The organism is Clostridium sp. CTA-19 (genome assembly GCF_054767855.1).
Genome location: NZ_BAAABH010000005.1, coordinates 1 through 57,671 on the forward strand (window position 1 = coordinate 1; position 57,671 = coordinate 57,671).

Consider the following 57,671-nt stretch of genomic DNA (forward strand, 5'->3'; position numbering starts at 1 on the left):
GGTGCACCAGACAAGGACGTCGCTTCTCCGGGTAGTCATAAAAATCAGATAAAAATCTATTTAGAGTTTCTTTGAAATTTTCACAGACTAGCATTTTAAATTTTTCATTATTACTTTTTAACACTATAAATTTAGAATTTTTAGGCTTAGCCTTACGCCTACGGGGTTCCAAGTTGACTTTTAAAATTATCCATTCCAAAACTTGGATACCTAAAATAGTGAGACATGCTCCAAATCACTTAGAATTCAACACTACATTTTATATAAAAATATTTTAAAGTTAGTGAATAAATTTAAATTTGAGCTTGTTTCCCTATAACATACTTTAATTTAAATTTTTAATATATAATCTTCAATGTAATTTTTAAAGTATATGTGTACTATAATATTTATAATTAATATTATAACATTATTTTAATCATTGGTAAAAAATGTATTTAATTAAAATTATGTGAATTATTTAAAAATTTATAAATATGTATTTTGTGAGGTGAAAATATATTATGAAATTAGCATTAGCTCAAACAAATATTAAATGGGAAGATAAAATATATAATATTAACATTGCTAAAAAATTCATATTAGAAGCAAAAAATAAAAATGTTGATTTAATTCTTTTTCCTGAAATGTCCTTTACTGGTTTCTCATTTAATGTAGAAAATTTAGGTGAAGATGACGACTTTACTATAGATAAAATCAAATTAATATCAAATGAATATGATATAGCCATTGGTTTTGGCTATATAAAAAAATGCTTTCATGAAAATACTTTATTAGGTAAAAATAAATATATAGTAGTTTATAAAAATAATATTATTTCTAATTACACTAAGATACATCCATTTTCATTTTCTAATGAAGATAAATATTTTATTTCTGGTTCATCTATAGTTTTCAGCTCTATTAAAGATATTACTTTTTCAACCTTTATATGTTATGATTTAAGATTTCCAGAAATATTTCAAATTGCCTCTAGAAAAGCTGATTTAATAACGGTAGCTTCTAATTGGCCCATAGACAGAATTGATGATTTCAAATTACTTCTTAGAGCTCGTGCAATAGAAAATCAGTGTTATATAGCTGGTATAAATAGAACTGGAGCTGACCCTTTCTTAAATTATAATGGTTCTTCTTGTATAATTGATCCTTTTGGAAAAGAAATTATTTCTATTGAGAACTCCGAACTTTTATTAGTAGCAGACATAGATAAGAATTTAGTTTTAAATCACCAAAAAAATTTCCCTTTAAAAACTGATAAAAAATACAATTTGTATAATAAATATAATAATTTATTATATTAAAGTTAAGTTCTCTAATTCAAAATTAGAGAACTTAACTTTATCTAAAACTTATTTAATTTTATGTCAAACTTACATTTACTATAATATATAAGTAAATACGTCTTCATTTCTTTCTGGTGCTACTGGTTGTTCACAATCCTTATAACCTAGTGCTACCGCATAATATGGTTTATAACCTTCTTTTAAATTTAAAATTTTAGCTTCTTCTTTATTTTCAAAGAAGTATGAAACTAATCCATTCCATAATGAACCTATATTTAAGCTTTCTGCTGCTATAAGCATATTTTGTATAGCTGCACTACAGTCTGTAAGTGGTGAATATGCACCCTCTTTACCAGAAACTATTACTACTGTAGGTGCATTATAAAAAAGAGGTCTATTTTTAGATCCTAATTTTGAAATCCATCCTATTTCTGAATTTTTCATAGACTCATTAGCTACTTCACTAATTTTATTTAAAACCTCTTTATTTTGTATTACTGTAAAATGCCATGGTTGGTCATTATGACCTGTAGGTGCATATATCGCTGATTGTATTATTGCATTTAATTCTTCTTTAGTTATTTGATTTTCTTTAAATTTTCTTATGCTCCTTCTATTTTTTATAGCCTTTAAAGTTTCATTATTAGTCATATTTTCCCTCCAAAATTTATAAATATTAAAATTATGTTTATAAAAAATTTAATCTATAATTAAATTAAATATGCTTAATAAACTTAATTATATTTATTATATTAACATTATAACTACTATATTTGTAGTATAATATAAAGATAATAGTTTTTTATTTAATTAAAGTATAAATTTAAATTCTAGGTTAGAATCCCATATAAATGTAAAAAAATTTTATTTAATATTAAATTTTAATTTCTCAGTAATATATATGTAAATTATTTAATATATTTTTTATAAAATAATATATTATGAAAATTAAATTAGCCAACTTAATATATTTTTCGTAATTATCAATAAGTCTCTATAATTTAACCTTAAATTAATTACATATAGAACCTAGTCATAGGATTACAAAAAATATTTTTTATTTTGTGTTCCTAAAATACTAATTTTTTATATGTGTGTTGCATATTATTAGTTATATTCTTAAATTAAACATATTTATTCACTTTTTTATTCATAGGGGGTATAGTTATGAATTTTAAAGATAATTTCGAAAAAAAAACAAAAGAAAGAATAATTTCTACAGTATTAGAACTTTTAGATAAAAATCCAGAATCTAATGTTGAAAGAATATTTTCACTACTTAGAAAATCAATTAAAGATGAGTATAGCCTCAAAATAGTAGAAGATGTTTATGTTCAATATTCGAATTCTCCAAATATCCAAGAATACGTCAAAAATATATTAAAAAATACAGATAAAAATTGTTTGAAAAAATTCTTTAAAAATATGCTTGGAAATGCTCTATGGTATGGGGTTAGCAAAAGAGAAAAAATAGGAACAGATAATGATATAAAAATTCCATTTACCTTACTTATAAGTCCATCCATGAGATGTAATCTTCATTGTACTGGTTGTTATGCCGCAAATTACTGTAAAAAAGATGATATTCCGTATGAGGAAGTAGACAGACTAGTTAAGGAAGCACGCGATTTAGGAATTTATTATATTATAGTTTTAGGTGGAGAACCTTTTTTCAATGAATACATGTTAGATATCTATAAAAAATATAATGACATATACTTTATGCCTTTTACTAATGGTACGTTATTCGATGAGCCTTTAGTAGATAAACTTCAATCTTTAGGTAATGTCATGCCTATGCTTTCTGTGGAAGGATTTAAAAAAGAAACGGATACAAGACGCGGTGATGGCATTTTTAACTCTGTTATGAAAGGAATGGACTTATTAAATGAAAAAGGTGTTCCTTTTGGAGCTTCAGTAGCTACTGGAAATAATAACATTAATACAGTTATTTCAAACCAATTTATTGATATGTTATATGAAAAAGGTGCTAGAATGCTTTGGTATTTTATGTTTATGCCTGTAGGTGATAATCCTGTTCAAGATATTAACTATATGCTTTCTCCAACTGAGAGACTGACACTAGGAAAAAGAACTCGTGAAATAAGAAAAGAAATGAAACTTTTCCCTATAGACTTTTTTAATGATGCACCTTATGTTGGTGGTTGCATAGCTGGAAAATATTATTGTCATATTAATTCTAAAGAGGATCTTGAACCATGTATATTCTCTCACTTTGCAACAGAAAATGTAAAAAACAAACCTTTGCTTGAAGCATTAAAATGTGATTACTTTAAGGAACTTAGAAAAAGACATCCTTACAATAAAAACTTACTACTTCCTTGTCCTATGGTAGACAATCCAGCTCAGATAAGAGAAATAGTAAAATTTACTGGAGCAAAGCCTACGCATCCTAGTGCCGAAATTATGATTAAGGATAAAGAGTTTATTGATAAAATTGATAAATTAGCTGCTAACTTTAAACCTTACGCAGATGAAGCTTTTGAAAAAGAGTTTAATAGTAAAGGTAACTATGATATGTCTAAAGGCTAAAAAGCAAAAGGGGTATCCCCCTTTTGCTTTTTTATTTAACAATAGCTTATAGCTAAGAAACCACACGCTTTTACGCATCTACCACAGCTTACGCACTTCTCTTCATCATAAATCATTCTCTTTCCTTCTCTTGTGATTGCATTTACATTACATACAGCTGCACATTTTCCACATAAAACACATTTTTTATCTTCTATCTGTATCTTTCCTTCCATAACTATCCCCCTTAAAACTAGAATCTAATACTTTTATAGACAAACAAGCTTCTATTTAAAGTTATACATCAATTTTTTGTTATCAATTAAGAAAAAATCAATATAACTATAGTTAGTTAAAAGTTTAGTAAAGTCTCACAACTCTTAACTAAAATAAGCTGTCAACTATTAGTATGATGTTAATCTTAAATTTTATCATTTGATAAATTTATAAGTTTAAAATTTAATCTGGAACTCTATACACTTATATTACATCCTATTTCTTAAATTTGTCTATATTGGCTATTGTATTATTATTTATTTATGTTATAATTCGTATTATATAATAATCATTATTGTTTGGAGGTATTAGAATGGATATTTTAGATAAAATTTTAGAAACATTAAAGGAAAACGGCGCTATGAAGGCTGGAGAAATTGCAGAAAAACTAAATGTAGATAAAAAAGATATAGATAAAGCAATAAAAAAATTGAAAACAGATGAGAAAATAGAATCTCCTAAGAGATGTTATTATTCTGCTAAATAATAGTTAAATTTATAATATAGTATTAAATTAAACTAAAAAAACACTCTCTATTAAGAGAGTGTTGTTTGCATAAAACCAAATATAACTATACTTCTATAAATATTATTTTTTTAATTATATAATATATACATACAAAGATAACATATTTTTAAGTTATATAAATATTATATATTTGTATTCTATAATTGTAAATATATTACCTAAATTATATATATTAAAAGAACTTAAATTATCAATTTGTTTACAACTTCTCACTATTCTATTTTAATTAATATCCGCAACTAAAAGTTGAGCATTCAGTTTCTACATCATTATATGCAGATTGTCCTGCTATATGTATACTCTCAGCATAACATTTTTTATCACTATTGTGGATACAATTTTCAGCTTTACATGCTATATTGACACTTGGATTAGGCTCTGTAGTACAGTTAGTAAATGCATCATTTTTTTCTCTAAAACTACTACAACAAGTTTCCTCTGAATTTACTGCACTATTTCCTGTAACATCTATTGAACTTATACAGCAATATTTTTTATTATTGTTTGCACAATTTGAAGCTGAACAACTTAATTTAGTCATAAAAATCCCTCCTATAATATTTTCTAAGTCTTTTGTTAATGATTAATGGTAATTCATATATTCTCAACTAACCACTAATTCTTATAAATATTATAAGTTAACGAGTTAATTTTTATACACTTACTTAAAATGATTTTTAATTTATTAATATATCTTTTAATTCATTATAAATATTAATATTTACATTTATAAATTCTTTTTTAACTTTTGTTGGTTTATCTGAAAGTACATATATTTTGTCAGATAATTCAATAGCTTCTTCTATATCATGAGTTACAAATATAACTGTATTTTTATTTTTATTTCTTAAAGTTTTAAAATCCTCTATTAAGACTCTTTTATTTTTTATATCTAAAGATTTAAATGGTTCATCCATAATTAACAGCCCACCTCCATAAAAGAAAGCTCGTATTATACTAATTCTTTGTCTCATTCCTCCACTTAACTCTTTAGGATAAAATTCTTTATATTTTTCCATTCCTACACTATTCAATGATTCCAAAATTTTATTTTTTAATTCTATGCCTTTATATTTTGATTTAAATACTAGTTTTAAATTATCATATATATTTAACCATTCTAATAGCCTATCTTCTTGAAAAACAAAGGAAACATCATCTTTTTTATATCCACTTACATTGCCTTCATAATCCTTTATATTTTTAGTTATTATATTTAACAAAGTACTTTTTCCACATCCTGATGGGCCTAATATACAAGTAACTTTTTCTTTTTCACACTTCATTGATATATCTTTTAAAATTTTCAACTCTCCAAAACTTTTATTAATCTTTTCAACTAAAATTTCATCCATGATTTCTTACCTCTAAATTTTCCAAATGAGCTTATTATATAGTCCACTATTATTGTTAAAATTACAATAATTACTATCCATGCAAAGACACCGGTTGTATTTAAATACACCTTTTGCAACTGTATTTCACTACCTATTGAGTTATTTGGGGCTGCTAAAATTTCTCCACCTACAACGATTTTAAAAGTTAATCCTAAAGTCGATGAAAATATCTTACCTAACCCTTCAAAAATTTTAGGTATGTATACATACCTAACAACATCTATCTTTTGTACATTATACACATCTAACATATGTATTATCTTTTTATCAGTACTAATAATATTTTTTAACAGTCCTTCATATAGTATTGGAAAAACTGCTAAAGCACCCATAAGAATTGGAGCCTTATCATTGTTTAACCATACCAATGCTAAAATCACTATTGTCATTGTAGGTATAGCTTTAAAAAGCTCTATCAAAGGTATTAAAAAATTATATATAACTTGGTTTAAAATTGAAAAAACAGATAAAACAATAGCAAAACTTAATGCTATAAAAAATGACCAAAATGACCTTTTTAGAGTTCCTAAAATTACATGTATAAAAGTTTTCTCTGTAATTATATACTTTACTTCTATAAATACTTGAAATGGTGAAGGCAACAATAATTTATTATCTATAACTTTATATAATAAAAACCATAGCATTAGGAAAAACATTGCTCCTAATGCTACTAATTTTTTATTCTTCATAATATATTTTTTCATCTGGAATTTTACCGCCAATAACTTTACCGTTAGATTCCATTAGTATTTCATAATATTTTTCATAATCTTTTTTAGAATCTTTAGCTTCTACAAATTTTAAATTTGATCTTTGTATAGCATCTTTTAGAATAGTTTTATCTACTGATATTCCAAGTTCCTCACAGTAGTTTCCTAATGTATCAGTGTTATTATTTGCAAATTCTATACTTTCTTTATATCCCTTTATAAATTTATTAACAAAGTCACCTTTATCATTTATGAGATTTTCTTTAACTATTAAGCTGCTTTGCGGATAACCATTATCTGTTTTAAAAGTTGTTTTCCACTCTTCATTTAAATCTATAATTATATTAGAAGTTGTCTTTTGAGATAAAACTTTTGTTAACATTGGTTCTGGTATTTGAGCTACTTCACATTTTCCACTTAAGAATGTAGGTGCTAATTCTGTTGCTCCACCTAAATAATTTAAAGTTATATCATTTTCTGCATCTATACCTTTTTCCTTTAATATAGCTTTTAAAACTATATCTGGTGTCATCCCTTTTCCTATAGTAGTTACAGTTTTACCTTTTAAATCTTCAACAGTTTTTATATCTTCATTTCCAATTAAAGAAAAAGATCCAAATCCACCTGTTGCAGCAAGTTTATATCCCAATCCCTTATTATATGCCTGTGCTGCTAAGTTTGATGGTACAATAGCAACATCCGCCTCTCCTGATAAAACTTTAGATGTCAATCCATCTGTTCCTTTTTCTATTGAATACTCTACATCAACAGTTTCATCAAAGTTAGGATTTTCTTTCATTATTTTTGCCATAGTAATTGAAGGTAATCCATCTGGTACAACTACCTTAACTACCTTTTTTTCCTTTGTATCTACAGTGGATATTTTATTTGATGAATTTCCGCATCCAATTAATAAAATGCTTCCTACTATAGCCATAGCTATAACTATTTTTTTTAATCTCATTTCTTATGTTCCTTTCTTAATAAGTTTTTATATATTAAAATAAATTTAAAATTTATTCCGCAATTAAAAGTTAAGGTGGAAAAACAAATTATTTAATAATAATTTTGCATTTCATACCTTAACCATATTTTTTAATTATAATCTAACTTTAAATTAATTTTAGTTGTGGATTGTTATAGTTTTTATTATAACTTTTGTTAAAAGTTCAATATCATTAACACTTATTATTTCATTAAGTGTATTTTTATAATTTACAGGTAATGATATTGCACCTGTTTTAATTCCACATAATTCCTTGTGTATCATACCACCATCTGTCCCTACTTTACTAAAAACATACTGACTTTTAATTTCATCATCTTTGCAAACATTTTCTAATAGTTCTTTCATTTCATGATGAACTATTAAATTCTTATCAACTACATGTATACCAATGCCTTGTCCAATTTTAAAGTTATCTGATGTGTTTTCACTATCAATTGCTAAACAATAATTTGGTTCTAGTTTAAATGCTGCTGCTCTTGCACCTCTTCCCCCTAATTGCTTTTGAGTAGAAAATACAAAATGCACTTTTTTCTCCAAACTATTTAACTCTAAGTTATGTTTACATATATATTGTAACGCTTTTATCATAGAATAGCATCCTATTTTATTATTTAAATTATATCCTATTATATTATCTTCTATTTCAGTTATGTTACCATATAACACAGCAACATCACCTTCTTTTACTTTTTTCAAAGCTTCTTCTTTCTCATCTACAAATAAATCTATATAAATATCTTCTATTTTAATCTCATCTTTTTCACAGCAAACTCTACCAACTGTTCCATTTTCAAAAACTACTAAATTATTCACAAAATCCTTTACTTCAAAGTTACCTATTTGATCTACTGATAAATGTCCTTTTTCATCTATAAAATTTACTATAAGACCTACTGAATCCATATGAGAAACTATCATCATATCCTTATCACTATTTTTTTTACCAATGGTAACTATTACATTATCCATTTTATCTACTTCATATTTTACTGGTAATTTTTCTAATTCTTCTATTATTGCTAACCTAATATTTTTTTCATGTCCACTAGTTCCAAAAGCTTTTACCAATTTATTTAATAATATATCCATACCAATACACTCCATTTCATATATTTTTATTATATCGAATTAAACCTTTAATATTTAAATGTAAATCAGTATATATTAAAACTTCTTTAAATAGTAATTTAACAATTTTACTGTATTTAAATAGTCCTTCTGTGATGCAACTGATATTGAAGAATGAATATATCTACAAGGTACGGAAATTGCAGCTATTTTTGAAGTTCCATTTCCCACTGTGTGAATTACACCTGCATCATTTCCACCTGCTATTGAAGATCTTCTTTGATATGGAATTTTATTTTCATCACAGCACTTAATTATTTCATCTACCATATCATTGCTAAAAATACTTTTTTTGTCCATTATTGAAATTGCAGGTCCCTTATTAACTTCAGTTGCTTTTTTATTATCTGGTATGTTGGGCATATCTGCACATATAGTTCCTTCTAGAACAATAGCCAAATCTGGTTGCACATTAAATGCAGATATATTTGCGCCTCTAGATCCTACTTCCTCTTGTACATTAAAAACCCCATATAAATCACAATTATATTTTTCTTTTAATATTTCCATAATTACTAGACATCCTATCCTATCGTCAAAAGCTTTACCTTTTATAAGATTTTCTCCAAAGCTATCATATTCTGTATCAAAGACTGCATATTCTCCATATTCAACTTTCTGCATTGCTTCATCTTTTGATTTTGCCCCTATATCTATACAACAATTTGAATAGTTAAATGGCTTTTTTCTCTCTTCAGCATTTTGTAGATGTATAGCTTTCGCCCCTATAACACCTTTTAATTTTTTTTCACCTATTAAAACTGGTTTGGATGGGATAGCTAACTGATTTACCCCACCTAAGCCTCTAAACTTTAAAGTACCATCCTTATTATATCCTGTAATTATAAATCCAACTTCGTCCATATGTGCTGCAATCATAATTTTAGGACCATTACCTTTTTTATGAGCAACTATATTTCCCATTTTATCGACTTTTACATCATCTACATAATTTTCTATTTCTTTCTTTATTATATTTCTTACTTCACCTTCATAACCTGTAGGCCCATGAGCAGAAGTTAGCTTATCTAATAAACCTCCTTTTTCAAGCTCCTTTGCTAGAAACATAAAATCCCCTCCAAATCTTCATATTTTGTTTTTTCTATAACTTTAGCTAATAACCTTCCTGCATTCTTAATATCATTTATATTTACCACCTCAACTGAAGTATGCATGTATCTCTGTGCCAATGAAAACAGTAACGTTGGTACTCCATCTGCTGAAATTTGTATATCCCAAGCATCTGTACCTGTAGCTCCAGGACATACTTCTACCCCATAAGGTATGTTATATTCTTTAGCTATATCAATAGTATATCTCCTAAGTTTCGGGTGAATATTAGGTCCTACAGATATCATTGGCCCATCTCCTAAAGCTGTATTAGAATCTTCATCTCCTAAAAAACTATTATCAAACCCAACATCAATAGCTATTCCTATATCTGGTTTTATTCCATAAGTAGCTGTTTTGGCACCTCTATGCCCTACTTCTTCTTGTGATGAACATACAAAATACACATCTAGGTCATGATTTATATTTTCAAGTTCCTTTGCACAAGAATAAAGTATTCCAATACATGCTCTATCATCTAATGCTTTCCCAGAAACATTATCATTTAAAAGTTCTATAAAATTTCTTTTTATAGTTACAAAATCTCCTACACTTATTTTTTCTCTTAATAATTCTTCACTATATCCTGTATCTATTCTTAAATCTTCTACTTTAATTGCTTTTTTTCTATCTTCATCATTAAATAGATGTGGTGGTTTCACTCCTATGATTCCTAAGATTTTTTCTTTACCATGTATGATAACTTCTTGAGAGACTAAAACCTTAGGATCAAATCCATTTTCTTCAAATTGCAAAAATCCATTTTTATCTATTTTAGTTACAACCATAAATATTTCATCAGCGTGGGCCATTAACATTATCTTTCCTTTGCCCTTACCTTTTTTCTTTATAATTACATTATTAAGATTATCTTTTGTAACTTCTCCATAATTTTCAAAAGCACATTTTATAGTATCAAATAACCAATGCTCTCTTCCACTAGGACCATGACTTTCACATAACTTTTTTAAAAGTTCTTTTTCATTCATCTTTGCTCCCCCTTTTTTCTAAATATTCCAATAAATTAATTTTACCATAAATATCTATTTTTAAATGTAACTATAACGGTTTAAATTAAATTTTTTTAATATACATTAAAAACTTTAAGTTATTTGTAACTTACAACTTTGGAATAACTATAGGGAAACAAGCTCCAATTTAAATTTATTCAATAACTTTAAAATATTTTCATACAAGATTCAGCATTGAATTCTAAATGATTCGGAGCATGTCTCACTATTTTAGGTATCCAGGTTTTGGAATGGATAATTTTAAAAGTCAACTTGGAACCCTATAAATGTATTTACTTTTTAACCAATACACATAATACCATTAACAATAATTTTTTAACAAATTTTTTTCAAACTGTATAAATCATCTATATTTAATATATGTTCAAAATTTTTTAAATTTTTATCTTGTTTTTTTCGACAAAACCCGTATAATATAATCTTGTAGCCACTAAATTATTAACAAATTGTAAACTTTGTAAAGGAGGAAATAAAATGTCATCAAATAATAATAATAAAAAATTATCTTTAACTGCACTAATATTAATGATATTTACTTCAGTTTATGGCTTTAATAATATGCCAAGATCATTTTACTTAATGGGATATGGTGCTATACCATTCTACATAATTTCATCTTTAATATTTTTTATTCCATTTGCATTTATGATAGCAGAATATGGAGCAGCATTTAAAAATGAAAAAGGTGGTATTTTTTCTTGGATGGAAAAATCAGTAGGACCTAGATATGCTTTTGTTGGAACTTTTATGTGGTACACATCAGCAATAATTTGGATGGTTAATATATCGTCTACTATTTGGATTCCACTTTCTACAGCTATTTCTGGAGTTGATAAGACTTCAACTTGGACTATATTTGGATTGAGCTCTCCTAAAACACTTGGAATTTTAGGAATTTTATTAATAATACTTATAACTTTTATATCTACAAAGGGGTTAGATAAAATAAAAAAAGTTACTTCTATAGGTGGTACTGCTGTTGCATTACTTAATATTTTACTTATAGGTGGAGCTATAATTGTATTAATAGGCAATGGTGGAAAACTTGCTCAACCAATAGATTCACTTTCATCATTTATTTCTTCACCAAATCCAGCTTATACTAGCCCTATATCTATTCTGTCATTCTTAGTTTTTGCAATTTTTGCATTTGGTGGAATAGAAGTTGTTGGTGGTCTTGTTGATGAGACAGAAAATGCTGAAAAAAACTTTCCAAAAGGTTTAACTTTTTCAGCTATAGTTATAGCTGTTGGTTATGCTGTTGGCCTATTTTGTATAGGAATATTCACTAATTGGGATAAAACATTATCTTCTGATGTAGTTAATAAAGCCAATGTTGGTTACATAGTAATGAATAACCTAGGATATACTCTTGGAACAACATTTGGTGCTAGTGAAGCAGTATCAATATCAATTGGTAACTGGATTGCTAGGTTTGTTGGACTTTCCATGTTACTTGCATTATTTGGAGCATTTTTTACTATGACATATGCACCAGTAAAACAATTAATAGAAGGTTCTCCAAAAGGATTATTCAACGATAAAATATCTAAAGTTGAAAATGGAATACCTGTAACTGCAATGAAGGTTCAAGCCGTTGTTGTAATTGTAATAATTGCATTAGTATCTTTCGGAGGAGATGCCGCTACTAAATTCTTTGATATATTAATAGCTATGACAAATGTTGCAATGACTATACCTTATATGTTCTTAGCAGGTGCTTTTATATCATTTAAAAGAAAAGATGAAATTAAAAAGCCATTTGTAATGTTTAAAAGTAAATCAGTATCTTTAATATTAACTATAATTGTTACAGCTACTGTTGGCTTTGCAAATATATTTTCTATAATAGAACCTGCTATTAATAATGACTATGTCACTTCAATATTCAGTTTAGCAGGACCATTAATATTTACAGTAGTTGCATTAATCTTATATTCAAATTACGATAAAAAAAAGAAAGCCAATAAACTGTAAAACAAAAACATTGACAACTAATGTCAATGTTTTTTTGTTTGATTTATTGGTAATATTAATGTGAATTTACTCCCCTTACCTAATTCACTTTCAACTTTTATTTCTCCATTATGAAGTTCTATTATTTGTTTAGTTACAGTCAATCCAAGACCACTTCCACCATGTTCTTCCGTGCTTTTGCTGTAGGTCTGAGAAAATCTATTAAATATACTTTCATGATATTTTTTATCTATTCCTATACCAGTATCTTTAATATCTATATATACTTTATAACTATCAGTCCAAACAATAACTTCTATCTTTCCACCTTTTTCAGTAAATTTCACTGCATTTCCAATTAAATTAATTAAACACCTCTCTATTGTATCTACATCACATTCAATTTCAAATTCTTCTATCTCTGGATCTATAATTAATTCTATACCATTATTTTCTACAAAATTTTTCATTGAAAGTGCTAGTTCCTCAACTATATAAATAATATCTACTTTTGCTATATGTAACTTATATTCTCCAGCTTCTATTCTTGAAGTATCTATTATATTATTTATAAGCCTTAATAACCTTTTAGAATTTCTTTGTAAAACTGACATATATTCCTCTAATTTATTTCTACTTATTCCCTCACTAGACTGATTAAAATTAGTTATTAATTGTACTGATGATAAAATTAAATTTAAGGGTGTTCTTAGTTCATGAGATAAATTAACGAAATAGTTGTTTTTATATTTTTCAACTTCAATAACTTGTTTATATAATTCTTCATTCTCTGCAAATTTAATATTAAGTTGATGAGTTCTCTCAAATATTATGGATTCTAAAATTTTCACATAATTCCATGCTATATATATAATTAGTAAAATTACCAACAAATATATTAGATAGGCCCATCCAGACTTCCAAGGTGGATTCAATATTTTTATATTAAGTTCTGTAGGATTACTCCAATTACCATTTGAACTTCTTGCTGTAACTAAAAACTTATAGTTTCCTGGTGGAATATTTGTATACTTTGCATAGTTTCTATTTTCTGAATCTATCCAATCATCGTCTAGACCTTGCAATTTGTAATAATATGTTGTTTGTGCAGTGTTTTTAAAGTCAGGTAAAAAAAACTCAAAATTTAAATAGTTCTCATCGTATTTTAATTCAATATTTTTTGTTATATTTATATCTTTTGTATTAAATTTTAAACTTTCAATTTTAACCTTTGCAGTATAATCAGGCTTATTTATATTCTTTGGATAAAAGCTATTAAATCCACTTGTCCCTCCAAAAAACATCTCACCATTTTTACTTTTAAAATAAGAATATGTATTAAATTCTTTATTCTGTAATCCATCTGTTATATCAAAAACTGTAAAGCTATCTCTTTCAATATTATATTTACAAATTCCATTGTTTGTACTTATCCAAGGATTCTTATCATCATCAATTAAAATTCCATATGTAAAATTATTTGAAAGACCATTTTTATCATTATACGTTATAAATTTTTCATTTTTTATGTTAAATTTATTTATTCCGTAACTAGTTGCAATCCATAAATTACCCATGCCATCTCCAGTTATGCATTTTATAGCATTAAAACTTATTGTATTCGATTCACCTTTTATATGAATATAGTTTTTAACTTCCTCCGTATCCCTATTATATTTTACTATTCCTCCATCTATAGACGTCCCAAACCATATATCCCCATATTCATCTTCATATATTGACGTTATAGACTTGTCCATTATATTATTATCATTAAATATGTATGAGTAGTCTTTAAAATTCCCATTTGAATCTAATGTGCATACTCCATTTGTTGTCCCAATCCAAAGGATTCCTTTATTATCAATAAAAAGTGATCTAACATCATTATTTATTAGACTATTTTCATTCTCCTCATGATAGTAACTAGTAAATTCTCCAGTATTTTTATTAAATTTATTTAATCCATTAGATGTAGCTATCCATATCTCGTTACCTTTACCTGTAATTTGCCATATTTGATTGTCACTTATGGATTTTATATCATCTTTTTTAAACACTTTAATAGAATTATTGTACCTATCTAAAACATTCAATCCATCATTTTTGGTACCTAACCAAATTAATCCCTCATCATCCTCGTATATCCCAGAAACTTGATCTGAACTTAAAGTCTCCTCTATCATAGGAATCCTTTTATAATGTGTAAATAACTTATTAGGATTAAAAATGCTAATTCCTCCATAGGTTCCTACCCATATTAATCCGGATTTGTCTTGGGTAATTGATAACACATTATCACTCACTAAACTTTGACTATCATAATAACTATTTTTATAAGTTATAAAATTATTATCTTTAATGTTTATTAATCCATTATCACTGCCAATCCACATATTTCCTGAATCATCTTTAAATATACTACTTATGTTCCCATTTAAATCCTCATAATTGTATTTGCTCATTTTATTAGTTTTTATATTTAATTCAAATAATCCATTTTCTTTTGTTCCTATAAAAATTTTTTCATTATCGTTGTACACTTTAGTTATATATGTACCATTTACTAAATCATTATCATATCTTATAAGTTTGTTATTTTTAACTTCAAACTTGTTTAATCCATTATTAGTTCCTATCCATACATCACCATTTATATCCTCACATATACTAGTTATAAAATCACTACTTAACGAGTTACTATTATTTATTTCATTAAAAAATTTATCTACTTTTTTAGATTTTTTATCTATTATATTCAGCCCATTCTCTGTAGCCACCCATATTCTCTCATTACTATCTTCCATTATATCAATAATCTTATAATGTGATAAATCACTGTATGCATTATATGTTTCTAAAACTTTACCATCTTTACTTATTTTATTTATCCCTCGCGAAGTACCTATCCATAGATATCCTTCTGCATCTTCAAATATATCAGATATACAATTGGAATTTATACTTATATTTTCTTCATCATATCTATATACATAAAACTGATGTCCATCATATCTATTTAGTCCGTCATCTGTTCCTATCCAAATATATCCCTCACTATCTTGAAATATTACATTCACTGATGATTGAGATAAACCATCATCTACTGTTATATTTTCAAAATTTAATTTATGGATTTCTGTTACTCCATAAACAGAATAACTTTTTATACAAAATATAATTAAAAATATAAAAATCATTATAATTTTTTCTTTCATATCAAACTCCTTTTAATAAAATTACTCTATCTAAGTATTTGAATATTCAAATCAACATTCTATTACAAACTTTATAATTATATTATAGTATTTTTATTACATATACTTGTACTTTTACTAATAAAATTTAATAATTTTTTAAATTATATTAAATAAAAAGATAATGCCGTTTTAAATTTTAATATATTATTAAAACAACATCATCTCCTAATTAATTTTTTATCCTAAAATTTTTTCAAGAATAAATCTAGTTTATTATGAGTAATTTAAACTTTCTACATGGGTATTTCTATAGACAGGAAGTGTTATAACGAACTCACTCCCCTCTCCAACTTTGCTAATTAATTCTATATCACCCTCATGTAACAAAATTAATTGTCTTGTAACCGTAAGACCCAGTCCACTTCCACCATATTCTTCTGTAGACTTTTTATAAGCTTGTGAAAATCTATTAAATATTACATCATGATATTTACAATCAATACCTATTCCCGTATCTTTTACCGATATTTTCACTTGCTGTCCTAAATCAAACAATTTAACCTCTATTTTTCCACCTTTATCTGTAAACTTAACTGCATTTCCTATTAAATTTATAATACACCTTTCTATTTCTACTGGTGCACATTCTATCATTTTCTCCTCCATTTCAGGATCTATTATAAGTTCTATTCCTTTATTCTCTATTAAATCCTTCATTGAAAGAGCAACTTCTTCAACTAAATAAACAATATCCACATTTTCAAATTTTACTTCGTACGTTCCTGATTCAATTTTGGACGTATCTATTATATTATTTATAAGCTTTAATAATCTATTGGAATTTTTATTCATAACCTTTACATAATATACTATTTTTTCCTTTGGAATACAACTTTTTTCTTCATTCAATTTATCTATAAGTTGAAGACTACTTAGAATAACATTTAGTGGAGTTCTAAGTTCATGTGATAAATTAACGAAATAATTATTTTTATTTTTTTCTTGCTTAATAATTTTTTTATATAAATTTTCATTTTCATGTAACTCTTTATTTAATTCACTAGTCTTTTGTTTTACTAAGGACTCTAAAACTTTAAACTCATTCCACAAAAATAATATAATCATAGATACTATAATAATATAAATTAAATAGGCAAAAGGTGTTCTCCATGGTGGCGTTTGAATATTAATATTTACTTTCTTAGGACTACTCCACTGACCAATACAATTTTGTGAACATATTTCAAAAGTATAATCACCTGGTGGAATCTGGGTATAACTTATATTATTCAAGTTTAATCCAAAATTCCATTCCTTATCTAATCCTTTTAGTCTATATAAAAATGCTCTATTTCCTAAATTTCTATAATCAGGAAGAAAGAAATTTATACTAAAGCTATTTTCATAATGTTTTAAACTTAAGTCCTCATAATCAACTATTTCTTTATCATTAATAGATATATCTTTTATAACTACGTCTGTACTAATATCTTCCTCTTTAAATTTACTAGGACTGAATACATTAAATCCATTATTACCACCAAAAAACATTTCTCCATTTTTATTTTTAAAATAAGATAATAAATTAAACTCTTTTCCTTGTAATCCATCAAAAATATCAAATATAATTATTGATTGATTATCAATCTCTAACTTACATATTCCTTGATTAGTACTTATCCAAGGATTATCTTTTTCATCTACTAATATTCCATATACATAATTGCTTGGTAATCCAGAACTTTCATCACCTTGAGTAAATTTTTCTGTTTTAGGATCTAACATATTAATTCCATAATCACTGCCAATTAATATAGTACCTTTACTATCACTATTAATACAGCTTATTCTATTACTTATTAACCCATCACAAGTATTTTCTTCATAATAATAATTTTTTATTTTATTAGTTTCTTTATTATATCTTACAAGACCAATATTTCCACCAAACCACATTTCTCCATTTTTATCTTGATGTATTGTTAAAATAACTTTATCTAATTTTCCAATAGTACTTTCTAGAATGAATTTATAATCTATGACCTCACCATCTGGAGATATAGCTATTAATTCATTTCTACCACCAATCCAAAGATAACCTTCTTTATCAAAATATAATATTCTTGGAGAAAATATAGGTAAATCCAAAGTAGTACTCGTTCCATTACTTTTATCAAATTTTTTTATATAATGAGATGTATTCCAGTATATTTCATCATTCTCATTACCAACTACAGACCATACATACTCATTTTTATCTTCTTTATATATAACTTGATTTCTATTTTTTCTATCAATACAATTAATTCCATTATTCATAGTTCCTACCCAAAGCAATTCATCATTATCTTCATAAATTCCACTTATTATATTGCTGCTTATAGAATTTTCATCTTCAGTCTTTTTATATTGTTTAAAAAAACTTTTTGAATTATATAAATTCATTCCATCTGCAGTTCCAATCCATATAAGTCCTGTTCTGTCTTGATATATATCTATAACTACATTACTTGATAAACTTTTTAAATCACATGTGCTATTTTTACATTCTATAATTTTTTCAGTTTTTAAATCATATATATTTAATCCATTATGAGTGCCAATAAACATTTTATTTTCTTCATTACAATTTACTATTTTTAATTTTGTAATAGTATTACTTAATATTTCTTTTTTTTCATTGTTATAAATAATATTTTCTTTTGTTTTTAAATTTAATTTATTAATTCCACCTTTTAACGTTCCCACCCATAGATTGTCATTTTCTACGCACAAACTTGTAATGCTATTATCTGTTAAATTGTATGAATTTCCTCCCTGAAAACAAGTATCTATATTACTCAAATCTTTGTTAATACAATTTAATCCATCCTTTGTTCCCACCCATATATTCCCTTTATTATCTTCTTCTATAGCAGTAATTCTATTATCTGTTAACTTTATATCAGAATCGCTTTTACAAAGCCTTAGAAAATTATCGTCATCATAATTATATATATTTAATCCGTATTCAGTTCCTACCCATAATCTATTTTTAGAATCTACCATTAATGCTCTTATACTATTATTAGATATACTATTTTCATCACAATCATTAGATTTATATATTTGAACCTTATTGGTTTTAGTATCGAATCTATTAAGTCCATTTTTTGTTCCTATCCAAATATTTTCTTTATTATCTTGTGTGATACATAAAATATTAGAAGATGATAAACCTTTATCCTTAAATTTATTATATTTAACAATTTCAAATTTATTGCCATCATATATGTTTAACCCTTCATTAGTGCCTATCCACATATATCCTTTTTTATCCTGTATAACTGATCTTATAGTATTTTGTGAAAGTCCATCTTCATTAGTAATTCTTTCAAAATTCAGCTGATTTCCTATAGCTAATGCGTCAGACGTTAAATAAGTATAAAATAAAATAGAAATAATTAAAAATTTAATATAACATTCATTTTTTTTCAAATTATAACATTTCATATAATATCCCCTCATATAATAACTTTAAACTTTATCTTTTTATACAATAATATACCAATTTTTATACCATTTCTATATTTTTTCATTTAATACATTATATTGTAAGTTGAAATATTTGGAATTTTATGATATTATTACTTAAATTCAAATTCCGTAAATTTTTCACTTCAAAATAAGGAGGATATTATGCATAATTCTACATTAAATTCAATCTTTAACAGAACTTCTTTGCGAAAATATAAAAATGTCGAAATTGAAGAAAATCATTTAAATTTAATTTTGGAAAGCGCTATGAGAGCTCCTACTGCTGGGAATATGATGATGTATTCTATAATAGTAGTTAAGGATGCTAGAACAAAAGAATTGTTAAGCAAAACTTGTGATAACCAACCCTTTATAGCTACTGCCCCAGTAATATTAATATTCTTAGCAGATATGCATAGACTTTATAATTACTTTGAAAGCTGTAATATCAAAGATTATTGCAATAAAACCAATGTAAAATTTAAAACTCCAAATTTATCAAGTCTATTTTTAGCTGCTGGTGATGCTTTTATAGCTGCTCAAAATACAGTTATTGCTGCAGAGTCTTTAAATATAGGCTCTTGTTATATAGGTGATATCATTGAAAATTATGAAATCCATAAAAAACATTTTAATTTGCCTGATTGGACATTTCCTATCTCAATGCTTTGTCTTGGCTACTATCCAGATGATTATCCTAAAAAAGTTACACCTCGATTTGATAAAAAATACATTATTCACTCTGAACATTATCAAGATTTAAATAAAGATGATTTTAAGACTATGTATGAACTTTATGAAAATAAAATTTCTAAACCTAATAAATACAATGCTGAAAATTTTGGTCAATTTTTATATGGTAGAAAGTTTGGTCAAGAATTTTCTAGTGAAATGGAGAGAAGTATAAATGTAATATTAAAGCACTGGCTAAAAAAATAATTTCATATAAAAAAACTGTATGAAAGTAGAATTTAAATTCTACTTTCATACAGTTTCTCCTAACTTTTTATCAAGTCCTCTGTTTTTGCATTTACAGTTTCTATTAAATTTTTAGGTGATATTTCTATCTGAACACCAATTTTACCACCACTAACTATAACATTTTCCAATGTTTCTACAGTAATATTTATAAATGTCTTATATAATTTTTTCATACCGATTGGAGAGCATCCCCCTCTTATGTATCCAGTATATTTATTAATATCTGTAACTTTTATCATCTCAATCTTTTTTTCACCACAAATTTTTGATGCTTTTTTCAAATCCAATTCTTCTTTTACTGGTATAACAAAAACATATAATTCCCTACTAACCCCTTGAGCTACTAATGTTTTATATACCATGTCTTCTGACTTTCCTATTTTAGCAGCAACTGATAATCCATCTATTTTTCCATCTTTATTTTCATAGGTTATAATATTATAATTTATATTTTTTTTATCTAAAATTCTCATCGCATTTGTCTTTACCTGTGCCATTTTTTCTCCTTTACTAATCTAATTATAAATTTATTTAATCTTTTATTTATTGTATCAAATTTTGATTTAAAGACCAAATTATAGTACATATGGGGTTTCAAATTTTAATTTATACTTTTATAAAGTGACAATTTTTTAGCTTGATAAAGATATGAATTTAAACTCTATGTTGACGCCTTATCTTAGGCAACAATTTGACCTTATAAAATACCTTCTGAATTTTTTTTATTATATTGGATATACTAATTAACGATGTTTTCATACATCTAAACTAAAATTCATTTATTATATTTATAAATTAAGGTATAAATTATACCTTATATTTCAAGAAAGTATTCCCTATAATACTCCCCAAATATTATAAATACTTTCTTCATTTTCCTCCATTTATAAAGGTTGTGGTTATACTTTTATAAATATAACTCATAAAAAGAAGGTGTATTAAATTGGCTTGTCACCAATGTAATACACCTTTTTACTATTAGGATAATCAAAATTAATAATAAGTCAGTATTCTCGCATATTTGACCTCTTATTTCTTATCATATGCCTTACTCAACTTCTTCACTTTTATCTATGGAAAACAAATATAGATATTTTTTTATAACTTTTTTCCCCGTTCCTTGTTCTAAAGCCCTACTATAATAGTCTAATTGCATTTTATATTTTTCTTTTATAGACTGAACTACATTTTCATTATCCCTTGATATATAATCTGTTTTATAATCAAATAAAATAATTTGATTATTTTTTTCAATGTACCCGTCTATTATTCCTTGTATTTTTATAAATTCATTATCATATACATCTTCTTGTAATTCTTTATAAACTTCTTTAGCTCTTACTTCTATACTAAAAGGCACTTCCCTATTTAAAGTTCCGTCTTTATAAGCTTTTATTATCTCTTTTCCTAAATCATCATTAAAAAAGTTAATTATTTTACTTATTTTAATAACTTTTTCTTGTTCTTCAGTTATTAATTCTTTTTCAACCATATTTGCTATCTGCATTTTTATGCCCTTCTCACTACAATCATGTGAAAAATCTAATCTTTGCATAACAGCATGAATAGCAGTCCCCTTTTCTGCTGGTGTTAAAACTTTTTTTTCTTCTAAAAATTTAGGTCTTTTAACTATTGATGGAACATACTTTCCTGTATACTCCCTTTCCTGTTCTTCATTATTTTGCCTCTTTAATTCAGATACAGTAAAATTAGTTTCCATATTGGTAGCTTTCTCATATTTGTATCTATAATCTAATCTATTAAAAACTTCATTGTGTATTGTATCATCATGAATTTCATAAATTCTATTTAATATTTCTTCTATATCCTTATTACTAACTATTTTATCTTCATATTTTATAAGATCTTTATAACTCATAAGTTTAACATTCCACTTAGAATTATCGTTAATTATAGGAATTTTATTATCTTTTAATAACCCAACTCCATCCTCATGTCTAATTATACAAGGCATAATCCAATCTAAATAATTATTAGCTCTTATTAAATAACTTTGCAGAATTTTTCCCTCACTATTTTTAGCTATACTACGCCATTTGTCTATAGATTTTTCAAAAGATTTAATACTTCCTGAAATTATTAATTTTTCTTTAGCTCTTGTAAACGCAACATAAAGTATTCTCATTTCTTCTGATAAATTTTCTTTCTTTATTTTATTTTTAATTATATCCTTGATTATAGGACTATATGAAATTCTTCTTTTAAAATCTATAACCTCAGGACCAAAACCTAACTCATGATGAAATAATACTTTTTTCTTTATATCCATAGTATTAAATTGTTTTCCCATAGCACTTAAAAACACAACTGGGAATTCAAGCCCTTTGCTCTTATGAATACTCATTATTCTTACTACATTTTCATTTTCACCTATAGTTTTAGCTGATTCTAAATCACCACTATTACTTTTAATTTTATCTATAAATTTTATAAAGTTAAATAAACCTTTATAACTTGTTTTATCATATTGTTTTGCCCTTTGAAATAGCATTCTTAAATTTGCCTGTCTTTTTTCCCCAGTAGGCATTGCCCCTACATAACCATAATAACCCGTTTCCATATATAAATTCCAAATTAATTCGTCAATAGGAACTATAAGTGATTTTTTTCTCCATATATCCAATTTCATTAAAAATCCGGATATTTTTTTTGTTAATTTTGTATGTTCTAATTCAATATAATTTTTTAGTGCATCATAAATATCTGTTTCTGGACTATTTAATCTAACATTTACTATATCTTCTGACGAAAAACCACCTATTGGCGAACGTAAAACAGCTAATAGGGGAATATCCTGTTTAGGATTATCTATAATTTCAAGCAAACTTATCATTGTTTTTATTTCTAAAGTATTAAAGTAACCATCATTTGCATCAGTATAAACAGGTATACCTATTTTTTTAAGTTCTTCTGAAAATATAGGTGCATAACTTGAGGTAGCTCTTAGTAAAACAACTATATCCTTATACTGTGGAATTCTATATTCTTTTAAATTTTTATCAAAAATTTTAAAGTCATTTTTACCTTCTATAAATTCCTTTATTCTCTGTCCTACAGCTCTTGCTTCCAATTCTATAGTAGATATTGCTTCTTCTTCAACATCTTCATTATCTTCTATGATGCATTCATTTTCAAAAAGCATAACTTCTACCGGTCCACCACAAACACCATCTTCTAATTCTTTATAATCTGCACCTAAATTTAAGGACTCCTCTTCTGTGTAATCTAATTCACCTAAATGCTCACTCATTATATTTTTAAATATATAATTTACAGCATTTATTACTTCTTCTCTACTCCTAAAATTTTTATACAGTTTTACTAATCGTTCTTTTGATCCTTCTGACTCACTATAAGTGTTTTTCTTCTTAAGAAATAGTTCTGGTTTTGCCATTCTAAACCTATAAATACTTTGTTTTACATCACCAACCATGAATATATTATTTTCACCAATGTCTCCTTTAGAAATCATAGTAAGTATATACTCTTGCACATAATTTGAATCTTGATATTCATCAATTAAAATTTCGTCATACTTCTCTCTTAATTCCATAGCTATCTTAGATGGTTTTATATTATTTTCTTCATCTAGCTGTGTTAAAATTTCTAATGCAAAATGTTCAAAATCATTAAAGTCTATTATTCCCTTTTCTTTCTTTTTTTCTTGATATATTTGAGATAAATTAATTACCAACTCACAAAGTTTTTTCATAAGTGGATATAAATATTTAATATCTTCCTTGCAATAATTAGAAGTTGCTTTATTTATAATAGATGTTAATTCTAAAATTTTCTTCTTGTTTGTTTCCCTTATGTTTTTTACTTCTTCTTGAGAGACTTTATTCTCACAGTTTTTAATGGAAGGCATCCTTACAAATTTTATATTATTTATTATGTTTTTTAAGCTTTCTAAGGAATCCCTATTTTTATATAATTCTCTAAAGTATGAATACTCATCACTTATAACTTTATAATACTTTTCTAAAGAGTTATCTTCTTCTATTATCTTTTTTGCTATTTTCATAGATTTAGTTAAACTCTCTAATTCAATTGCTATATCATTAATTAACGCTTTACCTATAGATGAATCTTCTATTTTAAAAGCTTCTTCTATATTAAACATTTCACTTTTTTCCTTTAGCCACTGCTTTGGATATGGTGTACTCATAGAAAATCTATATAAATCCAAAACCATATTAAATAGACTTAAGTCATTTTTATTATTGCAATAACATTCTATAAGCTCTAAAAATTTTTCATCATTGTCTTCATACATTTTTTCAAAAACTTCTTCTAATGATTCTTGCTTTAAAAGTTCTGTTTCTGTCTCATCTGCAACTCTAAAACTTGGGTCTAAATCTATCATATGAAAATTTCTTTTAATTATTTCAAGACAAAAGGAGTGTATAGTCATAATACTAGCTTTATTTAAAAGTGTTAATTGTCTTTGAAGATGCTTTGATGTAGGTTTACTGGCAATTTCTTTTGAAATGGCGTCACCTATTCTTTCTCTCATCTCTGATGCTGCTGCATTAGTAAATGTAACTACTAATAGTTTATCTATATCAATTGAATTTTCCCTATCTGTTATCATATTTATTATTCGTTGAACTAAAACTGCTGTTTTTCCTGAGCCTGCAGCTGCTGCAACAAGTAAGTTAGCATTTCTTGTATCTATTGCCCATTGTTGCTCCTTTGTAAATTTAACTTTATTATCACTCATTTACTTCTTCACCACATTCCAATATTTTTAATATTTCCTTATCCTTTTTCCCCTTAATATTTCTATATTTATTTTCCTCAAAGGATAAATCAAATTGACATATAGCTGATAACTCACAATATTCACAAGGATCATCATCTTCAACTTTACATGGATTAATACTAATATCACCACTTAACATATCTTCACAAAAGTTTTTTAACTCTTTACGAACATGCTTTCTAAGTACGTTAAACCCATCATAAGATATTACACTAGAATCAGATGTAAATTCACCATCTTTTTTTAATCCAACAGGTATTATACTAGACTTATTTCCGTTTTCTAATCTTTCATCCATTTCTCTTAAAACTTCTACATCTCTAATTAAAAGTCCCTTCATCTTCAGCTCTTTTAATATACTACTTTCTATTTCCTCATCAGACATATTTTCATCTACACTTATTATTGGATCATCTATCTTAAAATATAAAACTCCTGCTGGGTTAGACTTTTCTCCTATGTTTAATTTCCTATTTAAAATTGCATCCAAATAAGTTAATAACTGAACCTGTAATCCATAATATACATCACTTAGTCTAAATTTTTTTGATCCTGATTTATAATCTATAATTCTATAATATACTTGATTACCAGATATTAATTTATCTATTCTATCTATTCTTCCTATTAGTTTTACAATTTCTCCATTTGAAAGCTCTATTTCTATTGGTGGATATTCACTATTCGCTGTGCCAAAACCAATTTCATATCCTTCTGGTTCAAATTCTCCTAAATTAATTTGATTCATGATAGTTATAACTGCTCTTACTAAGACTCTTTTTAGTCTTTCACTTATATATTTATATCTAAAAGAACTATTTAATATAAAACTTCTATCTTCACTCATTATAATATTTACTATTGACTCCACTTTACGTTCACAATATTCAATGTCAATATCTTGCCACTTTAGTCCTTCTTTTCTCATATCTTTAGAAAAACTATCTAAAACATTATGCATAAAACTTCCCAAATCCGGTGCTGAAAACCCATAAACTTTTCTTTCTTTTGCTTTTAAACCATATTGTATAAAATAAGCAAAAGGACATCTCGCATATTTTTCTATTTTAGATACAGTAAAATAATTTCCACCATCATAAAGTTCTTTTGCTTTTTCATTACTTATGGCATCTATAACATTTTTATATGAGAACCCCTTAAAAATATTTTTAGCCTTTTCGCTATAATCCTCATTTTCTATAAAATATTTATATACCTCGCCCCATATTAGTGATATTTCTTCTGTTTCTATATAATGTCTTATTTGCATAATAAGATTATTAAAAGTTGGAATATGTGAATTAACATCATCTAATTCATCCATATTCATATCTTTTACTATGTCGCTTTCTTCTTTCACTTCTTTAAGAATACCCTTTATTCTAGATATTATTATAGATTGTCTAAGAGCCTTTCCTTCAAAATCTGCAACGGGATAACTTAAAGTAAGTTTTTCACTTGGAAGTGTTAGCGCAGTATATATCAAAAATTGTTCCTCAAACATTAAGGTTTGCGTATCACTTGATAATTTAATACCATTAGTTTGAAAAACTTTTTTATCTAAATCATTAAATATTCCATCTTCTATTTTAGCTTTTGGGAAAACTCCATCATTAACACCAACAATGTAAAGTGCTTTAATATCTTGAGCTCTTATACGTTGTATATCTCCTATTGTAACTTGATCTAGTGCTGGCGGAATTATCCCTATCTCGTGATATGAAATAGCCATGTTAAATAAAGATACAAATTGCTTTACTGTTATTTTTTCTTCTCCTAAAACCTTAACTAATTCATCTAAAATTTCCATAAGTAAATTCCATATAGAACTATACTCCCTTGCATCATTTAACTGTTCTTTTTCTTTTAACTCTTCGATTTTTGTGCTTATCTTATGTCCTAAATTCAATTCTTCTAAAAATACAAACAATGCTTTACACATACTTGCAATTTTATTTTCTTTTTTTAAACTTTTTTTCAAATTAAGAATTGGTCCTAAAAATTTATCTTTTATATTTTTAGGTTTTTCTTCTTTCCAATAACATTCATCTAAATATTTTTTTTCACCTTTTACACCATAAGCTATAACATAATTTTCCAAAACATCTACATCTTCCATATCAATATCAACAAACCCACTTTTTAAATATCTGAAAACACTTTCATACGAAAAGTTCTTTAATATAATTTCTAGTGCGGATTTAACCATAATTACTATAGGATTACTCTCTACATCTTTTTTCATATCTAAGAAATATGGAATTTTATACTCTGAGAAAATAGCTTTTATTATATCCTCATAACTATCTAAATTACGAGCAATAACTGCTATATCTTTAAATCTATAATTTTTCTCTCTACATAGTCTTAATATTTCTTTTGCTACATATTGTATTTCTGAATAAGTATTTAATCCTTTAAATATTTTTATATCATTTATTTCTTTTGCATATGGTTTAGTAGTAATATTAAAATAATTTTTTTCTATATAGCTTAATTCATCACTATTCATAAATCTATAATTATTTTCATTTTTAGGATTCCCTTTTAATATAATTGGTTTTTCATAAGATATGTTATTTTCTGCTGCTATTTTTAATATTTTATTTTCAGTATAAAAAACAGGATAAAATGCATCTGTTATATCAAATTCCTCTTCCTTTTTTAAAACATTGCTTCCCGTATATGGCAATGTTATATTTACTCTCTTACATATTTTAAAAAGTTTTTCTATAATATTATATTGTTGAGGCGTAAAACCATAAAACTCATCAATCCAAATCTCTGCACCACTTAAAAATTTACTCTTTAAAATTTTCTCATTTAAAAAATCTAAAGTATCTGCTGGATCAAAAGTATCTTTTCCTAAAGCTGAATTATACTTTTCATATATTAATGATGTATCAAATATTTTGTCTGATAAAAGTGAGCTTTCATCTATAACATTTTTCATTTCATTAATATTTTCAACAGTTACATTGTAAGTCTTAAATTCATTAATCATTGATATAATATTATCTACAAAACCACTCTGCTTTGCTGATAATGAAAATACTTTAAGCTCATCCTTTGACTCTTGAAGTATCTTATCAACTATTATTGCTTTTCCCGTATTACTTAAATTTTTATGTGTAATTCCTCCTACTTCATTAAAAATGGTATGCGCTAGCCTTTTAAAACTAAAACTATATATATTATTAACACCTAAACAACCTAATCTTTCTAATAACATTTTCTCTGATTTAAAAGATAATTGCTCGGGAACTAACAGTATTAAAGGATTCATTTCACCTTTTTTCTTTTTATTTGTAATTTCTTCTATACATCTATAACTTTTTCCACTACCTGAACCACCAAATATAAATCTTAATGTCATATCTATATATTATTGCATTTATATAATTTTAGATTTTAATAAAATAAATTATATATACAATAAAAAACTCACCACCTTTAAATTAAATAACTCTTAATTCTTTCTACTTATCAGGTATATAAACTTATTAAAACAAATAAAAAACATTAAATATTTTAATAAAAATTATATTTATTAGTCAGTATTTAAAATTAAATACCTACTCTAATTGGATTTAACCCGAAATCCTCTATCCCATGGTCTATGACATTTGGGAATACTTTTTTCATTATTTGTAAACTACCATTTATATCACTATTAATCTTTCTTCCTGTATTTGATACAAATAGTCCTCTTTTTACTCTCCTTGATTTATTATAATTTTCTTTTATTGGCTCTTCATTATCAAGAAAACTTGTACCACTTGTATAACTTTCCTCAGTTATTATTACTTTTAATCCTAAATTTTCAGCTTTATATTGTATCTTTTCGATAAATAATTGATGTGGAATACCTACAAATGATTGATTAACTTTCTTTGACATTAAACTTTCCCTTTTCCAATCCTTGTTATTTCCTATGATTATAGTATTAGTTCCACAGCTTAAAGCATAATCTATTACACTTTTACTTGCTTTGTGAATTAAATCTGTAATCATGTTATTTTTTTTAATTGTTAATCTATTCATTTTATTTGTCCACTCTAAATTATTCATTCTTTTAGCTATTTCTCTATAATGTGATAGTTGCTTATTATAATATTTATTTATAGATTTTAACTTCCTACCACTAATTATTATAGGTGTAACACCACAATTATTAGTTATAGCTGCTAAATTATCTAACCCAATATCTATTGATATATATTTATTGTTATCTTCTTTTAATTGAGGTTTAGGCATAGTATAGACTACTTCTAATATAAAGTATTTATTTCTAGGCAATATCCTAACTTGTTGTAATTTTCCTTGTATATTAGTATTTAATTCATATTGATTAAAACAAGTAGGCATTTTAATACAATTATTAGATTGTTTACAGTTTTGATTAGTAAATATAACTATAGTTTTACCATCTTTCTTTAAATATTTAGGTAATTTAGGTCTACCACTAAAACCTATATTATTTTTAGACCATTTTTTTATAGCTTCAAAAAAGCTTATCCAGTTCTTATCTAGTAATTTTAATGTTTGCTGAGATACTTGAGCCATTAAAGACTTGTAATCAATGCCATCTTTTACTAAAAATTCTATAAAATCATAACAAGGATATTTGTTATCTTTATCAAAATATTTAATAGTTTTTAATTTCTTTTTAAACTCCTTATTCTCTTTATGAGCTTTAGCTCTAGCCTTTTCAAAATTAGTTTTTCTTAATTCATTAAATTTATCTACTTTAACATTAATATCTTTTAAGTAATCTAATTGTTCTTGATTAACCTTTTCATCTTTAGCTAATTTAGAAGTAATAATAAATATTTGTCTAATTTGATAGTTTGCATAGTTGTATAGATTTTTAGACATGAAACAATATTCATCTAAATAGTTATATAATTCATGACTAGGTTTTATAATATGTTTTTCTACTCTTGATATGGTATCATCTTTCTTTTTAACTATCTTTATTTACCTCGCTTTCTGTTAATATTTCCTTTATTTTTTGTCCTTTTCTTTTTGAATATAATTTCATACTATAGCAATGAAGCAAACTAACTATATCCTCGAATACATATTTTATTAAAAATTTTAATATTATTTATGTTTTTTACTGTTTTAATTATCCATATTTAAATTATATACTATTTGCTCTAAAGTAGTCAGATGTTAGCGATTAAAGTTAATAATTAAACTTTTATTATATGTTTTTATTTTAGATTTAATATTATTAAAAAACATATAAAATTTCATCTCGTTAAAAATTAAAGTTTATACATAAGTAAAATATTATTTAAATTTTATCCGCTATTTTCAATATAATTTTTATTTTTTAATAATTTTATGATTTTTTTTAAAATAAAAGAAGGATTTTCTATTTTTGTGTAGAATATTCTTTATAGTAAGGCAATTAAAAATATTTGGAGGTATATGTTATGAACAAAATTGTTACTATTGAAGAAGCTATCTCTCATATTAAAGATGGCATGACTGTTATGATCGGTGGTTTCTTAGCAGCTGGAACTCCAGAAAAATTAGTAGATAAATTAGTTGAAAAAGGGGTTAAAGATTTAACTATAATTGCTAATGATACTGGATACCCAGATAAAGGTATTGGAAAGTTAATAGTTAATAAACAGGCGAAAAAAACTATTGCCTCTCATATAGGTACTAATCCGGAAACTGGAAGACAAATGAATGAAAATGAAATGGACGTTCAACTTGTTCCTCAAGGAACACTTGCTGAAAGAATTAGATGTGGCGGCGCTGGTCTTGGAGGATTCCTAACTGAAACTGGAATTGGAACTATCATAGAAGAAGGCAAAGAAAAAATTACTGTTAATGGTAAAGAGTATTTACTTGAACTTCCTTTAAAAGCTGATGTAGCATTATTATTTGGATCAAAAGTAGATAAAAAAGGTAACATCTATTATCATGAAGCTACTAGAAACTTTAATCCATTAATAGCAATGGCAGCTGATATTGTAATCGTTGAAGCTGAAGAACTTGTAGAAGCTGGTGAATTAGATCCTAACATAGTTGTTACACCATCAGTTTTTGTTGATTACATTGTAAAGGGGGACAAGTAATTATGGATAGAAGTATGATGAGAGAAGTTATAGCAAAAAGAGTTGCACAAGAACTTAAAGACGGAGATGTTGTAAATCTTGGTATAGGACTACCAACACTTGTTGCTAATTACATTCCTGAAGGAATAGATATAACACTACAATCTGAAAACGGTTTTGTAGGAATAGGTTCTTCACCTAAAGAAGGAGAAGAAGATAAAGATTTAATAAATGCAGGTGGACAATACGTTACTGTGGTACCTGGTGCTGCATTTTTTGATAGCTCAATGTCATTCTCTATAATAAGAGGTGGACATGTTGATGCAACTATACTTGGTGCACTTGAAGTTGACCAAGAAGGAAATCTTGCTAACTGGATGATTCCTGGTAAAAAAGTACCTGGAATGGGCGGAGCTATGGATCTTGTAGTTGGAGCTAAGAAAGTTATAGTTTCAATGGAACATACTGCAAAAGGAAACCCTAAAATATTGAAAAAATGTACATTACCATTAACAGCTGCTCACCAAGTTAACTTAATAATAACTGAAATGGCTGTTATGGAAGTTACTAAAGAAGGTCTTGTTTTAAGAGAATTAGGACCAGAAGCTACAGTAGCTGATGTTAAAGCTTCAACTCTAGCTGATTTAATAATTCCTGACAATATAAAAAGAATGAATATATAACATAATTATTTACAATAAAAAATGAACTGAATTTTATCAGTTCATTTTTTTATTACTTCAACAACTGCTTATATAGCAATTCTATATATAGTAGTTGTTATAAAACATACTATAAATGCTACTACTGTAGGCATAACTAAAGAAAATAAAGCCCATTTCCTACTTCCTGTCTCTTTCTTTATTGTAAGTATTGTCGTTGCACATGGAAAATGCAACAAGGAAAATATCATCGTATTTAATAATGTTAAATAGGTCCAACCATTATTTATCAAAATATTTTTAAGCATGTCTAAACTAGTATAATCTACCATCGTACCATTTGCTAAATATCCCATTAAAAGTATTGGAAGAACTATTTCATTAGCTGGTAGCCCTAATAAAAATGCCATTAATATAAATCCATCTAATCCTATTAAACTTGCTATAGGATCTAAAAAATTAGCAATATGCCCAATTATACTCATATCTCCTATAATAATATTACTAAATATATATATAAGAACCCCTGCTGGAGCTGCTACCTTAATAGCTCTAACTAATACAAATATAGTCCTATCAATTATAGAAGTATATATAACCCTCATTATTTGTGGTCTTCTATATGGTGGTAATTCTAATGTGAAAGAAGAAGGTATACCTTTTAATATAGTTTTTGACATTATTAATGAGCTCAATAACGTTATTATAACACCTAAAATCACTAAGCCCACAACTATCAATGCAGCTAATATTGAATTTGCTGTATTAGATGCAAAAGTACCGCCTACAAAAATCATTGATAATGCTATTAATGTTGGAAACCTTCCATTGCAAGGTACAAAACAATTCGTAAGTATTGCAATTAATTTTTCTCTTGGCGAGTCAATTATTCTACAAGCTATAACTCCAGCTGCATTACATCCAAATCCCATACACATTGTTAAAACTTGTTTACCATGACAACATGCCTTTTTAAATGCTTTATCTAAATTAAAACAAATTCTTGGTAAATACCCACAATCCTCAAGTATAGTAAATATAGGAAAAAATATAGCCATAGGTGGTAACATTACTGCAACTACCCATGCAACAGTCTTATACATTCCTAAAACTAAAATATTAGTAAGCCAAATAGGACTATTTATACTTTTAAAAAAGTTTAATAAATGTGGTTCTAAATTGTTAAACATGTCAGCTAATAACTGTGATGGATAATTAGCACCCTGTATTGTTATCCATAAGATCACAGTCAGAAGTATAAGCATTACTGGTATTCCAAATTTTTTTGATGTTAGAATATCATCTACTTTTTGTTGTTTTAAAATTTGATTTTCATCTTTTTTTACTGTCTCTTCTGCAATATAGGAGCAGTTTTCATATATTTTTAAAGCAATTACATCTCTAATAGAAGTTGCTTCCTCTATAATTTCTTTAATTTTTTTAGTATCTTCATCATCATATAATAAAAAATTTTCATCCACATATTTGCGTATAGACTTTATAATAGTTTCATCTCCATCTAACAATCTTAATGAAACCCATCTATAGTTCATATCATTATATCTTTTATATAATAACTTAGATATAAAATTAACCTTTCTTTCTATATCTTCACCGTAATCTATCTTAAATGGCTTTTCTCTTTTATATTCTTTAGTGTATACTTCTAAATTTTCCTTTAAATCCTTGATTCCTTCACCATTCCTCGCAGAAGTTACAACAACAGGAACTCCTAATAATTTTTTTAATTTTTCAATATTTATTTCTATATTTTTCTTTTTAGCCTCATCAATCAAATTCAAACAAACTAAAACCTTAGGATTAAGTTCTAAAATTTGAATTAATAAATTTAAATTTCTTTCTAAGCAAGTTGCATCTACAACTACAACATTTAAATCTGCCTGTCCAAAGCATATATAATCTCTAGCAACTTCTTCTTCTGATGATGTTGCTAACAATGAATACGTTCCTGGTAAATCTACCAAAATGTACTCATTATTTTTATAATTAAAATTTCCTTGAGAATTTACTACTGTTTTTCCTGGCCAATTTCCTGTGTGTTGGTGTAATCCAGTTAGTTCATTAAAAACAGTACTTTTACCTGTATTAGGATTTCCCGCTAACGCTATTATATATTGATTGCTTTTATTTTTTTCAACAATCTTAATGTCTTTTAAATTTTCTTTTTTTGTTGAATTAAAAGTTAAACCCATCTTTCACCTCTAAAAAAATTGTTTAATAAAATAAATCTATTTTTATTACCTTTATATAAATAAACTAGAATTTCAAATTATATATTAGTATAAAATTTTTATAAAATACTTTTCTTCACCAAAATATTTTCACTTTCTTCTTGTCTAAGCGCTATGCATGTTTCTCTTATAAGATAAGCTACTGGCTCCCCAAAAGGTGATTCTCTTAATATATAAATTTTAGTACTAGGCACAAATCCTAGGTCTAATAATCTTTGTTTGCTTAATCCTGTAGATAAAACTGATTTAATTTCTACAGTCTCACCTACTTCACATTCACTAAGTTTAAATATTTTATCCTCCATAAACCATTCCCTACCTTTTGTTAATTGATTTTAACATTTGTAATCTCATTACATATTATGTAATTTAATATACATTGGTTCTTAATATATATATTTATATAAAATATGCTATTTAAATGAAATCCGGTATTATTTTTATTATTTTTTTTGGATTTTTACCCACATTTTGATACACATAATATTGCTTATATTGCTCACAATATTACTATAATGATTAAAGATTATAAAATTTCTTTAATCAATAAATTTAGAGGAGGTAATTAATAATGAAACAAAATGAATCAATTGGATGCACTGTAGAACAATGCGAACACCATGCTAAAGACAATAACTATTGTACATTAAACAAAATAGAAGTAGGTACTCATGAAACTAATCCTACTATGCCTGAATGTACTGATTGTAATAGCTTTAAAAAATGTAATCACTAATTAAACTATTTTATAAAATTTTGAAATATAAAATAGCATTTTTAGTATACATTTTTTAATAATTAGTATTTATTACTAATATATTAGTAATATTGATATTAATTATTAAAATTGCATAATGGAAATAAAATCTAAAGATTACCCTTAAAGATATTCATATGAGCTCATATTATACAAATTATAAATTGTTAAAATTTAAAATAATTTTTCATTAAATATTTTTTTTACTATCTAAATAAGATATTTAATAAATCTAATTTATAGCTGTATAATTCAGTTGTTAACAACTTTTTTTAGAAAAGTGGAAGATTTTCTTCTGCTTTTCTATAAATAAAATTATCATTTAAAGTAAATATTTGTCTCTAAAATATTTTTGTAACATTTTTGTAAAAACAAAAGTAAAATATAGGTTTATAATTTAATTTGTAGTGTTATGAAAAAATATTTAGTTAAAAGGAGACATAAAAATGAATGTTTCATATAAAAATACATCTAAATTAAAGAAAAAACGAAACCGTTCTATTCTAATTTTTACTTTAGTAATATTTGTATCTTTTATATCAATTTTTTATTGCAATTATAAATTAAATCAATATAAAGATGAAAATACAAACTTAAAATCTAAAATAAATTCTTTAGATGTAGATATAAACGATTTAAAAAGTAAAAATTCTAAGTTATTAGAACAAAAAAAGGATTTAGAGTCTAAAATTAACTCATTATCAAAGCAATAAAACAGTATATTTAATGGTTATAGGGGGGTAATCTGATGAAAAACAGGACAAGCGTTTTATTTGTAAAAATTTTGCTTATTTTTACAATATTTATTCTCATTTTTACTTTATTTATAAATTCAAAAGCTATATTAGCAAAGTCTAATACTAAAACTTTATCAGCAACTATTGAAAATAAGATGGCTGAAAAAGATAAGTTAGCTAAGGAAAATATTTCCTTAAAGGAAACTGTATCAGAAAAAAAATCTCAATATAATGAAGTTTTATCAAATACTAAGATCGCATATCTAACTTTTGATGATGGGCCATCAAATCATACTTTGAAAATTTTAGATATTTTAGATAAATATAATGTAAAAGCTACTTTCTTTGTTAACTATAAACCGGGAATGGAAAGTATATACAAAAAAATATCTGATAGAGGACATACTTTAGCTAATCATACTGCTTCTCACAGTTATACTAAAATTTATGCTAATAATGAAAGTTTTTTAGGGGATATACAATCTTTAGATGAAAAACTAAAATCTATAACTGGTAAAGAACCATCTAAAATTTTTAGATTTCCTGGTGGTTCTAATAATAGAGTAAATGGTCATACTGATGCTAACTTTATGCCTGGATTATCACAATATATGACTGATCTTGGTTATACTTTTTTTGATTGGAATATAGATTCTATGGACGCAGCTACTTTTAAACAAGATAAAAATGTAATAATCCATAGTATCCTTGATAATACTCCATATGTTAAACAAGCAAATATATTAATGCATGATTTAAATCCTAAAACAACTACTGTAGATGCATTATCTAACGTTATTGAGGGATTAAGAGCTCAAGGTTTTATTATTGAACCTTTAACCCATGATTCAGCAAAAATACAATTTACTCCTGTTAATGAGTAATAATTATAAAAAGTTATAGCCACCAATAAAATTGGTGGCTATAACTTTTTGTAGTACTCTATTTAAATTATTAATGATTATTGCTATTTTTTATATTTTTCCTTTAAAAATTTATCTACTCTCTCATTATTTACAGATACTATTTTATTAAATATATAATCATATCCATTTTTTGAATGTGGTATCATACAATTAGTACAATCCTTTATTCCATTACTCATTACATTATTTCCACCACAATCTTCAAGAAAGTATAATGGACAGTAGCAAAATAAGCAATTGAAATCTTCCTCTTTATTTACCTTGTGACAAGGAAAAAATTCGCAATTTTTGTGTTGAAAAAACTTATAATTCTCACTCATGATATTATCTCCAATCCCATAATTAATATTTAAAATTTACTTTTATTTTAACATTTTATTTCAAATTTATCTAACATTCAAATAATTTTCCAAACGCTTACTGATTATATAGCAGACTTTAAAAAGCCTTTTCCCTGAACTTCCATCGCGTCTGAAACAGAAACTAATGCTCTTTTATCTATACTTTCTATCAATTTTTGTGCATTATTAAGTTCCTTTTCTGAAACCACAGAATAAATAATTTTTCTTTTAACACCAGTATAAGCGCCTTCTCCATAAAAAAACGTAGTACCTCTTCCTAAACTGTCCATAATTGCATTTGATACTTCATTTTCTTTTTCAGTTACTATTATTAATATTTTCTTTTGATTAAAAGCATTTATTATTTTATCTATAACTTTAGATTTTACATACATAAGCATCATTGTGTATAGTGTTAACTCTATATTTGTTATGAAAATTCCTAAAGCCACTATTATTCCATTTAATGCGAAATATAATGAAGATATTTTAATTCCTCTATTTCTTCTTATTATTATTGCTATAATATCTGTTCCACCTTGTGATGCTCCTTGTCTAAATATTATGCCCATACCAATTCCACTTAAAATAGCTCCAAAAAATGTAGCTATAACTACATCATTTACAACAAATCCTTTAAGTAATTTGTCTGTTATAACTAATGCTAATGACATAGATACCATTCCAATAATACTCAAAAAAATAAATTCCCTATCTTTTAAAAATTTATACCCTATAACAAATACCGGTAAATTTATTATAAATACCCAGTATCCTGAAGGAATATCAAGAATATATTGAAGTATAAGAGAAATTCCAGCTATACCTCCACTTAAAAGTCTATTTGGTGAAATAAAAATATTTATTGCTATAGCATAAAGTATACTTCCAAAAATAATTTTAATTATCTTTAAATATATATTGTTATATTTTAAATTCATATCAACATCTCCTAATGAATAACTAAATTTTATATTATTTATATAATTTTTAGCTACCCTTTTCATGTAATCAAATAACAATATACATATGTCATATTAATTTTAATCAATTTTTGACTTCTCCTTCCCTCCGAAAGATTATCATAAGATTGTAGGCAGGTTTCCTGACTTTGTAATCATCCTCATTTAGTCCTTCCCAGTTTTAACCAGTGGATATTCTAAACTTGTCCTACTTACAGTAGCGGGGGCTGTAGTGGATTTTAACCACTTTCCCTTTTACCCTTAAATTAAGGCACCTATAAACCCTATATTTTTTTCTTTATTTTTTTCTTTTAAATTAAACATAGGAGAGAATAAAACATCTCTCCTATAGCTTAAGTGTGTAAATTTAATAAAAGTTAATTTTCTACATATAAGACTTCAGTTAGCTATGTGTCTAAACTAATTTTAAATATAAGCAAATTCTTCACAATTATTATTTTTTAGGTATCTAAAATTTAAACTCTAATGGCAATTAACTGAAACTTATCAAATAGAAATAATTTAAAGTTTATAAAAAATATCTTCGTAAAACAAAGATATAATATAGCATAATCTAAGTAATTGTAACTTATATACATTACTTTTTCCTTTGTAATTCCAAATTATTATTTTATTTTATAAGAACATGTTATCAATTTTTCAATAGTTTATCAAGTCTACTTAAATTTTTATTAAAACTTTAGTAGATAAAGAGTATTTTTTAATATTTAACCTCTATCTACTAAAGTCAGGTAAATAAAAGTAATTTAAGTTATTGGAAATATATAAAAAACCTTCGTAAACTTTACGAAGGTTTATATAACAAATATTAAATAATATATTTAAATTGAATTAAATATACGAATTCAAAGATTGTTACAAATTCTTCCCTCCGAAGTTTTATAAAACAAAGTTCTAGGCAGGTCTCCTGGCTCACGCATCATCCTACACCATCCTTCCCAAAATAATTCAGTGGATACTGGTTCGTCTGCGTTACAGTAGCGGGGGCTGCAGTGGATTTCAACCACTTTCCCTTTTAACTCTTTTTAGAGCACCTATTACACAATATTTACTTTATATTTATAATTATACCACGAAAAAATATTTTTTCAATAGTTAAAATTTTTTTTATTTACTTATTCTTTTACTTTTTTAAGAAAGTTTAAATCCAAATTTAACAGGGTCTGTATCATCAATAACAAAATGATTAAATCCAGTTATATATGCACTCGCAGTTATTTCTGGTATTATACCATTAAAATTATCAACCTTTGTTGTTCCTAATATTCTTCCTTTAAACATAGTTCCTAAAATACTTTCATAGATAAATTCTTCACCCTCTTTTAATAAACCTTTAGCATGAAGCGCTGCCATTTTTGCACTTGTCCCTGTTCCGCAAGGTGATCTGTCTATTTGTCCATCTCCAAATACAACAACATTTTGAAGTGTAGCATTTATGTTTTTTGCTGGTCCATATATTTCTACTAAATCTACAGTTTTTATATGTTTTAACGTAGGATGTTCTATTTTTATAGTTTTGTTTACTATATCTCTAATTTGCAAACCAATGTTTGTAATCTTGGCAGAATTTTTAGGATCTATCTCAATTCCTAAATCAGATGCTTTAACTAAAACAAAAAAACTTCCCCCAAAGGATATATCAACTAATATTTTTCCTATTTCCGGCAATTCTATTTTTATATTTTCTTTATATAAAAATGCTGGTACATTTTCAATAGATGTTTCTATAGCTTTTCCATCTTTAACTTTTACAGTTGCTTTTATTAATCCTGCTGGAGCTTCTAATGTTATATTTGTATATGGTTCCTTGACTTCTACCATACCGGTTTCAACTGCTACTGTGGCAGCACCAATAGAACCATGTCCACACATATTAAGATATCCACCACCATCCATAAATATAATGCCTAAATCAGCTTCTTCTTTAGTTGGCTGAGTTATTATTGATCCAAACATATCTTTATGACCTCTTGGTTCTAACATTATAGCTGTTCTTAAACTATCCATATGTTCTTCTAAATAAGATTTTTTTTCCGGCATAGTTTTTCCTGGTATTTGTGGTACTCCTCCTACTACTATTCTTGTTGGTTCCCCCATTGTATGTGAATCTATAGCTTGAATAGATTTTACTACTTTCATTTTTATTCCTCCATTTTTCTCATTTTCAATTTTAAAAATGCTAATGCTTTCTTAGCATCTAAAGTTGTAACTGTGTTCTCACCTACAACTTCTGTTTCTATACCCTGCTTATTTTTATTGAAATCAACTATTGTATCCATATATTTATTTTTAACCACAAATTGAGCTTGTGTCCCTACAAAACTTAACCCAACAACCGGAATTCCTCTTTTACCTATTTCTTCAACAGTATTGGCAAAGTCTACATGGCTATTTCCCCACCCATCTAAGGATAAAATAACACCATCTGCCCTCATAGCTTCTGCCCAAGTTGCAGCCCTCTTTCCAACAAAAAATTTATCTTTGTTACTTTGAGGTGTTCCTACTATCATAATTCCTAACAAATCTATATCTTTATCATCCGAAACTAACTCCACCAAAGGATCCTTAAAATGATGCTTTGTTGTTTCCTTTGTAGACGGCCCTATTCCCATATTAAAATCACCTCCACAATATAGCTTCTATAAGTTTTAAATTTCACCTTAAACATAAATATATTTTTAGTGCATTGCTCTTAAAGCTCCATCCCTATATTCATTCGGTGTTAATATTATTGGAATGTTTCCCATATCAATTATAGATTTAGCTCCTATAGAACTACATGGTTCATTACCTAATAAAGCTGTATCATACATGGCCCCTTGTCCTGCAACTTGCTTTATTATAACTACTTTTTTGCCCTCTTTATTTACTTTATCGTAATATTCATGTTTTTCATCACAATATCTGCCATTAATATTTTTAAGCAATTCTCTTATATTTTGAATTACTTTATCACAACATTTATGTATTTCTAAAATTGTTTCTCTTTCACTAGCTCTCCCCTTATTTACTACCACATCAAATTGAATAATTATATCATCTATGTCTGGAGTGCCTGCCTTACCAAATACAACTTGTTCATTTAAAATTCCTTCTGAACTTCCAAACTCACCTATTTGAATTCCGTTGTCATCTACCCCATTTATCATAACAGTTACCCCTGTTATAACATGAGTTATTCCTTCTCCTAATTCTCCTAAAACCTTAGTTGCTATAGGATAAAAGTCCATTATAGAATTTACCAATATATTTCTTTCATTCTTATAAATAATATTTAAATCTATGGATTTTATAATTTCCCTATCAAATTCTATATCTTCCATAATATTTTTTCTTATGTATAAAGTTTTATTGTCTATAAATGTTTTGTCATAAAATTTAACTTCTTCAATATGAAAAGCCCTAATTACAAGTTTTCTTAAATTTTTAAATTTATACATAGACATACCTCATAATAATTTTGTTTTTGTTAAAAAATATAAACATAAATATTCAAAAAATTTCATTTTTATAATTTCTTGTAGTATTTTTATATGTGAGAATTCCGATTTTCTATTAATAGAAAATCGGAATTACTATTATAATTTTATTTATTAAACTTTTGCTATATATTCATATGGAAGTGATACTATTTTTCCTGGAGTATCTATTTCAATTAACTTTCTTAAAGTATCTTTTAATATATTTATCTGCATTTCTCTGTTATTTGGTTCACCAGCATTAGCTCCCATTGGAACAAGTGGTGCTACAGCCCTTGGTGTACCAGTTTGTCTTACAACTGGTGGTAATGCAGCTATACAAATCGTAGGAATCCCTGATTCCTCTATCGCTCTCTGTACTAATACAGCTGAACGATGACAAGTTCCTCATCCTGCTGTTAATACTACAGCATCTACCCCTTCTTCTTTTAAGATTTTAGCTATTGCTGGTCCTGTTTCATGAGTAAATTTTTCTTGGTTTCCACCACCACCCATAAAACCTATATGCGTTGGGGCTATTTCCTTTATAAATCCTTCTTCTTTTAACTCCCTTAATCTGTCTATTGGAAACATACAATTTATATCCTTATTTACATCTCCATTATCATATCCACCGTGAGACACCATTAAATCTTCTGTTTTAACATCTCCTGGTACTAATCTATAAGTAAAATCTCCTGCTAGATTGAATCTTTTATCACTTTTTAAATGAACTCCAGCAGCAGTTGCAAAAGCTATCTTCATATCTTTTAGTTCTTTTGTAACTGGTGTCCATACTGGTGTTGGTGTTATTGGCACAAATATTTCTGATTGTAAATTATTCACAACAGTACTAACCATTTTGTGTTCCATCCTTTCTTTCTCTCTTCATTAAATTGCTTACATATTTATCATTTGGTTCTTCTTTTAAAACTTCTGGAAAACTCATTTTAAATCCTACTTCTTGGCCTAATTTTAGAGGATAATCAGTTATAAGCATTCTCATTGGAATTTTCATATATCCAAGTCTACCTTTTAAATCCATTGCAACACATCCATCATGTATTTCAACTATTATGCCTTGCATTTCTATAATCTTATCATCATACTTCATTTGCACTCCTCTTTTCATAAGGCATATGAAAAGAAATAAGAAACCAAAGATTCAAAGCATATTTGGTCTATTATTTATTTGATTATGCCTAAATAGAATTTAATTACTTTGTTGAATATTTTTCTAATCTTTTTTGACTCATAGGAATAGCTGTTTCATTTTCTACTCTAACTATGTTTTTGCTATATATTTTTTCTATTTCTTCCAAATTATTTTCTTTTACATTTGAGTTCCATTTTCTTTCAGCTGCTTTTACATCTTTCCCCGCCATAGCTGATTTAACCATTTCTAATGCCCTTATTGCATCTTCTTTACATAAAGTATTGCATCCTAAAACTTCATTTTCAATTCCTGCTTCTGATTTATTATTATCTACCATATACTTCATGTATTTGTTTCCAACAACTAATGCTCCTTGAACTGCACAGAATGACATTCCCACACATGGAACATCTCTCATTCCAATTTGCTCAATATGAGAAGCAAAATCTATATGATTATTTCCAAATCCTTCTGTTGTAACTATAGCGCCATCAACATCCATAGCTTCAACCATCATCCCAAGTCTTTCTGAAACATAGAACTTTTCAGCATTTATTTGTGGTGAACCTACAAATATAACTCCTGCTAAATCTATATTCTCATCATTCATAGCTTCAATTACTAATGGCTCTCTCCAATAATGTCTTGAACATTCTTTAGATGCTGGTCCTATACAAGTTAAAGCATGTATACCACCGTCTAAAACTTCAAGTGGTGATAACATAACCGGTACATTACCAAGGTCAACGTTAGGTTTCCCCCCTAAAACACCTACTGGCTCTTGAGGTAATATTAAGTTATCATGCATAGCTCCTTGTCCCATTATTTCTTTAACTAAAATAACTTTTTTCTTTCCTGGTCTTCTATATTGAACTAACTCTTCTGTTGAAACAACTAAACTTTCATCTAATTCTTTAAGCGCAGTTCTTATTTCCTGTGTTATAAAATCCGTTGCTTTATGAGCAGCTAATGGTCCTGGTCTTTCCATGTTTGTTCCTCTAGCTATAACAACTTCTGATTTTATAAATATATCACCTTTATCTGGAGCACCTGGTCTATTCCACATAATATTTTCATCTAATATACCTTCTGATGAACCAAATTCTCCTATTTGAACTCCATCCTCATCAGTTCCAGTAACCATAACTATTACACCATCAAGTACTTTAGTTACACCTGTACCTACTTTAGACTCACCTTCTTTAGTAGCTATTGGCTGAACATCCATTATAGTTTCAGAGTAAGTATGATATTTATCCGGTGTTATTATGTCTATTTTTATAGATTTTACTAACTCACTTTCATTTTGAGCTTGATTACAAATATCTTCTCTTATGTATAATGTTGTTCCTTCTATTTTTGTTTCTGGTCCAAACTCAACTTTATCTATTTTAAAATGTTTTTTAGTTAAATTTCTAACTTTTTTAGGTTCTAAAAGAATTTCATTTTTCGCAGTCTCTTCTTTTTTTAATGATTTATTCTCAACAGCTCCAGAAACTTTTTTTATTAAATTTTCTTTTTTATCTTCAACTGTCATAGGAAATGAATTTAAAGGTACTTCTATATCTATTCCTTTTCCCTCTTCAATTTTAATTTTTAAAATTCCACCATTTATACAAGATGTTATTCCCTGATTTTCTTTTACAACTTCTTTATATCCTTCTAATAACTCTGCTGTTATAGGAGTTAATGCTACAGTATCTACAGATAACACTTTTCCTAAAACTTCTTTTACTGTTAAAACTCTCTCGCCTAAATTAACAAGTAGTGAATCCTCTAATTGTTCAAAATACATAGGATTTTCTAAATCGCTTTCATTTATAATTTCACCACATTTTTTATTTATCTTTAAAACAGCTTTTGCATCTTCATCTATTTTAAATTCTTCTTTTTTAGTCTTGTCATTATTACCTTCTAATTCTTTAACACCTTCTAATACATCTTTAGTTAATGGTGTTAATGAATCTATTGTTTTTAAAAGTTTTGCACCAATAACTTCTCCAACCTTTAAACAATCACTTGGAATGTTTAAAAGTCCTGAGTCAACCATATCTGGGAATATATCTGGATCTTCTAAATTATCTGCTGAAATTATAGTTCCAGCTTCTGTTCTACAACAAACTACAGCAACTTCATTTTTCAAAGCTTCTGCATGCTTTTTAGTCATTGACATAATAAATTCCTCCTAATCTATTTTCAATCTTCTAGTTAATTTATGATTAACTGTTCTAAATACATGGTCTGTATGATGATACACAGCTAATCCTAATTTAGGTGCAGAATTCATAACAGTATTAGAACAATCACTACAATTGGCTATTATTATTCTTTCTGCTCCATCTTTTTTAAATTTCATTACAACAGCTGCTTGGCCTGGGCAATCTCCTGGTGTTTTGCATTTGTTAGCACCTTTTATTTTGACTATATTTTTGCAATCCATTACAGAAACCACATTAGCCTTCATTTTACTTGCAATATCTCTAAGTCTTTCTTCATTGGCACCACAAGCACATACTAATAAACCTACATTACCTTTATACTCTGGAAACGTCATAGTAACTATTGCTCCACCTGAAGTTTTTGTTACAATTGAATTATTAAGCTCCCCTGCTTTTCCTGTATATGGTCCACCTATAACGATTTCTCCATATTCTCCATCAATGCCCCCACATTCATCTATTAAAGAACTTATTTTCGTTCCTATTGGCACTTGTAAAAATACTTTTTCTTCTAAATCTTTTAGTTTTCCTGCAACTGTAATATCTTTATCTATAACAGGTTTTCTATCTTCCACTGCTCTTTTTATATTTACAAGAGTTTCAGCATTTAAAACCACAACATCAGCCTCCACTGGAAGTTGTGTAGGTTCTAGCCAAACACCTAATACTTCGTGTATTAACGCTCTTTCTTCTCCTGCTGGATATATATCCTTAAGCTCTTTAACTTCTATATTTTCTTCATTTGCTATTGCTTTTTTTATTTTTTCAATAGCCTTTTCATTCTTACCTTTAATTCCTATATAAGCTTTTGGTGCTTTTGTGACTTCCATAGCATATTTAATACCTTTAATAACATCCATGGGATTTTCTTCTAAAACTTTTATATTATGTTTTAATAATGGTTCACACTCAACACAGTTAGCTATTATACAGCCATCTGGAATTTCAACATTTAATTTCACATGAGTGGGAAAACCAGCTCCACCTGAACCAACAATTCCAGCTTCAAAAATATATTCTTTAACTGTAGTACACTCTTTTATCGGTACATAGTCATTAGTTTGACTATCATCTTTCAATATTTTTATTTCATTTTCAGTGATTTCTTTTACTTCACCTGAAATACTAGCATGTATCTTAGCACCTAGTCCCTTATTAGGTTCTCCTATGCACTGACCTCTTTTTACTTTTTCTCCAACCTTAACTATTGGCTCACAATTAGCACCTATATGCATTTTTAATGGTATTTTAACTATATTGTCCATTTTTTTACCTCACACATTTCAATATTTTTTATGTAAACCTCGTCAATATATGTAGTCATAGTTATATTTAGCAATTTATATGCCAACTTTTGTATTATTTGTAAAACAAATAACAAATACCATTGAAATAGCCACTGTGAATAAAATAATATTCACAGTGGCTATCTTGTTCTTATTTTAAATATGTCATTTTTTTGACACTTAAATTTATAATTTTATTGTTTTTTTATGAGAACCTATTGATTTATCTTCCTTTATTGAAGGTGACTTATTTTTGACATATCTGTCATTTTTCTGACATTATTAGTATAATTAATTAACTTGAATATTTTTAATTTATTTGATTTAATTTATAATATAAAGTACTTCTTTTTATTTTAAGCATTTCTGCTGCTTTTACTTTATTTCCATTACATATATTCATAACTTCTTTTATTAAATTACTTTCTAACTGTTTTACTCTTTTTTCCAAATCATACTTATCAATAATGGCATTATTTAATCCCATTATTTGTGATTTATTATATTCTAAAATATAATGTGGTATATTTTTTATACTAATTTTTTTATCAGTTGATAATACTACCATCCTCTGAACTACATTTTTTAACTCTCTTATATTTCCTTCCCATTTATAACTAGATAAAATTTCATATATTTCTTCATCAACAGAAACAATATCTATTTTTTCTTTTTGAGATATTTTTTTAATAAATAAATCTATAAAGTTCTTTATATCCCCTCTTCTTTCTCTTAACGGTGGAAGTTCTATTTGAACTATTGCTAATCTATAAAACAAATCACATCTAAAAGATTTTTCTTTTATAGCCTTATTTAAATCTTTATTAGTTGCTGCTATTATCCTAGTGTTCGTATTAATAAATTTTTCGCTTCCTAATCTATTTACAACACCATCTTGTAAAACTCTTAATAATTTACTTTGCATACCTATAGGCATGTCCCCTATTTCATCTAAAAATAATGTACCATTATTAGCAAATTCAAACATACCCATTTTTCCCTTTTTAGTTGCTCCTGTAAAAGCACCTTCTACATATCCAAAAAGCTCACTTTCTAATAAATTTTCTGGTATCGCACTACAGTTCACTGCTACAAATTCGCCTTTTCTCCCACTGGCTTCATGTATTGATCGTGCAAAAACTTCTTTTCCAGTACCACTTTCTCCTGTAATTAATACTGAAGTTGATGTTGGCGCTACTTTCTGAGCTAAAGAAATTGCCTCTATTATTTTTTTACTTTTCCCTACTATATTTAAAAATGTATAATTATTAGAAAATTCTTTGCTATACGCTTTACTTAAAGCCTCTACTTGTGCATTAGCATTTTCTAATTTTTCAGACAAACATACGACCTCTGTAATATCTCTATCTGTAGAAACTACCGCTATCATATCATTTTTTTGATTAAATATAGGTATTACGCTTAATATAACTGATTTTCCAGTCATTGGCTCATGATGAATATTTTCTAATGGCTTTCCTTCCTTCAAAACTTTCGGTATTATTGGATTGTTAAAATGTTTTTTCACATTTTCTCCAACAATATCACAAGCTTTTAACTTATATAATTTCTCCGCACTTTTATTCCAATATATTACCTTTCCATCCACATCACAAATACATATAGCTTCATGTATATTATTAAGTATATTATTTTGCAAACTAAACATTTCATCAATTTTTATGTAAAAACTATCTCTTAAATTATTACTAGTGAGAACCCCTATAACCTTCCCCTTTTTTACAACTGGAACTCTACCAATATTCTTTTTAATCATCATATCTCTGACATCTCTTGCAAAATCATGGGGAGAAACTGTAAAAACATTTTTAATCCCATGGTTTATAATTGAATCTTCGAAAATATTAATTTCAGGATATTTTGAATTAATATTTTCAACTTTAGCTAAATCATTTCTTGTAAAAATCCCCTCTAATCTATCTAATTCATTTATAATTATTACTTCATCTAAATTATTTTTAATCATTGCTTCTGTTGCATATTTTACAGTATCATGGCTAAAAACTTTTACAAAATTTTTATTCATAATGTCTTCTGCTTTGTATATTAATTCTTCTAAATTCATAAAATCTTCCTTCTCATACCATTTTTATATTATTAATTTTTGTATATCTCATAAATTTTTATAATAGCTATTTTATTTGTTATATATAATTATATATATTGTAGATAATGTTATCTACAGTTTCCTGATATATTAAAATAAACTATAGGATTCCAAATTAAATTTTAAGATTATTGAATAAATTTAAATTAGAGCTTGCTTCTCTATAAAATTTCAATTTAATAAAAAACACTAAGAATATATAAATACAATTGCATTCTATACTCTTAGCGTACTATTTATTTACATTTTTTATTTATACCTTCAAATAAGTATTCTAGATAATCTGTATCTACATTCTTCTCTTTTAAAATTTTAATTCTACATTTTGCTCCCTCTAATGCTTCTCTACCATTGAGATAATCCCTAGCTTTAACACAATTACTTGCATATTCTATTAAATAATCAATTTTTAAAACTATATTAGCAAGATCATCATCTCCATTATTAACTAACTTTAATAATAAGTCATATACTTTTGGTGAAGTAGTATCTCTTACACTATTTAACAAATCATTGTTTTTACTTGTTTTCTTAGGCATTTTAATCTCCTTATTTAAATTATTTTTTTCAATTACATATTTCTCATTTTCTATTATAACAAAAATAAGGCCATGTATACTTTTCGTTCTATACATAACCTTATTTTTGCTAATTAAATATTAATAACTTTGAGATATTTAATGGTGACCCATAGGGGAATCGAACCCCTGTTACCACCGTGAGAGGGTGGTGTCTTAACCGCTTGACCAATGAGCCTCAATACAAGTCTAATTATATTCCTAATGTTTAAAACATTCAATATTTTTCTTTTAAATTCCTTATTTCTTATTTCTATAGTTACTTATCCTCTATTTAAATTATAAATACTATGTCTTTCTATTTTATTACTATATCAAAATATTTTAATAGCATAGCTGCATCAGGAACTGTAAATATTGCTTTTTTTAATTTATTTGCCTGTGGATTAATATCATATTCTTTAGCATATGAAAAATCTGCTTTTGATAAATTACAATCTAAAAAAACAGATTTAGTTAAAGTTGTATATGTAAAATCACACTCTTGTAAATTTACCTCTATAAAATCGCATTCTTTAATTATACTTCCCTTAAAAGAAGTCTTTTTTAATGAAAGTCTAGAAAAATTACAACTATTTATTAAACTTTCAAAAAATTTTACATCTAATATGAAATTGTCACATTTAGTAAAGTTTATACCCACTATTTTACATCCCTCAAATGTTACATTTCTAAATTTTGTATCATCCACATTTATTAATGCTAAATTACATTCCTTAAATATACAATCTTCAAAAGTTGAACATGAAAAGTCTCCTTGTAAAAAATCACAATTTAGAAACTCACATTGTTCAAAGTTTTTTTCAATAAGAAATTTACTTTCTTTAATATTGCTAAATTTTTTTCTATAATAATCATTGTCTAAAAATTCCATATTACACCTCTTGTTAAATACTTTTTTATTGAATTTTATAACTTTTTATCTACTGGTTTTATATTTTTCACTAATATATTAAATAGTAGACTACCTGTAACTTTACCAATTACCCCTACTTTTTTAGGCCTATAATATATTTTATCTATCCAACATTTTTCTTTCCAATAATTTTTATCAACTTCAAAAATATTATTAGCTAACGCTCTTTGAACTTGATAAGTTGTTATTTGTTTCATAGTAATACTGTATGACATCCCATCAGTATTTAAATGTTTTATAAATGGTAAAATTTCTTTTTTTTCAATTTCTTTATCTAAATTCGATATGGTTCTCCCTACTTCACTAACTATATCAACACCCCATTGAACTAAACCTTCCTCTAATGATCTAAAGGTATTTTTTAGTCCTGAGCCTGCTGTTGTAGCTACTAAAATTACTGGCTTACCTTCAAGTACAGGTCTATGAAACCACCTACAAGTCCTATCTAAAAATGTTTTTAAATTTCCACTCATATTGTTGATATAAACTGGTGTTCCTATAACAATCCCATCACACTCTTCTAATTTTTTCATTAAAAATTCCATATCATCATCTATATTACATTTATTTTTGTAAATACAATATTCACATCCATAACATGGTGAAACTTTGTAATCTTTTAAATTTATAACTTCAATATCATACCCATGATTAGATAATATTTTTTTAATATTTTGTAGAACAGTAAAAGTATTCTTTTTTCTATAGCTAGAATTTATAATTAATATTTTTTTCAATAAAATCACCACCAACTATCAGCTAATATATTACTAATTATACAATATAGATAAAGAAATCACTATCAGCACTTATAACATATAACGCTTAATAGTGATTTACCTATGTATTTATTAAATTACTTCTTTGTTAATTGAATTTTCATGGCGCTTGATTGTGGTGGAATTGACTTAGTCATAGCTGGGCTTAACTCAACGTATACAGTATCACCTTTATCAAAGACAATTTTATTTAGTTCTTTTTCACATGGTTTTAATATTTTTGTATCTTCGCTTACTATAACTACTACTGTTTCTTTATAGACTTCACAGCCCTTCAGATATCCTTCAACTAATAATCTTGTATAACTTCCTTCTTGTTTAACTTCCTGTACTTCACCTATTAAAATAGTTTTAGGAACTTTTCCGCTTACTGGAACTGTTATTAATAACATCATCATAGTAAATAATAAAACTTTTTTTATTTTCATTTTTTTACCCTCCTATAAATTCTTTTATTAATAACTTTTGTTTTTTATAAGAAATTATACTAATATAATTATTTTTCATATATAACTACATTTTTTCCACTATTTTTCCCTTTATATAACAATTCATCAGCTAGTAATATTGTATCCGTGACACTTTTTTTTCCATCATATTTAGCAGCCCCTATTGTAACTGTTATCTCAACATTTTCTTTCCAGCTATATTCTTCTATTTCTTTTCTTATTTTTTCTAATGGACTTATATCCATTAAATTTTTCTTTTCTACTATTATTAAAAACTCTTCTCCACCATATCTCACTAAAATATCTTTTTTGTTTAATATTTTTTTTATAACCTTCACCAATTCAATTAAAATGTAATCTCCAAATAAATGTCCATAGGAATCATTTATTTTTTTGTAATCATCTATATCTAAAATAGCTATAATACATTGTTTTTTATTTTCATCATAAATACTTACTATATTATTAAAATATTCTCTATTATAAGCTCCCGTTAAAGGATCTTTGTTTATCTTTTCTTTTAAAATTAAATTTACCTTTTCCCTTTTTTTATTTCTACTATATAGTACAGATATTAATAATGTGAGTATTAGTATTATTGTAGTTAATATAAAAAATATTAACCCTACCTGTAAATTATATATAAATTTTTTATTATTATTTATTTCTCTATATTTATCCTTATGAATTTTTTCTATAATTTCAATTACAATACCATTTTCATTATCATTACTATTTTCATCTAAAAGTTCACCATTACGACGCCAATAAAGCTCTTGTTCTTTTTCCCCTTTAATTTCATATATTTTTATAAGTCTATTTACTATATCTTTTGACATTTTTAAAACAGATTTTTCTTTCAAGTTATTATAAGCCTTATAATAATAATTTAATGCTTTGTCATAATCACTTTTATTATAATATAAATTTCCATAAGCGTTGTTTATTTTTCCTACCTCAATTAAATCTATAGAATCATTCAGACTATTTTCTATAATCTTTAAATTTTTTTCTGCTTCATCAAATTTTTTTAATTCTATTTGGGAATATACTAAATTTAGTAATAGTTGATTTCTAAAATCAACATCATATTCATTTTTTAATTCTAGGTATTTATCATAAGCTTTAGCGAAGTACTTTTCAGCTTCTTGAAAATTTTTATTATAATAATTATAAAAGGCTAAACTTGTATATATGTCATACCTATCTATTTTGTTTTCCTTTTCTAATTCTTGTCCTACATTATAATATTCTTTAGCATGTTCTGGCGCGTTTAATTGTTGTATTAGCGTAGCCATAAGATAATTTACAGCTACCCTATCTTCTTTATATTTCTCCCTTTTATCTTTTAATTGTATTTTATTTAATACTTCTAAAGATTCATAAGCATAATAACTAGACATTTTAAATTCTTCTTTTGCTGAAGTCATATTAGAGGCCATACCATATAAATCTACTAATTCTTCATAATATTTTTCTTGTATTAAATAATATTTTGCAATATCAACATATTTTAATGCATCATCATAATTTAATTCTAATCTATTTAAATAAACAAGACTAAAATAAATCTTTGCTTGAAGCTTATCATTTTTTTTTGTAGATTTTTCATCTAACATTTTTTCACAATAATCAATCATTTTAGCAACATCATAATTGTTTGTTTTTCCAATTTGATCAATAAAATTTTCTACATTTTCCATAGCTATTACATTAATTTTTTTTAAAAATATTACTAAAAGAAAACTTATAAAGAAAACTTTTAACCTTCGAAATTTCATACTATCTCCTCATATAGTTTCTTATCCATTGTATATATTCATCTTCTTTTAATGGTTTTGAAAAATAATATCCTTGTATTAAATTAAATCCTAAATCTTTAAACAATTTGTATTGATACTCAGTCTCTACCCCTTCAATTACTGTATCTGTTTTTAAAAGCTTTGCCATAAATATTACAGACTCTAATACTTTTAATTGACGGTCACTATATATTATATCTATAAAGTCTTTGGGAATTTTTAATTCATTAAATGGAACTTGTGCTATTCTATTTAATGATGAATATTCTGTTCCAAAATCATCTATTGAAATTTTGAACCCTAATTTTTTTAATTGATTAATATTATCTAATACCAATTTGTTATGATTTAAATCTATATTTTCTAATATTTCTATTATTATATTTTCTTTTTTTACACCGGTCTCTATTATGATATCATTTACTATATTAACTATGTCTTCTTCTTGTAATGTTTTTACTGAAAAATTTACAGAACAGGTATTATATATATTCAATCCTTCTAATTTTTTTTCAAATTCACAGGCTTTTTTCAAAATACATAAATCTACTTTGTGTATTTTACCGATTTCTTCAGCTAATTTTATAAATATATTAGGAAATATTAATCCTTTATGTTTATGATTCCATCTAGCTAAAGCTTCAAATCCTTTAACATTTTCTGTTATAGCACAGATTTTGGGTTGAAATACAACTGCAATTTCACCATTTTCTATAGCATTATCTAAATCTTTTTCTAAATCTTTAATATTGGAGTATTTTTCCTTTAACTCTTGCGAATACTCTACAGGATTATTTAGTTTATTTTCTTTTCCATAATACATAGCTAGTTCGCTATTATTTATTATAGTCTCAAAATCTTCATCTTCATTTATTGCATATCCTACATTTAATTCAAAAATTAACTCAATTTTTTCATCATTACAACAAACACTTTTATTCAAACATAATTCATCTAACACATTTTTTATATAATTACTGTCTGTTGTATCAATAGCATATAAAAATTTATCACTATTATACCTACAATACGCTTTTTTTACATTTTCATATGTATTTAATTTTTTTAATGAATTAGCAACCTGTATTAAAATCTCATTTCCTACTCCATGTCCATAAACATCATTTATATCTTTTAATTTTTTTACATTTATAAAAAATATAGTGTAAGGCTTATTCCATGAAAAAATTATTTTTTCAAAAACATTAAAATTATATATATTAGTTAAATTGTCTTTTTTATAAATTAAATCTAACTTCTTAGAAAGCAGTTTGTTTTTTTTTCTTATATGAACATTTCTTGAAATGATAAAAAAAATTATAATAGTACTAACGTATATATTTAGATTTAGATATTTTGTATAAAATTTACTTAAAATAAGATATATTATTGAAAATAACGCAAACCTTACAGTTGAAAGTATTATTAAAAGCTTATTGTTTTTATATGTATTCTTTTTATTTATATTATTTTCATGACAACAATATAAATATATTATAAAAAGTAATATTACATAAGATATATATTGAATTGTTTTTATGTGAAAAGTTTTTAAAGTTGCATTAGAATCTCCACATATATTATATAAATTTAGATATGTTAAACACCTAGTTAAAAACATAATGAAAAGTAAAGCAATTATTTTAATATACTTCTTTTGATTTCTCACATCTACTTACTCCCTCATTTTTAAAACTTCTTAATATTTTATATTTCGCCATTTTTATTAGATTACTTTATATGATTCACACAATTTTAAAATTCTGCCATAATCAAAAAACCTAAGCTGCCATTTCATAAGGCAGCTTTTTTTATATATTGTTTATTATATTTTAAAATTTATTACAGCTATGACATCTTCACATTCGGACAATATAATTTTAGGTTCTATATTATTAACCCCTAAAGAAACTATAATATGAAAAATAGCTGTTCCTATATCCATTCTTTTTCCTCTTATAAGTTTTTTAGATTTCACAATATCTCTATCCCTTTTAATCTTTATACCATTTTCTAATATTTCGAATCTCCAAGGTTGTCTATTTAATAATGATGGCGCTAGTCTTGCTGCATTTATTGCATCAAGAACTTGTCTTGATTTTATTTCACTTAATTTTTTATTTATTATTAAAGTTTCTAGAGAATTTCTTTCTCTTTTACTTGTATTTTCTTTTTTATTCTCATATCCAAATAAAATTATTGAATATATATTTTCACTTTTTTTTATACTACAATTTTCAACTACACTAGTTCTTTTAAAATTACCGCTAATCCAGCAAGTTCCTATACCTTTTGAAGTGCAATTTAAAATTATATATTCACCTAAATACCCTATATAATCTTCTATGAAATTTTTATGTTTATCTCCTATTAATGTAAAATACCCGTTACAATTTTTAATTTTCCCATATGCTCCAATTATATCATTACAAATATCTCTATTTCTATTTTTCTCAAAAACCACTTCTACCTTTATTCCACAACTTAAACTATTTATATAATTCTCCAAATATAAAATAAATTTTTCATCCTCATAATCTAATTTTAAATCCTCATAAATTCTTATAGATTTTCTATTATAAATAGCATTGTTAAATTTTTCATAGTCAATATCTAAATCTAACATATCCCTCACCTCCCCCTGTACTCTTTAATATTTCTATTAACTCTAATAATGTATATATTTAAAATTCTTACAAAACAAGAAAAAATATCATCTATTCACTAATCAGATAGATTAGATATTTAAAATATTCCTTTTATTATATATTATTTACTATTTTGAAATTTGTTCTTAATACACAGTCTCCTGAATTTTTTATTTTTGCAATATATTTTTATTTTCAATTAAATTTTAAATTTTCATATTATAAAAAGCCACTGATTATTATTTAGCCAGTGACTTTAAATTAATATATTAAAATATTTTTATAGGTTATAAGAACTATAACTGCACTTAAAATTCCAATTATCATTCCAACAAAAACATCTGTTGGATAATGTACATATAGATATATTCTTGAAAACCCTATCATAAAAGCCAATAAAAGTGATGCTAGCTTTAAATATGGAAATGTTATAAAAAGTACAGTTGCTATAGCAAAAGATGATGATGTATGTCCTGATGGAAAAGAGTATGATTTAGGTATTGTAACTAAAGGATTTTCTCTTGGATATCTAATTATAGGTCTTACTCTCTCAACTATATTTTTTATTATACCTTCAGTTAATAAAACGCTTAATGCTAAAGACATTAAACATAACACACCTAAATTTCTATATTTGGGTTTAACTATTAATAGGGCTGATATTATAATCCAAATTAACCCTCCATCGCCCAGATGAGTAATAAAAGGCATAACTTTATCCAAAATAGGATTTTTTAGTTTATAATAAATAAAATCTATTATATTTTTATCTATGGAGTGTATTTTTTCTCTCATTTTTATCTCCTAACGTTTTTCAAATTTTTACTAATTAAGCGTATTGTTTTAATATGAATTATATCAAAATTTTTTTTATATTTCTATAAATCATATATTTTTATAAGCCATTCTATATAAAAATTTTCGATGCTATTAAGGCATTAATATAATTTTGTCCTGAAGTTGTATATGCTATACTCATCGGAGTTAATGTTACACCGTTAGCCTTAATATATTTTAAATCTCCAGTTTTTGTTTTACATATGGAAGATACATAAAATCCTATTGTGTCATGAATAACATAATATTCCTCATTATATTTTCCTAAATAAATCATCACATGTCCTTTCATATATAGTATACTCCCTGGGTGTAGCCAATCTAAAAATTTTTTCTTCTGATTCATTTGTAAATCATTCATTTTCTTTACAATGCCTAAGTTTTCATCTGATTGCTTCGAAGTATTTCTTGGGATATATATTCCCATAGTTTTTAACACATCTAATACTAAACTTGAGCAATCCCTTGAAAAAAAATCTCCTCCCCAACCATATCTTTCACCTAAAAACTTGAAACTTTGTTTTATTATATTTTCTTCAGTATAATATAAAAATCCGATATTTACATCAGCACATCTAGGTATTAATGTTTTTACAAGTTCTAAATTTCCATCTTTTTCATTTCTTACAGGCAAATAAATTACATAGCTCGCTAAAACATCCATATCATCTACTTCATTTGGTATAGAATTCTTTTCTACAAGCCTTAATTTGACACCCATATCTATAGGAATTAACGCTGTTCTTTTCTCTATTGGATTATAATTTGTATAAATTCTTCTACCTGTCACAATCAAAAAATCCTTAGATTTTGCGTATTCTTCTATATCCTTTTTGCTCCCAATTGCTAAATATTTTTTTCTAACCCACCCTTTGCAATTATAACTTTGAATAAAATACCACTCTTTATCATAACTTTCATGAAATACTAATACAGGTTCACATATATTTATTGCTGACTCTATTAACCTATCTATGATGTACTCTTCTTCATTATCAAATAATTTATCATCTGTAGGATAAGATTTTACAATAGTCCTATAAGTTATCATTCCATATTTAACTACTGAATTGTACAATATTTTATCAATATCCAAATTTGTTTCTAATTTTTTTATATCCTCTTCCTTTAATTTTAAACCATCCTTATACATTTCTTTTTTTATAGGAACACTTATAGATAAAATTATATCTTTCACTTCATTTTTAGTGTATTGAATCTTAAGGTCAAATA

Annotated in this window: 44 protein-coding genes, 1 tRNA gene, 2 pseudogenes and 2 riboswitches (1 of these 49 running past the window's edge); of the genes and pseudogenes, 10 read left to right on the top strand and 37 right to left on the bottom strand. The window is 26.0% G+C overall.

The genetic code is table 11. From position 1 onward, the window contains the following. Positions 1–503: 503 nt before the first annotated feature. Positions 504–1,301 (top strand): nitrilase-related carbon-nitrogen hydrolase, encoded by a 798-nt coding sequence (locus ACYUE0_RS04005; RefSeq protein ID WP_460269575.1) that lies wholly within the window; start codon positions 504–506, stop codon positions 1,299–1,301. 78 nt (positions 1,302–1,379) lie between these two features. Here the strand turns inward: ACYUE0_RS04005 and ACYUE0_RS04010 are convergent, their stop codons facing one another. Beyond that, on the bottom strand, positions 1,380–1,934 hold the full coding sequence (locus ACYUE0_RS04010; RefSeq protein ID WP_061996124.1) for a nitroreductase family protein: 555 nt from the start codon (positions 1,932–1,934) through the stop codon (positions 1,380–1,382). A 516-nt stretch (positions 1,935–2,450) separates the two neighbouring features. Between ACYUE0_RS04010 and ACYUE0_RS04015 the strand changes: the two genes are divergently transcribed. After that, the gene (locus tag ACYUE0_RS04015) at positions 2,451–3,836 is read left to right on the top strand and encodes a radical SAM protein (RefSeq protein ID WP_061996125.1); all 1,386 of its coding nucleotides are present in this window, start codon (positions 2,451–2,453) and stop codon (positions 3,834–3,836) included. Positions 3,837–3,871: 35 nt separating this feature from the next. Here the strand turns inward: ACYUE0_RS04015 and ACYUE0_RS04020 are convergent, their stop codons facing one another. Then, positions 3,872–4,051 (bottom strand): 4Fe-4S binding protein, encoded by a 180-nt coding sequence (locus tag ACYUE0_RS04020; protein WP_061996126.1) that lies wholly within the window; start codon positions 4,049–4,051, stop codon positions 3,872–3,874. A 353-nt stretch (positions 4,052–4,404) separates the two neighbouring features. Here ACYUE0_RS04020 and ACYUE0_RS04025 point away from each other — a divergent pair, with 353 nt between their 5' ends. After that, entirely contained in the window at positions 4,405–4,578 is a 174-nt protein-coding gene (locus ACYUE0_RS04025) for an HTH domain-containing protein (protein ID WP_061996127.1), read from the top strand. 268 nt (positions 4,579–4,846) lie between these two features. On the opposite strand, the gene ACYUE0_RS04030 is transcribed toward ACYUE0_RS04025, so the two are convergent. The 7 genes from ACYUE0_RS04030 to ACYUE0_RS04060 form a co-directional block, all read right to left on the bottom strand. After that, on the bottom strand, positions 4,847–5,161 hold the full coding sequence (locus ACYUE0_RS04030) for a DUF1540 domain-containing protein (RefSeq protein ID WP_199869591.1): 315 nt from the start codon (positions 5,159–5,161) through the stop codon (positions 4,847–4,849). A gap of 136 nt (positions 5,162–5,297) precedes the next feature. After that, a complete protein-coding gene (locus ACYUE0_RS04035; RefSeq protein WP_199869592.1) occupies positions 5,298–5,975 on the bottom strand; it encodes an ABC transporter ATP-binding protein in 678 nt (225 codons plus the stop codon). Further along, positions 5,960–6,724 (bottom strand): ABC transporter permease, encoded by a 765-nt coding sequence (locus tag ACYUE0_RS04040; RefSeq protein WP_460269576.1) that lies wholly within the window; start codon positions 6,722–6,724, stop codon positions 5,960–5,962. The genes ACYUE0_RS04035 and ACYUE0_RS04040 overlap by 16 nt, the downstream gene beginning before the upstream one ends. Beyond that, positions 6,699–7,694, bottom strand: a complete 996-nt coding sequence (locus ACYUE0_RS04045) for an ABC transporter substrate-binding protein (RefSeq protein ID WP_460269577.1) — start codon at positions 7,692–7,694, stop codon at positions 6,699–6,701. The genes ACYUE0_RS04040 and ACYUE0_RS04045 overlap by 26 nt, the downstream gene beginning before the upstream one ends. A 159-nt stretch (positions 7,695–7,853) precedes the next feature. Next, positions 7,854–8,828, bottom strand: coding sequence for a M42 family peptidase (locus ACYUE0_RS04050; RefSeq protein WP_460269578.1), 975 nt, complete (start codon positions 8,826–8,828; stop codon positions 7,854–7,856). 75 nt (positions 8,829–8,903) lie between these two features. After that, complete coding sequence (locus ACYUE0_RS04055; protein ID WP_460269579.1) at positions 8,904–9,935, bottom strand: M42 family metallopeptidase; 1,032 nt, start codon at positions 9,933–9,935, stop codon at positions 8,904–8,906. Beyond that, entirely contained in the window at positions 9,926–10,966 is a 1,041-nt protein-coding gene (locus ACYUE0_RS04060) for a M42 family metallopeptidase (RefSeq protein WP_460269580.1), read from the bottom strand. Before ACYUE0_RS04060 ends, ACYUE0_RS04055 begins: the two co-directional genes overlap by 10 nt. Positions 10,967–11,482: 516 nt before the next feature. On the opposite strand from ACYUE0_RS04060, the gene yjeM reads away from it, so the two are divergent. Next, complete coding sequence (gene yjeM / locus ACYUE0_RS04065; RefSeq protein WP_460269581.1) at positions 11,483–12,985, top strand: glutamate/gamma-aminobutyrate family transporter YjeM; 1,503 nt, start codon at positions 11,483–11,485, stop codon at positions 12,983–12,985. Positions 12,986–13,008: 23 nt separating this feature from the next. Here yjeM and ACYUE0_RS04070 read toward each other — a convergent pair whose 3' ends face one another. Both ACYUE0_RS04070 and ACYUE0_RS04075 read right to left on the bottom strand, forming a co-directional pair. Next, positions 13,009–16,182 (bottom strand): ligand-binding sensor domain-containing protein, encoded by a 3,174-nt coding sequence (locus ACYUE0_RS04070; protein WP_460269582.1) that lies wholly within the window; start codon positions 16,180–16,182, stop codon positions 13,009–13,011. Between the two features lie 255 nt (positions 16,183–16,437). Then, complete coding sequence (locus ACYUE0_RS04075) at positions 16,438–19,656, bottom strand: ligand-binding sensor domain-containing protein (RefSeq protein ID WP_460269583.1); 3,219 nt, start codon at positions 19,654–19,656, stop codon at positions 16,438–16,440. Positions 19,657–19,842: 186 nt separating this feature from the next. Here ACYUE0_RS04075 and ACYUE0_RS04080 point away from each other — a divergent pair, with 186 nt between their 5' ends. Continuing rightward, the gene (locus ACYUE0_RS04080) at positions 19,843–20,619 is read left to right on the top strand and encodes a nitroreductase family protein (protein WP_460269584.1); all 777 of its coding nucleotides are present in this window, start codon (positions 19,843–19,845) and stop codon (positions 20,617–20,619) included. 59 nt (positions 20,620–20,678) lie between these two features. Here ACYUE0_RS04080 and ybaK read toward each other — a convergent pair whose 3' ends face one another. The 5 genes and pseudogenes from ybaK to ACYUE0_RS04105 all read right to left on the bottom strand — a co-directional run. After that, a complete protein-coding gene (gene ybaK / locus ACYUE0_RS04085) occupies positions 20,679–21,158 on the bottom strand; it encodes a Cys-tRNA(Pro) deacylase (RefSeq protein ID WP_460269585.1) in 480 nt (159 codons plus the stop codon). A gap of 551 nt (positions 21,159–21,709) precedes the next feature. Then, on the bottom strand, positions 21,710–25,405 hold the full coding sequence (gene addA, locus ACYUE0_RS04090) for a helicase-exonuclease AddAB subunit AddA (RefSeq protein ID WP_460269586.1): 3,696 nt from the start codon (positions 25,403–25,405) through the stop codon (positions 21,710–21,712). After that, positions 25,398–28,823 (bottom strand): helicase-exonuclease AddAB subunit AddB, encoded by a 3,426-nt coding sequence (gene addB, locus ACYUE0_RS04095; RefSeq protein ID WP_460269587.1) that lies wholly within the window; start codon positions 28,821–28,823, stop codon positions 25,398–25,400. The genes addA and addB overlap by 8 nt, the downstream gene beginning before the upstream one ends. A gap of 191 nt (positions 28,824–29,014) precedes the next feature. Further along, the gene (locus ACYUE0_RS04100) at positions 29,015–30,421 is read right to left on the bottom strand and encodes an RNA-guided endonuclease InsQ/TnpB family protein (RefSeq protein ID WP_460269678.1); all 1,407 of its coding nucleotides are present in this window, start codon (positions 30,419–30,421) and stop codon (positions 29,015–29,017) included. Then, positions 30,414–30,530, bottom strand: a pseudogene (locus ACYUE0_RS04105) (IS607 family transposase); the annotation flags it as partial. The pseudogene ACYUE0_RS04105 and the gene ACYUE0_RS04100, both read right to left, overlap by 8 nt. Positions 30,531–30,891: 361 nt before the next feature. Here ACYUE0_RS04105 and atoD point away from each other — a divergent pair. Both atoD and ACYUE0_RS04115 read left to right on the top strand, forming a co-directional pair. Continuing rightward, positions 30,892–31,545, top strand: a complete 654-nt coding sequence (atoD, locus tag ACYUE0_RS04110; protein WP_061996000.1) for an acetate CoA-transferase subunit alpha — start codon at positions 30,892–30,894, stop codon at positions 31,543–31,545. 2 nt (positions 31,546–31,547) lie between these two features. Next, positions 31,548–32,207, top strand: a complete 660-nt coding sequence (locus tag ACYUE0_RS04115) for a CoA transferase subunit B (protein WP_061995999.1) — start codon at positions 31,548–31,550, stop codon at positions 32,205–32,207. Between the two features lie 68 nt (positions 32,208–32,275). On the opposite strand, the gene feoB is transcribed toward ACYUE0_RS04115, so the two are convergent. Then, positions 32,276–34,399, bottom strand: a complete 2,124-nt coding sequence (feoB, locus tag ACYUE0_RS04120) for a ferrous iron transport protein B (protein ID WP_460269588.1) — start codon at positions 34,397–34,399, stop codon at positions 32,276–32,278. 98 nt (positions 34,400–34,497) lie between these two features. Then, complete coding sequence (locus tag ACYUE0_RS04125) at positions 34,498–34,743, bottom strand: FeoA family protein (RefSeq protein WP_199869605.1); 246 nt, start codon at positions 34,741–34,743, stop codon at positions 34,498–34,500. A 266-nt stretch (positions 34,744–35,009) separates the two neighbouring features. Here ACYUE0_RS04125 and ACYUE0_RS04130 point away from each other — a divergent pair, with 266 nt between their 5' ends. The 3 genes from ACYUE0_RS04130 to ACYUE0_RS04140 all read left to right on the top strand — a co-directional run bounded on the left by ACYUE0_RS04130 (position 35,010) and on the right by ACYUE0_RS04140 (position 36,816). Continuing rightward, complete coding sequence (locus ACYUE0_RS04130; RefSeq protein ID WP_082761228.1) at positions 35,010–35,174, top strand: DUF1540 domain-containing protein; 165 nt, start codon at positions 35,010–35,012, stop codon at positions 35,172–35,174. Between the two features lie 467 nt (positions 35,175–35,641). Continuing rightward, the gene (locus ACYUE0_RS04135; RefSeq protein ID WP_460269589.1) at positions 35,642–35,908 is read left to right on the top strand and encodes a hypothetical protein; all 267 of its coding nucleotides are present in this window, start codon (positions 35,642–35,644) and stop codon (positions 35,906–35,908) included. Positions 35,909–35,943: 35 nt separating this feature from the next. Continuing rightward, on the top strand, positions 35,944–36,816 hold the full coding sequence (locus ACYUE0_RS04140) for a polysaccharide deacetylase family protein (RefSeq protein WP_460269590.1): 873 nt from the start codon (positions 35,944–35,946) through the stop codon (positions 36,814–36,816). Positions 36,817–36,899: 83 nt separating this feature from the next. On the opposite strand, the gene ACYUE0_RS04145 is transcribed toward ACYUE0_RS04140, so the two are convergent. The 19 genes and pseudogenes from ACYUE0_RS04145 to ACYUE0_RS04235 form a co-directional block, all read right to left on the bottom strand. Then, positions 36,900–37,178, bottom strand: coding sequence for a cysteine-rich small domain-containing protein (locus ACYUE0_RS04145; protein WP_061995994.1), 279 nt, complete (start codon positions 37,176–37,178; stop codon positions 36,900–36,902). A 104-nt stretch (positions 37,179–37,282) separates the two neighbouring features. Beyond that, positions 37,283–38,140 (bottom strand): YitT family protein, encoded by an 858-nt coding sequence (locus ACYUE0_RS04150; protein WP_460269591.1) that lies wholly within the window; start codon positions 38,138–38,140, stop codon positions 37,283–37,285. A 137-nt stretch (positions 38,141–38,277) separates the two neighbouring features. After that, positions 38,278–38,455, bottom strand: a riboswitch (cobalamin riboswitch). A gap of 607 nt (positions 38,456–39,062) precedes the next feature. After that, positions 39,063–39,235: riboswitch (cobalamin riboswitch) on the bottom strand. A 78-nt stretch (positions 39,236–39,313) separates the two neighbouring features. Then, the gene (locus ACYUE0_RS04155; RefSeq protein WP_061995992.1) at positions 39,314–40,321 is read right to left on the bottom strand and encodes a proline racemase; all 1,008 of its coding nucleotides are present in this window, start codon (positions 40,319–40,321) and stop codon (positions 39,314–39,316) included. 2 nt (positions 40,322–40,323) lie between these two features. Continuing rightward, positions 40,324–41,628: pseudogene (prdD, locus tag ACYUE0_RS04160) on the bottom strand (proline reductase cluster protein PrdD). A gap of 147 nt (positions 41,629–41,775) precedes the next feature. Beyond that, positions 41,776–42,501 carry a D-proline reductase (dithiol) protein PrdB gene (gene prdB / locus ACYUE0_RS04165; protein WP_081496300.1) on the bottom strand — a complete coding sequence of 242 codons (726 nt, stop codon included), beginning with the start codon at positions 42,499–42,501 and terminating at the stop codon, positions 41,776–41,778. After that, the gene (locus ACYUE0_RS04170) at positions 42,494–42,760 is read right to left on the bottom strand and encodes a CBO2463/CBO2479 domain-containing protein (RefSeq protein WP_341473510.1); all 267 of its coding nucleotides are present in this window, start codon (positions 42,758–42,760) and stop codon (positions 42,494–42,496) included. The genes prdB and ACYUE0_RS04170 overlap by 8 nt, the downstream gene beginning before the upstream one ends. A 97-nt stretch (positions 42,761–42,857) precedes the next feature. After that, positions 42,858–44,969 carry a D-proline reductase (dithiol) proprotein PrdA gene (gene prdA / locus ACYUE0_RS04175; protein WP_460269592.1) on the bottom strand — a complete coding sequence of 704 codons (2,112 nt, stop codon included), beginning with the start codon at positions 44,967–44,969 and terminating at the stop codon, positions 42,858–42,860. A 12-nt stretch (positions 44,970–44,981) separates the two neighbouring features. Further along, positions 44,982–46,280 carry a proline reductase-associated electron transfer protein PrdC gene (gene prdC / locus ACYUE0_RS04180; protein ID WP_460269593.1) on the bottom strand — a complete coding sequence of 433 codons (1,299 nt, stop codon included), beginning with the start codon at positions 46,278–46,280 and terminating at the stop codon, positions 44,982–44,984. Between the two features lie 331 nt (positions 46,281–46,611). After that, positions 46,612–48,387 carry a sigma 54-interacting transcriptional regulator gene (locus ACYUE0_RS04185; protein WP_460269594.1) on the bottom strand — a complete coding sequence of 592 codons (1,776 nt, stop codon included), beginning with the start codon at positions 48,385–48,387 and terminating at the stop codon, positions 46,612–46,614. A 278-nt stretch (positions 48,388–48,665) separates the two neighbouring features. Next, a complete protein-coding gene (locus tag ACYUE0_RS04190; RefSeq protein WP_460269595.1) occupies positions 48,666–48,968 on the bottom strand; it encodes a hypothetical protein in 303 nt (100 codons plus the stop codon). A 142-nt stretch (positions 48,969–49,110) separates the two neighbouring features. Next, a tRNA-Glu gene (locus tag ACYUE0_RS04195) sits at positions 49,111–49,185 on the bottom strand. Positions 49,186–49,305: 120 nt separating this feature from the next. Next, a complete protein-coding gene (locus tag ACYUE0_RS04200) occupies positions 49,306–49,881 on the bottom strand; it encodes a pentapeptide repeat-containing protein (RefSeq protein ID WP_460269596.1) in 576 nt (191 codons plus the stop codon). A 35-nt stretch (positions 49,882–49,916) separates the two neighbouring features. Next, complete coding sequence (locus ACYUE0_RS04205) at positions 49,917–50,660, bottom strand: flavodoxin family protein (RefSeq protein WP_460269597.1); 744 nt, start codon at positions 50,658–50,660, stop codon at positions 49,917–49,919. 119 nt (positions 50,661–50,779) lie between these two features. Next, positions 50,780–51,130, bottom strand: a complete 351-nt coding sequence (locus tag ACYUE0_RS04210; RefSeq protein WP_061995983.1) for a hypothetical protein — start codon at positions 51,128–51,130, stop codon at positions 50,780–50,782. Between the two features lie 68 nt (positions 51,131–51,198). Beyond that, complete coding sequence (locus ACYUE0_RS04215) at positions 51,199–52,932, bottom strand: diguanylate cyclase (RefSeq protein ID WP_460269598.1); 1,734 nt, start codon at positions 52,930–52,932, stop codon at positions 51,199–51,201. A 1-nt stretch (position 52,933) separates the two neighbouring features. After that, positions 52,934–54,622, bottom strand: a complete 1,689-nt coding sequence (locus ACYUE0_RS04220; protein ID WP_460269599.1) for an EAL domain-containing protein — start codon at positions 54,620–54,622, stop codon at positions 52,934–52,936. A 156-nt stretch (positions 54,623–54,778) separates the two neighbouring features. Continuing rightward, positions 54,779–55,579, bottom strand: coding sequence for a nitroreductase family protein (locus ACYUE0_RS04225; RefSeq protein WP_061995980.1), 801 nt, complete (start codon positions 55,577–55,579; stop codon positions 54,779–54,781). Positions 55,580–55,862: 283 nt separating this feature from the next. Further along, entirely contained in the window at positions 55,863–56,396 is a 534-nt protein-coding gene (locus ACYUE0_RS04230) for a phosphatase PAP2 family protein (protein WP_061995979.1), read from the bottom strand. Between the two features lie 112 nt (positions 56,397–56,508). Beyond that, positions 56,509–57,671, bottom strand: partial view of an SH3 domain-containing protein gene (locus ACYUE0_RS04235; protein ID WP_460269600.1) — the 3' portion only. 163 nt of this gene lie beyond the right edge of the window; 1,163 of the gene's 1,326 nt are visible here — the last part of the coding sequence; the start codon falls outside the window, past its right edge — the gene reads right to left on this strand; the stop codon is at positions 56,509–56,511.

What these genes read in the sequence shown, in the direction of transcription:
- ybaK (WP_460269585.1), bottom strand. Translation starts at nt 21,158, where the DNA reads ATGGCACAGGTAAAGACAAATGCGATGAGAATTTTAGATAAAAAAAAT.
- ACYUE0_RS04060 (WP_460269580.1), bottom strand. Translation starts at nt 10,966, where the DNA reads ATGAATGAAAAAGAACTTTTAAAAAAGTTATGTGAAAGTCATGGTCCT.
- ACYUE0_RS04130 (WP_082761228.1), top strand. Translation starts at nt 35,010, where the DNA reads ATGAAACAAAATGAATCAATTGGATGCACTGTAGAACAATGCGAACAC.
- ACYUE0_RS04080 (WP_460269584.1), top strand. Translation starts at nt 19,843, where the DNA reads ATGCATAATTCTACATTAAATTCAATCTTTAACAGAACTTCTTTGCGA.
- prdA (WP_460269592.1), bottom strand. Translation starts at nt 44,969, where the DNA reads ATGTCAATGACTAAAAAGCATGCAGAAGCTTTGAAAAATGAAGTTGCT.
- ACYUE0_RS04075 (WP_460269583.1), bottom strand. Translation starts at nt 19,656, where the DNA reads ATGAAATGTTATAATTTGAAAAAAAATGAATGTTATATTAAATTTTTA.
- addB (WP_460269587.1), bottom strand. Translation starts at nt 28,823, where the DNA reads ATGACATTAAGATTTATATTTGGTGGTTCAGGTAGTGGAAAAAGTTAT.
- ACYUE0_RS04155 (WP_061995992.1), bottom strand. Translation starts at nt 40,321, where the DNA reads ATGAAAGTAGTAAAATCTATTCAAGCTATAGATTCACATACAATGGGG.
- ACYUE0_RS04190 (WP_460269595.1), bottom strand. Translation starts at nt 48,968, where the DNA reads ATGCCTAAGAAAACAAGTAAAAACAATGATTTGTTAAATAGTGTAAGA.
- ACYUE0_RS04225 (WP_061995980.1), bottom strand. Translation starts at nt 55,579, where the DNA reads ATGTTAGATTTAGATATTGACTATGAAAAATTTAACAATGCTATTTAT.
- ACYUE0_RS04135 (WP_460269589.1), top strand. Translation starts at nt 35,642, where the DNA reads ATGAATGTTTCATATAAAAATACATCTAAATTAAAGAAAAAACGAAAC.
- ACYUE0_RS04025 (WP_061996127.1), top strand. Translation starts at nt 4,405, where the DNA reads ATGGATATTTTAGATAAAATTTTAGAAACATTAAAGGAAAACGGCGCT.
- ACYUE0_RS04200 (WP_460269596.1), bottom strand. Translation starts at nt 49,881, where the DNA reads ATGGAATTTTTAGACAATGATTATTATAGAAAAAAATTTAGCAATATT.
- ACYUE0_RS04150 (WP_460269591.1), bottom strand. Translation starts at nt 38,140, where the DNA reads ATGAATTTAAAATATAACAATATATATTTAAAGATAATTAAAATTATT.
- ACYUE0_RS04040 (WP_460269576.1), bottom strand. Translation starts at nt 6,724, where the DNA reads ATGAAAAAATATATTATGAAGAATAAAAAATTAGTAGCATTAGGAGCA.
- ACYUE0_RS04035 (WP_199869592.1), bottom strand. Translation starts at nt 5,975, where the DNA reads ATGGATGAAATTTTAGTTGAAAAGATTAATAAAAGTTTTGGAGAGTTG.
- ACYUE0_RS04185 (WP_460269594.1), bottom strand. Translation starts at nt 48,387, where the DNA reads ATGAATTTAGAAGAATTAATATACAAAGCAGAAGACATTATGAATAAA.
- ACYUE0_RS04005 (WP_460269575.1), top strand. Translation starts at nt 504, where the DNA reads ATGAAATTAGCATTAGCTCAAACAAATATTAAATGGGAAGATAAAATA.
- ACYUE0_RS04140 (WP_460269590.1), top strand. Translation starts at nt 35,944, where the DNA reads ATGAAAAACAGGACAAGCGTTTTATTTGTAAAAATTTTGCTTATTTTT.
- ACYUE0_RS04055 (WP_460269579.1), bottom strand. Translation starts at nt 9,935, where the DNA reads ATGTTTCTAGCAAAGGAGCTTGAAAAAGGAGGTTTATTAGATAAGCTA.
- ACYUE0_RS04115 (WP_061995999.1), top strand. Translation starts at nt 31,548, where the DNA reads ATGGATAGAAGTATGATGAGAGAAGTTATAGCAAAAAGAGTTGCACAA.
- ACYUE0_RS04030 (WP_199869591.1), bottom strand. Translation starts at nt 5,161, where the DNA reads ATGACTAAATTAAGTTGTTCAGCTTCAAATTGTGCAAACAATAATAAA.
- ACYUE0_RS04215 (WP_460269598.1), bottom strand. Translation starts at nt 52,932, where the DNA reads ATGAAATTTCGAAGGTTAAAAGTTTTCTTTATAAGTTTTCTTTTAGTA.
- ACYUE0_RS04050 (WP_460269578.1), bottom strand. Translation starts at nt 8,828, where the DNA reads ATGGATATATTATTAAATAAATTGGTAAAAGCTTTTGGAACTAGTGGA.
- addA (WP_460269586.1), bottom strand. Translation starts at nt 25,405, where the DNA reads ATGAGTGATAATAAAGTTAAATTTACAAAGGAGCAACAATGGGCAATA.
- ACYUE0_RS04230 (WP_061995979.1), bottom strand. Translation starts at nt 56,396, where the DNA reads ATGAGAGAAAAAATACACTCCATAGATAAAAATATAATAGATTTTATT.
- ACYUE0_RS04045 (WP_460269577.1), bottom strand. Translation starts at nt 7,694, where the DNA reads ATGAGATTAAAAAAAATAGTTATAGCTATGGCTATAGTAGGAAGCATT.
- ACYUE0_RS04210 (WP_061995983.1), bottom strand. Translation starts at nt 51,130, where the DNA reads ATGAAAATAAAAAAAGTTTTATTATTTACTATGATGATGTTATTAATA.
- prdC (WP_460269593.1), bottom strand. Translation starts at nt 46,280, where the DNA reads ATGGACAATATAGTTAAAATACCATTAAAAATGCATATAGGTGCTAAT.
- ACYUE0_RS04020 (WP_061996126.1), bottom strand. Translation starts at nt 4,051, where the DNA reads ATGGAAGGAAAGATACAGATAGAAGATAAAAAATGTGTTTTATGTGGA.
- ACYUE0_RS04125 (WP_199869605.1), bottom strand. Translation starts at nt 34,743, where the DNA reads ATGGAGGATAAAATATTTAAACTTAGTGAATGTGAAGTAGGTGAGACT.
- ACYUE0_RS04070 (WP_460269582.1), bottom strand. Translation starts at nt 16,182, where the DNA reads ATGAAAGAAAAAATTATAATGATTTTTATATTTTTAATTATATTTTGT.
- ACYUE0_RS04015 (WP_061996125.1), top strand. Translation starts at nt 2,451, where the DNA reads ATGAATTTTAAAGATAATTTCGAAAAAAAAACAAAAGAAAGAATAATT.
- feoB (WP_460269588.1), bottom strand. Translation starts at nt 34,399, where the DNA reads ATGGGTTTAACTTTTAATTCAACAAAAAAAGAAAATTTAAAAGACATT.
- atoD (WP_061996000.1), top strand. Translation starts at nt 30,892, where the DNA reads ATGAACAAAATTGTTACTATTGAAGAAGCTATCTCTCATATTAAAGAT.
- yjeM (WP_460269581.1), top strand. Translation starts at nt 11,483, where the DNA reads ATGTCATCAAATAATAATAATAAAAAATTATCTTTAACTGCACTAATA.
- ACYUE0_RS04010 (WP_061996124.1), bottom strand. Translation starts at nt 1,934, where the DNA reads ATGACTAATAATGAAACTTTAAAGGCTATAAAAAATAGAAGGAGCATA.
- ACYUE0_RS04145 (WP_061995994.1), bottom strand. Translation starts at nt 37,178, where the DNA reads ATGAGTGAGAATTATAAGTTTTTTCAACACAAAAATTGCGAATTTTTT.